The organism is Collinsella aerofaciens, assembly GCF_028209625.1.
GTDB classification, from domain to species: Bacteria; Actinomycetota; Coriobacteriia; order Coriobacteriales; family Coriobacteriaceae; genus Collinsella; species Collinsella aerofaciens_AM.
Genome location: NZ_JAQLDU010000012.1, coordinates 48,104 through 92,826 on the forward strand (window position 1 = coordinate 48,104; position 44,723 = coordinate 92,826).

At 57.7% G+C, this 44,723-nt stretch carries 35 protein-coding genes and 2 tRNA genes; 26 read left to right on the forward strand and 11 right to left on the reverse strand.

The features are described 5' to 3' along the window. Positions 1 to 301: 301 nt before the first annotated feature. From gyrA to PMW70_RS06985, 7 genes are all read right to left on the reverse strand, one after another. Positions 302 to 3,013, reverse strand: a complete 2,712-nt coding sequence (gyrA, locus tag PMW70_RS06955; protein WP_271744363.1) for a DNA gyrase subunit A — start codon at positions 3,011 to 3,013, stop codon at positions 302 to 304. A 185-nt stretch (positions 3,014 to 3,198) separates the two neighbouring features. Further along, complete coding sequence (gene gyrB, locus PMW70_RS06960; RefSeq protein WP_271744345.1) at positions 3,199 to 5,229, reverse strand: DNA topoisomerase (ATP-hydrolyzing) subunit B; 2,031 nt, start codon at positions 5,227 to 5,229, stop codon at positions 3,199 to 3,201. Positions 5,230 to 5,334: 105 nt separating this feature from the next. Next, positions 5,335 to 5,898 carry a DciA family protein gene (locus PMW70_RS06965; protein WP_271744347.1) on the reverse strand — a complete coding sequence of 188 codons (564 nt, stop codon included), beginning with the start codon at positions 5,896 to 5,898 and terminating at the stop codon, positions 5,335 to 5,337. Next, positions 5,885 to 6,991 (reverse strand): DNA replication/repair protein RecF, encoded by a 1,107-nt coding sequence (gene recF / locus PMW70_RS06970; protein ID WP_271744348.1) that lies wholly within the window; start codon positions 6,989 to 6,991, stop codon positions 5,885 to 5,887. Before recF ends, PMW70_RS06965 begins: the two co-directional genes overlap by 14 nt. 9 nt (positions 6,992 to 7,000) lie before the next feature. Then, the gene (dnaN, locus tag PMW70_RS06975) at positions 7,001 to 8,104 is read right to left on the reverse strand and encodes a DNA polymerase III subunit beta (RefSeq protein WP_271744349.1); all 1,104 of its coding nucleotides are present in this window, start codon (positions 8,102 to 8,104) and stop codon (positions 7,001 to 7,003) included. 238 nt (positions 8,105 to 8,342) lie between these two features. Next, on the reverse strand, positions 8,343 to 10,067 hold the full coding sequence (locus tag PMW70_RS06980) for a DnaA ATPase domain-containing protein (RefSeq protein ID WP_089572573.1): 1,725 nt from the start codon (positions 10,065 to 10,067) through the stop codon (positions 8,343 to 8,345). Positions 10,068 to 10,082: 15 nt separating this feature from the next. Continuing rightward, positions 10,083 to 11,435, reverse strand: a complete 1,353-nt coding sequence (locus PMW70_RS06985) for an ATP-binding protein (protein ID WP_271744350.1) — start codon at positions 11,433 to 11,435, stop codon at positions 10,083 to 10,085. A gap of 345 nt (positions 11,436 to 11,780) precedes the next feature. On the opposite strand from PMW70_RS06985, the gene rpmH reads away from it, so the two are divergent. From rpmH to PMW70_RS07030, 9 genes are all read left to right on the forward strand, one after another. After that, the gene (gene rpmH, locus PMW70_RS06990; protein WP_019127408.1) at positions 11,781 to 11,915 is read left to right on the forward strand and encodes a 50S ribosomal protein L34; all 135 of its coding nucleotides are present in this window, start codon (positions 11,781 to 11,783) and stop codon (positions 11,913 to 11,915) included. A gap of 20 nt (positions 11,916 to 11,935) precedes the next feature. Beyond that, on the forward strand, positions 11,936 to 12,274 hold the full coding sequence (gene rnpA / locus PMW70_RS06995; protein ID WP_082435526.1) for a ribonuclease P protein component: 339 nt from the start codon (positions 11,936 to 11,938) through the stop codon (positions 12,272 to 12,274). Beyond that, a complete protein-coding gene (gene yidD, locus PMW70_RS07000; protein ID WP_022093804.1) occupies positions 12,271 to 12,495 on the forward strand; it encodes a membrane protein insertion efficiency factor YidD in 225 nt (74 codons plus the stop codon). Before rnpA ends, yidD begins: the two co-directional genes overlap by 4 nt. Before the next feature lie 29 nt (positions 12,496 to 12,524). Next, positions 12,525 to 13,295, forward strand: a complete 771-nt coding sequence (locus tag PMW70_RS07005; RefSeq protein ID WP_055251326.1) for a YidC/Oxa1 family membrane protein insertase — start codon at positions 12,525 to 12,527, stop codon at positions 13,293 to 13,295. Between the two features lie 44 nt (positions 13,296 to 13,339). Then, a complete protein-coding gene (locus tag PMW70_RS07010; protein ID WP_022093802.1) occupies positions 13,340 to 13,909 on the forward strand; it encodes a Jag family protein in 570 nt (189 codons plus the stop codon). Positions 13,910 to 14,077: 168 nt separating this feature from the next. Next, positions 14,078 to 14,743 (forward strand): 16S rRNA (guanine(527)-N(7))-methyltransferase RsmG, encoded by a 666-nt coding sequence (gene rsmG / locus PMW70_RS07015; protein ID WP_271744352.1) that lies wholly within the window; start codon positions 14,078 to 14,080, stop codon positions 14,741 to 14,743. A 134-nt stretch (positions 14,744 to 14,877) separates the two neighbouring features. After that, positions 14,878 to 15,678 carry a ParA family protein gene (locus PMW70_RS07020; RefSeq protein ID WP_117584022.1) on the forward strand — a complete coding sequence of 267 codons (801 nt, stop codon included), beginning with the start codon at positions 14,878 to 14,880 and terminating at the stop codon, positions 15,676 to 15,678. Then, a complete protein-coding gene (locus tag PMW70_RS07025; protein ID WP_199408909.1) occupies positions 15,671 to 16,576 on the forward strand; it encodes a ParB/RepB/Spo0J family partition protein in 906 nt (301 codons plus the stop codon). The genes PMW70_RS07020 and PMW70_RS07025 overlap by 8 nt, the downstream gene beginning before the upstream one ends. After that, the gene (locus PMW70_RS07030; protein ID WP_099432405.1) at positions 16,566 to 16,820 is read left to right on the forward strand and encodes a hypothetical protein; all 255 of its coding nucleotides are present in this window, start codon (positions 16,566 to 16,568) and stop codon (positions 16,818 to 16,820) included. Before PMW70_RS07025 ends, PMW70_RS07030 begins: the two co-directional genes overlap by 11 nt. Positions 16,821 to 17,018: 198 nt before the next feature. On the opposite strand, the gene rlmN is transcribed toward PMW70_RS07030, so the two are convergent. Further along, positions 17,019 to 18,071 (reverse strand): dual-specificity RNA methyltransferase RlmN, encoded by a 1,053-nt coding sequence (gene rlmN, locus PMW70_RS07035; protein ID WP_117634727.1) that lies wholly within the window; start codon positions 18,069 to 18,071, stop codon positions 17,019 to 17,021. 85 nt (positions 18,072 to 18,156) lie between these two features. Here rlmN and PMW70_RS07040 point away from each other — a divergent pair, with 85 nt between their 5' ends. Then, entirely contained in the window at positions 18,157 to 19,122 is a 966-nt protein-coding gene (locus tag PMW70_RS07040; protein ID WP_117655795.1) for a D-alanine--D-alanine ligase family protein, read from the forward strand. After that, positions 19,116 to 22,010 (forward strand): helicase C-terminal domain-containing protein, encoded by a 2,895-nt coding sequence (locus PMW70_RS07045; protein ID WP_118256740.1) that lies wholly within the window; start codon positions 19,116 to 19,118, stop codon positions 22,008 to 22,010. Before PMW70_RS07040 ends, PMW70_RS07045 begins: the two co-directional genes overlap by 7 nt. Here PMW70_RS07045 and PMW70_RS07050 read toward each other — a convergent pair. Together PMW70_RS07050 and PMW70_RS07055 are read right to left on the reverse strand one after the other, a co-directional pair. Beyond that, the gene (locus PMW70_RS07050; protein WP_117629995.1) at positions 22,007 to 22,924 is read right to left on the reverse strand and encodes a helix-turn-helix transcriptional regulator; all 918 of its coding nucleotides are present in this window, start codon (positions 22,922 to 22,924) and stop codon (positions 22,007 to 22,009) included. The genes PMW70_RS07045 and PMW70_RS07050 overlap by 4 nt on opposite strands. Continuing rightward, the gene (locus PMW70_RS07055) at positions 22,911 to 23,933 is read right to left on the reverse strand and encodes a helix-turn-helix transcriptional regulator (protein ID WP_117629996.1); all 1,023 of its coding nucleotides are present in this window, start codon (positions 23,931 to 23,933) and stop codon (positions 22,911 to 22,913) included. The genes PMW70_RS07050 and PMW70_RS07055 overlap by 14 nt, the downstream gene beginning before the upstream one ends. Positions 23,934 to 24,131: 198 nt before the next feature. Here PMW70_RS07055 and PMW70_RS07060 point away from each other — a divergent pair, with 198 nt between their 5' ends. After that, complete coding sequence (locus PMW70_RS07060; RefSeq protein ID WP_117629997.1) at positions 24,132 to 27,329, forward strand: hypothetical protein; 3,198 nt, start codon at positions 24,132 to 24,134, stop codon at positions 27,327 to 27,329. 21 nt (positions 27,330 to 27,350) lie between these two features. Next, positions 27,351 to 27,569 carry a hypothetical protein gene (locus tag PMW70_RS07065; protein ID WP_117584015.1) on the forward strand — a complete coding sequence of 73 codons (219 nt, stop codon included), beginning with the start codon at positions 27,351 to 27,353 and terminating at the stop codon, positions 27,567 to 27,569. Between the two features lie 66 nt (positions 27,570 to 27,635). Here PMW70_RS07065 and PMW70_RS07070 read toward each other — a convergent pair whose 3' ends face one another. Beyond that, entirely contained in the window at positions 27,636 to 31,067 is a 3,432-nt protein-coding gene (locus PMW70_RS07070; protein ID WP_271744356.1) for a SpaA isopeptide-forming pilin-related protein, read from the reverse strand. 297 nt (positions 31,068 to 31,364) lie between these two features. Here PMW70_RS07070 and PMW70_RS07075 point away from each other — a divergent pair. From PMW70_RS07075 to PMW70_RS07135, 13 genes are all read left to right on the forward strand, one after another. After that, positions 31,365 to 31,439 (forward strand) — tRNA-Gly (locus PMW70_RS07075). A 424-nt stretch (positions 31,440 to 31,863) separates the two neighbouring features. After that, positions 31,864 to 33,210: an adenylosuccinate lyase gene (gene purB / locus PMW70_RS07080; RefSeq protein WP_055251306.1), complete on the forward strand. Its 1,347-nt coding sequence runs from the start codon at positions 31,864 to 31,866 to the stop codon at positions 33,208 to 33,210. A 142-nt stretch (positions 33,211 to 33,352) separates the two neighbouring features. Beyond that, positions 33,353 to 34,189 (forward strand): substrate-binding periplasmic protein, encoded by an 837-nt coding sequence (locus PMW70_RS07085; RefSeq protein ID WP_158551316.1) that lies wholly within the window; start codon positions 33,353 to 33,355, stop codon positions 34,187 to 34,189. Then, positions 34,186 to 35,985, forward strand: a complete 1,800-nt coding sequence (locus PMW70_RS07090) for a GGDEF domain-containing protein (protein ID WP_271744357.1) — start codon at positions 34,186 to 34,188, stop codon at positions 35,983 to 35,985. The genes PMW70_RS07085 and PMW70_RS07090 overlap by 4 nt, the downstream gene beginning before the upstream one ends. A 113-nt stretch (positions 35,986 to 36,098) precedes the next feature. Further along, entirely contained in the window at positions 36,099 to 36,362 is a 264-nt protein-coding gene (locus tag PMW70_RS07095) for a TIGR03905 family TSCPD domain-containing protein (protein ID WP_089572560.1), read from the forward strand. After that, positions 36,362 to 37,573 (forward strand): twin-arginine translocation signal domain-containing protein, encoded by a 1,212-nt coding sequence (locus PMW70_RS07100; RefSeq protein ID WP_117786702.1) that lies wholly within the window; start codon positions 36,362 to 36,364, stop codon positions 37,571 to 37,573. Before PMW70_RS07095 ends, PMW70_RS07100 begins: the two co-directional genes overlap by 1 nt. A 153-nt stretch (positions 37,574 to 37,726) precedes the next feature. Beyond that, entirely contained in the window at positions 37,727 to 38,449 is a 723-nt protein-coding gene (locus PMW70_RS07105; RefSeq protein ID WP_271744359.1) for a response regulator transcription factor, read from the forward strand. A gap of 11 nt (positions 38,450 to 38,460) precedes the next feature. Next, entirely contained in the window at positions 38,461 to 40,026 is a 1,566-nt protein-coding gene (locus PMW70_RS07110; protein ID WP_117786700.1) for a sensor histidine kinase, read from the forward strand. 118 nt (positions 40,027 to 40,144) lie between these two features. Further along, positions 40,145 to 41,023, forward strand: coding sequence for a phosphoribosylaminoimidazolesuccinocarboxamide synthase (locus PMW70_RS07115; RefSeq protein WP_271744366.1), 879 nt, complete (start codon positions 40,145 to 40,147; stop codon positions 41,021 to 41,023). Beyond that, positions 41,024 to 41,599 carry a hypothetical protein gene (locus tag PMW70_RS07120; RefSeq protein ID WP_117790800.1) on the forward strand — a complete coding sequence of 192 codons (576 nt, stop codon included), beginning with the start codon at positions 41,024 to 41,026 and terminating at the stop codon, positions 41,597 to 41,599. A gap of 89 nt (positions 41,600 to 41,688) precedes the next feature. Next, entirely contained in the window at positions 41,689 to 42,969 is a 1,281-nt protein-coding gene (locus PMW70_RS07125; RefSeq protein ID WP_271744360.1) for an aminopeptidase, read from the forward strand. Between the two features lie 28 nt (positions 42,970 to 42,997). After that, positions 42,998 to 43,073 (forward strand) — tRNA-Lys (locus PMW70_RS07130). 193 nt (positions 43,074 to 43,266) lie between these two features. Next, positions 43,267 to 44,064 (forward strand): TraX family protein, encoded by a 798-nt coding sequence (locus tag PMW70_RS07135; protein WP_271744361.1) that lies wholly within the window; start codon positions 43,267 to 43,269, stop codon positions 44,062 to 44,064. Positions 44,065 to 44,723 lie beyond the last annotated feature (659 nt).

Here is a 44,723-nt window from a genome sequence, read left to right on the forward strand (position 1 = left end):
CATCGCGCAAGGGATATATTAGACGAGTCGTTACGCGCGCGTCAACAACTTTTTTGAAAATCTTTGGAGGGTGTTCGTCCCGGCCGCACGGCGGCATGTGAAGTCGCCTGCTCGGACAGTCCTGACTCGCGCAGAGAGCACATTAAGTGCTCTCTGGCTCGTGCGGAACTCGCGATCGACTTCACATGCCGCCGTGCGGCCGGGGCGTACGCGAGTCCCAAAGTTTTCAAAAAAGCGGTCGACGCGCAGTGCGCCGACCGCCGATATATGGGGTCTGATATTTTCTACCAGCTAGGGCCTCTTACTCGTCTAGGAGATCCTCTGGCATGTCGTTGCCGTCGCCTAGGCCGACTGGGGCCTCTTCGGTGTCGGCTGCGGCCTCGGCGCTTTCACCTTCGGGCTTCTCCTTGGCGGCCGTCATGCGGGCTACGGCGCAGATGCGGTCGTTGTCGTCGACGGTCATCATCTTGACGCCCTGGGTAGCGCGGCCAGTCTGGCTGATCTCATCGGTCTTGACGCGAATGACCGTCGCGCCCTCCGTCACGATGAACAGCTCGTGCTGCGGGCCCACCGTCTTCATGGCCGCGAGGTTACCCTTACGCTCGGTCATTTGGATGGTGTAGACGCCCTGGCCGCCGCGATTCTGCTCCGGGTAGTCCGCGACCGGCGTGCGCTTGCCGTAGCCGCGCTCGGTGATGACGAATAGATCGCCGTTGCCGTTAGTGACTTCCATGCCCAGAACGCTCACGCCGTCCTTCATACCGATACCGCGAACGCCGCTGGTATCGCGGCCGGTGGCGCGCACCTGCTCCTCGGAGAACATGATCGCCTTGCCCGCGGTGGTGGCCAGGATAATCTTGTCGCCCTCGCGCACGCGGCGCACGTTCAGCAGCGCGTCGTCGTCACGCAGGTTGATAGCGATCAGGCCGTCGCGACGGCTGCGGTCATATGCGCTCATCACGGTCTTCTTGACCATGCCGCTCTTGGTGGCAAACATCAGGTACTCGTCGGCAGGGAACTCGCGGCAGCTGATGACGCTCGCGATCTTCTCGCCCTCCTCGAAGGGCAGCAGGTTGACGATCGCGGTACCGCGCGCCTGGCGCGTACCCACCGGCAGCTCGTGCACCTTCAGGCGATAGACCTTGCCCTTGCTCGAGAAGAACAGCACGTACTCGTGCGTGGACGCGATGAACATCTCGTCGATGACATCGTCCTCTTTGAGGTTGACGCCCGACACGCCCTTGCCGCCGCGTTTCTGGGCGCGGTAGGCGGCCACCGGGATGCGCTTGACATAGCCGGTGTGGGTGATGGTCACGACCATGTCCTCGTCGGCAATGAGGTCCTCGACGTCCAGGTCCTTCTCGACCTGGCTGATCTCGGTGCGGCGCTTATCGCCAAACTTCTTGGAGATCTCGCGCATCTCTTCCTTAATGACGCCCAGGATCTTCTCCTCGTGCGCCAGCAGGTCCTCGTAGTAGGCGATGGCGCGGCGCAGGCCGTCCAGCTCTTCCTGAATCTTGTCGCGCTCCAGGCCAGTCAGGCGGCGCAGCTTCATCTCGAGGATGGCCGTGGTCTGCTCGGGCGTAAAGCCAAAGCGCTCGATCAGGCGGCTGCTGGCCTCAGAATCGGTCTGCGAGGAGCGAATGATGCTAATGACCTCGTCGATATGGTCGAGAGCCATCAAGTAGCCCTCAAGGATATGCGCGCGGGCCTGGGCCTTCTTAAGGTCGAAGCGGGTGCGGCGAGTGACGACGTCGACCTGGTGGTCGATGTAGTGCTGCAGCATCTCGCGCAGGCTCAGGCATTTGGGAACGCCGTTGACGAGCGCCAGGTTGTTGGCGCCGAAGGTCGTCTGCAGCGAGGTGTACTTATACAGGTTGTTGAGCACGACCTGCGGAATGACGCCCTTCTTGAGCTCGATGACCAGACGGATGCCCTTCTGGTTGGACTCATCGCGCATGTCCGAGATGCCCTCGATGCGCTTGTCGTTGACGAGCTGGGCGATCTTCTCCTGCAGGGTGCCCTTGTTGACCATGTAGGGAATCTCGGTAAAGACCAGGCGGTTGCGGCCGGTCTTGGTGGATTCCACGTGGGCCTTGGCGCGCACGGTAATGGAGCCGCGGCCGGTCTCGTAGCTCTGCTTAATGCCGGCGCTGCCCATGATGATAGCGCCGGTGGGGAAGTCCGGACCGGGCATGATCTGCATGAGCTCGTCGACAGTGGCGTCGGGATTATCGATCAGGTAGCAGGTGGCCTCAATCGCCTCGGTGAGGTTGTGCGGGGCGATGTTGGTGGCCATGCCGACGGCGATACCCTGGCTGCCGTTGACCAGCAGATTGGGGAAGCGCGCGGGCAGCGCCTGAGGCTCGGCGAGCGATTCGTCGTAGTTGGGCTGCCAGTCGACGGTATCCTTCTGCAGGTCACGCAGCAGCTCCATGGCGGGCTTTGCCAGGCGGCTCTCGGTGTAACGCATGGCAGCGGCGCCGTCGCCGTCGATGTTGCCGAAGTTGCCGTGGCCGTCGATGAGCGGCGTGCGCATGGAGAACCACTGCGCCAGGCGAACCATTGCCTCGTAGACCGCGGAGTCACCGTGCGGATGGTACTTACCGATAACTTCGCCGACCGTCCAAGCGGACTTCTTGTGCGGACGGTTGGGGTAGATGCCGCTCTCGTTCATCGCGTACAGGATGCGGCGGTGCACCGGCTTTAAGCCGTCGCGCACGTCCGGCAGGGCGCGCGCCGTGATGACCGACATCGAATACTCGATAAATGACTGCTTCATCTCGCGGCCAAACTCCGAAATCTGGAGCTGGCCGCCGTTTATATCCTCGCCGGCCGAGGCGCCACGATCGACTTCGCCAAAGCTCTCCTCGAGCTCACCGTCGTCGTCCTCTTCCTCGTCATCATCGGCATCGGGGTTATAGGCGTCAGGATCGCCGTCCTCGCCCTGCTCAGCACGGGCAAGCAGGCGCTTCAGATCGTCGGGCATGCCGGCATCGCCGGCCTCGCCCATACCCTCGTTATTGTTGATATCGTCTGCCACGTTACCTCCTCATGGTTTGCGTGGTCCATTAGTTCCCTGCCACGGAGACGGCTTTTCCAGGTGCCGCAGATTCGCTCGAAAGAGGAGGGAAGCGTACTTGGGTACGCGACCGACGATTGAGGGCGAAGGTGCGGTGGCTGGGAAAGCCGAACAGGTTAGGCGTCTAAGAAGCGCGCGTCGTGCGCATGCTTCTCGATGTACTCGCGGCGATAGCCGACCTCGGAACCCATCAGCTCGCGCACGGCGCGGTCTGCCACCACGGCGTCCTCGATCGACACACGCTGCAGAATGCGGGTCTTGGGGTCCATCGTCGTCGAGGCAAGCTGCTTGGGGTCCATCTCGCCCAGGCCCTTGTAGCGCTGGACGGTATAGCCCTTGCGCTTTTTGGTGATCTTGCCGTCCTTGGCCTTGCCGTCCTCGTCGTTATCGTCGGGGTTCAGTCCCAGACCCTGGATGGTGTCGCGCAGGATCTCGTCTTCGGGCTGGCGGCCGTTGGGATACACGTAGTGGATCTTGTTGCGCACCTTAATGCCAAAGATGGGCGGACAGGCAACATAGACGTAGCCGGCATCGATCAGCGGACGCATGTACTTGTAGAAGAACGTCAGCAGCAGGATGCGGATATGCGCACCGTCGACGTCTGCATCGGTCATGATGATGATCTTGTGGTAGCGAGCCTTAGTGATATCGAAGTCGCCGCCGTCGCCGGCACTCGTCGTGACACCGCAGCCGATCGCGGTAATCAGCGACCGGATGGTGTCGCTCGAGAACGCGCGATGGTCACCAACGCGTTCGACGTTCAGAATCTTGCCGCGCAGGGGCAGAATCGCCTGGATGTCTCGGCGACGGCCGTCCTTGGCCGAACCGCCTGCCGAGTCGCCCTCTACGATGAAGAGCTCGGTCAGCTCGGCATCGCGCACCGAGCAGTCAGCGAGCTTACCGGGCAGGGACGCCGTCTCGAGCAGGCTCTTGCGGCGGGTCGCCTCGCGCGCCTTGCGGGCGGCGTTGCGCGCCTTGCAGGCCTGTTGCGCCTTCTTGACGATCTCGCGGGCGGGCTTGGGATGCTCCTCCAAGTAATCGGCGAGGCCGTCGGTCACGATCTTGAGCGTGAGCGCGCGCATATAGGAGCTACCGAGCTTTGCCTTGGTCTGGCCCTCAAACTGCGGATCGGGCAGCTTGACCGAGATAACGGCCGAAAGGCCCTCGCGCACATCGTCGCCGGTCAGGTTGGCGTCTTTTTCCTTGAGCAGGTTCTGTTTGCGCGCGTAGTCGTTGATCACGCGGGTGAGCGCGGTGCGGAAGCCCTCAAGGTGCATGCCGCCCTCGGGAGTGTAGATGTCGTTGGCGAACGACATGACGTTCTCGCCGTAGCCGCTATTCCACTGCAGGGAAACCTCAACCTCGCCCATCTTGGCCACAGGCGCGTCCGGATCCGATTTGCCCTCGATGTAGATGGGCTCCTTAAAGGCCTCAGGGACGTCCTTGCCCTCGTTGAGAAACTTGACGAAGTCGACGATGCCGCCCTCGTAGCAAAACTCCTCCACGTGGGGAGTCGCCTCGCGCTCGTCGGTCAGCACGATTTTGAGGTTCTTATTGAGGAACGCCGTCTCCTGCAGACGGTTGTGCAGCGTATCGAAATCGTAGATGCAGGTCTCGAAGATCTCGTCGTCGGGCCAGAAGGTGACGGTGGTGCCCGTCGAATCCGAGGTGCCCACGACCTCCATCTTCTTGACGGTCTTACCGCGCGAGAATTCCATCTCGTAGGTGTTGCCATCGCGACGAACCTGAACGACCACGCGCTTGGACAGTGCGTTGACGACGGAGATGCCCACGCCGTGCAGGCCGCCCGAGACCTTATAGGCCGAGTTATCGAACTTACCGCCGGCGTGCAGGATCGTCATGACGACCTCGAGCGTCGGGATCTTTTTAACAGGGTGCTCGTCGACGGGGATGCCGCGCCCGTCGTCGACGACCGTGATGGAGTTGTCGGCGTGGACCGTCACCTGGATCTCGGTGCAGAAACCGGCCATGGCCTCGTCGACGGAGTTGTCAACGATCTCCCACACCAGGTGATGCAGACCGCTGGCGCTCGTCGAGCCGATATACATGCCCGGGCGCTTACGAACGGCCTCGAGACCTTCGAGAATCTTAATCTCGCCGCCATCGTAATCGTTTTCGTTTGCCACACGTCCTCCTTCAGTCAAGAAAATGTGTACAGCCTTACTAGTTTATCGTAAAAAAATACCCTCGGGAACGAGGGTATTTGGCTCTACAAGGCCACCAGATGCGATTTAAGGCTCTTTTTTGCTTTGCACGCCCTTGGCCCACTCGGCACTGGCTCTCATGGCGTTCTCGAGGGCCTCGCGCAGTTTTTGGTCTTCGATGGGCGCCACTTGGCGCTCAATCTCGGTGCGCTCGGCCTCACTTAGGTCGGCGTGCGGGGCCGGCGGGCGCTCGGTCGTCGCCGGGCGCAGGCGCTCCTTGGCGGCGGGTGGCGTGTGACCGGGCGCGGTAGTTTTGAACACCAGGCCGTCCACATGCGCACCGGCGCGCTCCATGCGCGCGCGGATGATCTCGCGCAGCAGCGTCATTTCCTGCGTCCATGAGGGCGAGTCGAGATACACCAGCAGCTCATTGGACTCGGGCAGGTAACGCAGCCCCGTCACATGCCGCCCCTCGCGCGTGCCCGAGCACACCGCATTCCAGGCGCGATAGACCGCACGAGACTCCTCTGCAGCCTCCATCTGCGCACGACGCCTAGGCGTTGCAGCCGCCAGGATGCGCTGGCGCTCTGCGTTCAAAAAGCCACTGAAGGCGACCGTTTCGCTCTCGCGCTCGTAATCAGCACGTCTCACCCATGCTCACCACCTTGGCTCGATCAAGCAGGTCATCGGTAAAGTACCCCAGGTTGGTCGTAGTTATGACCGTCTGGATATCATCGCCGATCAGCCGCAGGAAAGCGCCGCGACGCTCGCCGTCGAGCTCGCTCATCACGTCGTCCAAAAGCAGCAGCGGGGCGGTGCCCAGGACATCGCGAGCCACGGCCACCTCGGCCACCTTCCAGGACAGTACCAGCGTGCGCTGCTGTCCTTGGCTGGCAAATGAACGGGCGGAGCGACCCGCCACGGTGAACTCGATCTCGTCGCGATGCGGTCCCACCAACGTCACGCCGCGGCGAATTTCCTCGTCGGCATGCTCGTCAAGGGCGGCCAGCATGCGCTCGTACGCCCAACCCTTCAGCTCTTCGCGATCCTCGACCTGGGGCAAATCCCCCAGCGTGGACGCATAGGTCACGTTGGCAGCCTCGCCGGACGCCACTTGCCCGTAGGCAGTGTGCACATGGCCCGCCAGCCGGTCGAGTAGGGCCAACCGGTGCACGAGCAGGGCCGAGCCCGCGCGAGCAATCGAATCGTTCCACGCGCCGAGCATCTCGCGACAGCACCAGGTCTCCTTGAGCAAGGCGTTACGCTGGGTCACGCAGCGCCCATAGGTGCTCGCAAGATCGGCGTAGCGTGCGCTCAGCTGCATGCCAAAGTCATCGAGGGCGGCGCGGCGCACACTGGCGCCTCGCTTAACCATGTCCAGATGGTCGGGGCAAAACAGCACGCTCGGCAGAATCCCGCGCACACCGGCGGCAGAGCATCTCTTGCCGTTGCGACTAAACGAGCGCTTACCGTCCTCCGCGCTCAATCCCATATCAAGCACGCGGCCGTCGCCCTCGAGCCTCAGCTCGATCTTGCACGAGCCCACGCCGTCATGGACGAGCTCGGCTGCGGTCGGATGCCTAAACGAGGAACCGCTCGTCAGCAGCTGCAGCGCCTCTATGAGATTGGTCTTTCCCGCCGCGTTGGGTCCCGCAAGTATCGTCACGCCCTCGTCCAGGGCAAGGCGATAGCTATCGAAGCTGCGGTAGTGCGCGACGGAAAGATCGCGAGCGAACATGGTCATGGCGCAGCGCTAGATGCGGACCGGCATGACCAGGTACAGGTAGTTGATCTTGTCGTAGGACTTGAAGATGCCCGCCTGCGAGTAGCTCTTGAGCTCCAGCGTGATCTCCTTCTCCTTGGACAGGGCATTGAGGCAGCCGAAGATGTAGTGGTAGTTGAAGGCGATGGTACCCGACTCGCCCTCGGCCTCGACATCGATCGTCTCCTGCGCAAGGTCTTGGTCATTGGAAATGGAGGACAGGCCCATCTGCCCGTTCTCGACATCGATCTCGAACTTGACGGCGGGGTTGGCGCTCGCGATAACGGCTACGCGCTTGAGGGCGGCGTTAAAGGCGGCGACATCGATCTTGACGCTCGTCACGCACGAATCGGGGATGAGCTGCTTGTAGTTGGGGTACACGCCCTCGATGCGACGCGACACGTAGGTGGTGTTGCCGGCCTCGAAGACGACCTGGGTGTCGGTAGCCCCGATCATGATGGTCGCTTGGCTGGCCATGATGCTCAGCGCGTCGTTAAAGGCGTCAGCCGGAACGTTGAGCTCAAAGGAGCCCTCGAGGGTCGAGGTCTCGACCTGCGTATCGCACACGGCCAAGCGGAAGGAATCGGTCGCCACCAGGCGTACGGTGTTGTTCTCGACCTTCATGTGCACGCCGCCCAGGATGGGGCGAGCCTTGTCGGTCGAGGTGACGCGCCACACGCGGCCGACCATTTCGGACAAGACATCGGTCGGCAGCTCCACGGCACTCTCGATGGCATAGGCCGGAAACTCGGGGAAGTCATTGGCATCGAGCGTGTTCAGCCTAAAAGAGCTCTTCTCGCAACCAATCAGCACCTGGCGCTCGGACAGCTCAAAGGTGACCGGGGCATCGGGGAGGGTCTTGGTGATATTGGAGAGCACCTTACAGGGGATAACCATCTCGCCCTCTTCTTCGACATGCGCCGCGATGCGATGACGGATCGAGATAGTGTAGTTAGAGGTCTGGAATTCCAAGATGCCGTCTTGGGCCTTAACGAGCACGCCCGACAGGATGGGAAGGGTGGATGCCGAAGCGACACCCTTCATAACGACGCCGATGGCTTGTGTAAGCGAGCTCTGGCTGACGGTGAACTTCATCTTTTAATACCTTTCTATAGATATAAATATCTTAATAATAGTAATAGCACTGACGAAACTGTTGATTACTCCCAAAGACGCAGGTCAGACCAAGAAAGAGAATCGACAGCAACCTGTGTGCAACAGGGGTGGTTTTCCACGTTCAAAACCTGCGCAAAACTTTTCATCACCGCGGGTTGGGTTTTAGACACCTTATGCCCGTGGTTTCGACAAGTTTTCAACAGGTGTCTCTATTTCCCTACGAGCGCAGTGTAATTTTATCGCGCAGCGACTTGAGGTCTTCGGTGACGGTGCGGTCTTCCTGGATCATCTTCTGGACCTTTTTGTAACTCGTGCTGACGGTCGAGTGGTTGCGGTTGCCAAATTCGGCGCCCACCGCCGTGGTCGTCATCTCGCACATCTCGATGGCCAGGTAGATAGCGATATGGCGTGCTTTGGCGATATTGGCGTTGCGACGCGGGCCGATGAGCTCCTCGTGCGTCACGCCGTACTGCTCTTCGATGACGGACTGAACCGTCTGGACGTTGATCTTTTTGGCCGATGTGTCAAAGTACTGGCTGGCGATGGCGTCGATATCGTCAAAGGTGAGCTCCCCGCCCTCGCGCTCGCGGTCGCCCGCCTCGCCGGCGCAGCGCTCGCAAAAGCTCTCGAGTTCGCGGATGTTGGTGCCCGAGACCTCGGCCATGTGTTTAAAGTGCTCGTCGGTTAGGTGCCCGCCGTCGCCCCCATAGGCCGCCAGCAGCGAGTCGTCGCCTGCCTCGGGAGCGGCGACGATGGTGTTCTCGTAATAGCGCTGCAAGATCTTGTATTTCATTTCGTAGCTGGGCTCTGCGACCAGGCAGAGCATGCCGGCGTTGAAGCGGCTGGTTAGACGCTCGTCCATGCTCAGGTCCTTGGGGGCGCGGTCTGCCGCGATGACGACCTTCTTGTTGTTGCGGATGAACTCGTCCATGAGCTGGAAAAAGTAGTCCACGCTCGCGCGCTTGCCGATGATGTTTTGGATGTCGTCGATGATGAGCACGTCCACGCCGTGGTACGCCTGCATGATGGGGGCGTTGCTCTTCTTTTGGCGGTCGAACTCGGTCATCAGGTCGTCCAGATATGCCTGGGAGTTGGCATACTTGACCTTGATCTCGGGCGACTTTTCGGCGAGCTCGTTTTTGATGGCAAGCAGCAGGTGCGTCTTGCCCAGGCCCGATTTGCCGTAGATGAACAGTGATGTGCACGTGCCCCGCTCGTCCGCGAGGGCGGCAAACTTGAGTGCCGAGCGATAGGCATGGCTGTTCTCGGGGCCGTAGACAAAGTTCTCAAAGGTAAATTTTGAGTTCGCGGCGAGCGGGGCTCCATCCGTATTCTGTTCGGCCGGCGCGGTCGGTGCTGGCATGGGTGAAGCGGGGGTCGCAGCTTGCGTGGATTTAGTTGGCGCTCCGCCCTTCATCTGGTTCATCATGCGGCGAAAATCATCGGCCGAGAGCGTGTTCTTGATTGCAATGCCCGAATCCGCGCCCGTCGTTGCGTCGTGAGCGATGGGCATGTGCGTGACGGGTGCGTTCGTTGACGTCGCCGCCGCGGTCGGCAACGGTGCCATGGTTTCACGGGAAACATCGCTGTGCTGGTGCTCGATTGTCGGCACGTCGCCTGCGGAGGCCGGCACCGCCGGGGAAGCTGCGGGAGCCGTGGCAGGCGCCGTCGCGGCAGCGGATTCCGTCGCGGCGCCTTGCGGTGCCACGATGTCGAGCGCGATCGGTGCAAAGGCGATTTCTTCCAGATAGGCCTCAATGGTCGGCTGATGCTTTTTGAGCTGCGCGATGGCAAAGCGCGAGGGGGCCTCGATCGTGAGCGTATCTTCGGTCAGGCTTATGGCGCGCGATTGCCCCAGCATGTTGATGAGGCGTGCATCTCGGCCGTCGCGCTGGCAAAAGGCGATGGCATCCCCCAGGATGATGCTTGCTTCCTCGTCCACTGTCTCTCCCGTTCTTTAGCTCTGAGCTCGCACGCGAGCGGCGCCGAGTTCGGTCAGATGGTATTTCTGGCCATGCTTGATGACCAAGCCGGCCTGCGCCAAGTCATTGAGCGTGCGTGACCAAGTGGGGGCCGAGTTTCCAAACGCCCTCGCCAGATCGGTGGCACCGCACGCTTGATTTTGCGCCAGATAGCCCAGCGCGGCGTTGCCGCGATCGCTTACGAACACGTCCGGTTGTGGCTGCGCATACTGATTTGCTGCATTAGGATACATCATTTGAGCTGCTGGTTGTTGAGAACTCTGCATCGGCGGCATTTGCTGTTGAAAACTTTGAGGCCACTGGTGGTAAGGCTGCGGAGGCATCTGCTGGGCCCAGGGGTTGTACTGCTGCTGCGTCACCTGCTGGTACGGCTGCTGATATCCCTGCTGGTACTGCTGCGGGAACTGCTGGCCATACCCCAGTGGCGGCATCTGCTGATATGGATATCCCTGTTGGTACGGCTGATAGCCCATTTGCTGGCCACCCGGTGCCCCCGTCGCCTGCTGCATTGCTGCTGTATCCTGATCCGCCAGCGGCATGGCCTCTGGCACGTTTGGCGGCATCGACATCGACGCCGCCTGGGGCTCTTGTGTAGGAAGCATTCCGGGCTGCTGCATCTGTCCCACGCGGGGCTGCATCTGTTGCGTTGCCATGGGCTGCTGCGTAAAAGCTCCCGGCAGGGGATATGCGGGCTGCTCCGTCTCGGGCCGCACGGCAGCACCGCGCCCGCCGGCGCGTTCGATTTCCTGCACGCGTTTAGGGTCCAGGCTTACCGTAACCACGGTGCCGTTGCCCATGTTGTCCTCGATGGACACGGCCCCGCCGGCGTTTTCCAAATACTCCTGCACCATGGGAAACCCTGCTCCGGTTCCACGGATATAGCGCTTCATCTTGCTGTTTGCGCTGGTAACGCCAAAGTCGAAAGCGCGCTCCTTGTCGTCGATGCCGGGTCCTTGATCAGCAAAGCGGATGGTGTCTCCGCCGTCCAGAATCGAGATGATGGGCTCGGCAAAGTGTGCGTGGATAAAGTTTTCGACAATCTCGCGGATGACCATGAGCGAGATGTGGCCACCTTGCTCTTTCATACACTGGTAGACGGTGTTGGTCGTCTCTTCCAAATACGTGCGGACATCTTGCGGATCAATGACGATCACACGCGGTGTCGACAGCATGTCGTCATAGACGGCGATGCGCGCGGCATACATGGCTTTTGGCGCCTGCGTGGTCGTCTGCTCGCCTTCCTTACGCTCTTCGCGCACGCCGGTGATGTGCTCGTTGTCGGGTGCCGGGTCTCCGGAATCGACCATGGTGTAAAAGTCGTCAGACATGCCGCTCGCAATCTTTCAATAGGTTTCGAACAAATAGTAGCTCACCGTGCAATGTTTCTCATCTTTCGACAACTTTTCAAAACCTGTTGAAAACTTTGGAAAACGGACGAAAAGTTCTCAACATTGCCAACATGACCTGTTGAAAACTCGATGAAATATCGTGAAAAGTTGCCATGCACCGCTAAATCGAGCTCGGCTTATGGGGGAACCGTGTGAACTGCGCAACCTTTTACCTTTGATTTCTTGACATTTGAACATTGATTTCCCTACAATCTTCAAGCTCACGTGTCTATATCTGCGTCCGCGCCCCCGCGGACACTCGAAATGCAGCAGGAGGAACTTAAGATGAAGCGTACGTATCAGCCTAATAAGCGTAAGCGTGCCAAGACCCATGGCTTCCGTGCCCGTATGGCCACCAAGGGTGGTCGTGCCGTGCTCGCCCGTCGTCGCGCCAAGGGCCGCAAGCGTCTCACTGTCTAGCAGCGATACACACATCTCGCATGAAGACTATTAAGTCTCGGCAAGATTTCGAGCATGTGTTCAGTCAGGGGCGTCGTTTCAATCACCCTCTGATTCGAATGACCATATGTGAATCGGTTGGCGAAGGCGACTCCGGAAGGGTCGCCTTCGTTGGTGCTAAACGGCTCGGTTGTGCTGTCGTGCGCAACCGTTCTAAGCGTGTGATGCGCGAGGCCGCCCGCAGCTGTGGATTTCCCGTTGCGGGTTATGACATCATCTTGTTCGCAACTCCCAAGACGAGGGTTTCCTCGCCGCAGGAGATGGACAATGCATTGCGTTCGCTTATGAAACGCGCCGGCGTTGCCGGGGAGGAGCGATGAGCAATCACGTTTTGCGACGTGTTGCCATCGCTCCTATTCGCATATATCAACAGGTTATTTCGCCCTTATTGCCTGACGCCTGCATTTATTACCCAACGTGCTCGCAATACGCCGTCCAGGCGATTGAGAAGTACGGTGTTTTGAGAGGCTGCTGGCTTGCCGTGAGGCGCATCGCTCGCTGCAATCCCCTGCACGTCGGCGGTTATGACCCTGTGCCCTAGCGGGCACTCGCTATCGGAGGAAAACTTACATGTGGGATTGGATCGTTAACATCCTTTTCGAGCTGCTCAAGCTCATCCAGACCTTTGCGGTCGACTGGGGCCTGTCCATTATCATCCTGGTGGTCATCATCCGTCTGCTGCTGACGCCGCTTATGCTCAAGTCGACTAAGTCGACGGCACGCATGCAGGTGCTGCAGCCCAAGATGCTCGAGATCCAGGAGCGCTATGCCGACGATCCCCAGCGTCAGGCCGAGGAAATGCAGAAGTTCTACAGCGAGAACAAGTTCAACCCGATGGCTGGTTGTCTGCCGCTGTTGATTCAGATGCCTGTCCTGTTCGCCCTATTTACGCTGCTGCGTAACCTGCCGGACTACTTTAACGACGGCACGTTCTCGTTCTTTAATATTCTGCCCGACCTGACCACCACGCCGAGTGCCTCCTTTGCCGATGGCTTTATGGTCGCGCTGCCTGCGCTGGTCTGCCTGATCCTGTTCGCTGTCCTGACCCTGATTCCGCAGCTCTATATGTCGCGCAACCAGACCGGCCAGCAGGCTCAGAGCATGCGTATGATGGCCGTTGTCATGACGGTCATGATGCTTTGGATGGGCTGGAGCCTTCCCGTTGGTGTTCTGCTGTACTACGACGTCTCGTCTGCTTGGCAGGTTATCCAGCAGATTTTTGTGACGCAGAAGGTCATCGACAAGGCGAAGGCCGATGAGGAGGAGCGCCTTAAGAACGCGCCGCTGCAGGTTGAGGTCACTCGTCGCGAGAAGAAGCCGCGCCCGCACAAGAAGAAGTAGTGGGATATCAATCTTATTTAGGTACCTAACTTTTGGAGTACGTTATGTCTGAAGAGATCATCGAGGATATGCTTGAGGAGGTTGCCCCGCAGGTCGCGGGCGATTATCCCGAGATTGCACAGCGCTACAAGGCTGGTGAAGAGCTGACCGACGAGGAGCTCGACACCATTGCCGATGTCGCGATTTCCATCCTGCGTTCCATCCTTTCGCACTTCGATGCCGCCAACTCTCCTATCGATGAGTATGAGGGCGACGAGGGTGAGCTGATTCTGGATGTAACGGCTCCCGACCTTGCTGTTCTCATTGGCCGTCATGGTCGCACCCTTGATGCCCTTCAGGTTATGTTCTCATTGCTGGTGAGCCGCAAGCTCGGCTTTAGGTATCCGGTTGTAGTGGACGTCGAGGGATACAAGAGCCGCCGTCAGGACAAGGTTGCCTCCATGGCTCAGTCTGCTGCCGAGCGTGCCATCCGCACTCATAAGAGTGTTTCGCTTCCGCCCATGAATGCCTACGAGCGCCGACTGGTTCACATTGCACTTCGTGGCAATGACGCCGTCGATACTCATTCTGAGGGTTCTGACCCCGATCGCCATGTGGTGATTGTTGCTCGATAATCTACTCGAGCTTATGCTAAGGGGACGTGGTTTCCACGTCCCCTTTTTTTGTCAAAAGTTCTCGATACACTGATTTTTGTCAGAAAGGAGCTTTCGTTGTTAGTACTTACTGATCAGCAGGCTGACGAGATGTTGAGTCGTCTAACTTCCTATTGCAAAGAGTATTCCTTGAGCGTAACTGATACTGAGCTGAGGAAATGTATTCAACATTTGGATTTGGTTCTGGAAACAAATAAGACAACCAATCTCACCCGTATTCTTAACATAGAAGATGCTCCGGTACTTCATATCCTCGACTCACTTGTTTTGCTCCCCTATATCAATAAGGCTCCTGAGGGAGCTTTGCTCGATATGGGAACAGGTGCGGGCTTCCCTGGTATTCCGTTAACCATAACCACGCATCGTAAAGCTACTTATATTGACTCTGTTGGTAAGAAGGTTGATGCTGTCAATTCTTTTGTTGATGTTCTTGGATTGAAACATGCTCGTGCGGTTCATGATCGCCTTGAAGAATATGCTCGAAGCCATAAGAAGCAGTTTTCTGTCGTAACCGCCCGCGCACTTGCCCCTCTACCGATTCTTGTTGAGTATGCTGCTCCGTTCCTCAAAGACGGAGGGCTATTTGTTATCACCAAGGGTAATCCTTCCGATGAGGAGCTTGCTTCCGGCATGTCAGCAGCTAAGATTTGCGGCTTCACTTTGCTTCTGAATGACGCAATCGATTTGCCTGAGGGCTTGGGCCACAGGGAGTTCATTGTTCTTAAAAAGAGTCATCCGGCATCCGTTTCATTGCCTCGTGCAAATGGCATGGCAAAGAAGAATCCGCTTGCCTAGATGTTTCACGTGAAACATAATGGATACTAACAACATGCAGTGTTTCACGTGAAACATGGCGGTTGATATCGAATCGGAATGTTTCACGTGAAACATCCTCCGTTTGACAGCTTTAATACACACCAGGAGGGACCGTGGGATTTCGCGACGTTAAGCGTTCTAAGAGCGCAAAAGACACGCGTATCATTGCAATCATCAATCAAAAAGGCGGCGTCGGTAAGTCAACGACGGCTGTGAACCTTGCAGCAGCACTGGGTGAGCAGGGTCGTAAGACACTGATTGTCGATTTTGATCCGCAGGGAAACAGCACCAGTGGATTTGGAATTGAAAAAGAAGACCTTGATCGCTGCATCTATGATGCATTGTTGAATGATGTGCCGGCAGAATCGCTTGTTCTTGATACAAATTGCAAAAAGGTATTCGTAATTCCAGCTACGATTCAGCTTGCAGGTGCCGAAATTGAGCTCGTAAGCGCAATTGCTCGTGAAACCCGCCTCAAAGATTTGCTTGAGCCGATTCAGGACGAGTTCGATTTTATTTTCATTGACTGTCCTCCTTCACTCGGCCTGCTTACTATCAATGCCTTGACCGCAGCAGACAGCGTTTTGATTCCGATCCAGTGCGAGTACTACGCACTCGAGGGCGTTACGAAGCTGCTAGAGTCAATGAAGATGGTCAAATCACGTCTGAACAAGGGCTTAGACACCTATGGTGTGCTTATGACCATGTATGACTCGCGTACTTCTCTATCGAATCAGGTTGTTGAGGAGGTTCAATCGTACTTTGGTGATAAGGCATTTAAGACGCTAATCCCCCGTACGGTTAAAATCTCCGAAGCTCCGTCTTTTGGAGAACCGGTAATTACCTATGCACCTCAAAATAAGGGTGCAAAAGCGTATATGAACCTTGCAAAAGAGGTGATCAAGCGTGCCTAGTGTAAAGAAACGTGGCGGATTGGGACGTGGACTCAATGCTTTGGTCTCAGAGGCCGAGTATGAGACCGGTGGTTCTGCTGTATCTGCTTCAAATGCCGCATCTGTAACAAAACTACCTATTGAGGATATCGTTCCCAACCCTAATCAACCGCGAATTCATTTTAATGAAACTGAACTTCGCGAGTTGAGCGAGTCAATCCAAGAGCATGGCGTTTTGCAGCCGCTCTTGGTTCGCAAGCATGGAAACGGCTATGAGATCATCGCTGGTGAGCGTCGGTATCAGGCATCAAAGCTTGCTGGTCTTGAGGAACTGCCTGTCATCATTAAAGATGTTAATGATGAAGAGATGCTGGCTCTTGCTCTTATCGAAAACCTTCAGCGTTCTGATCTGAATCCCGTCGAAGAGGCTAAGGGCTATCGCCAGCTTATCGATGCCAGCGGTATGACCCAGGAGGCATTGTCGAAAGCAGTAAGCAAGTCACGCTCTGCAATTACAAACTCGCTGCGCCTTCTCGATCTCCCCGAAGTAGTTCAGCAGATGATTTTTGAGGGTAAACTTACTGCTGGACATGCACGTGCGATTCTTGCAGTTCCCTATGAGGACGCGCGAATTCGACTTGCAGAGAAGGTTGTTGCGGAGGGCCTTTCCGTAAGAGCGACAGAAAATCTTGCTCCATTGTTTTCTGCCGGAGAGACAACTAAGACGCCACGGCCTGCAACGCCTCAGTCTTTTAAAAAGGCTGCGCGTGTACTTCGTCAGGTATTTAATACCAACGTTCGTGTGAAGAGCTCGCGTGGAAAGAATAAGATTGAGATTGAGTTTAAAGACGAGGAAGAGCTCTCTCGTATTCTTGGTGAAATGATTCAGTTTGATCAAGGAGGCCAAGATGAGGAATAAGATTTTTACTGCGATTGCATTGGCGACGACTGTCGCGGCTGGTGCCTTTGCTGGCTATAAGATCGCGACAGACGATGAACTTCGAGGTCGTTTGCTTCGTGGCGCGCAAGATATCGTTGATACGTCAAAGAAGAAAATGGATGTTATGACAGAAGATGTTGCCATGCGCACTGCTCAGGTAACGAAAAATCCTAAGATTAATCAAGGTTGGGTTAGCAACCAATGGGAAAATGTAGGCTATTAGGTACCTAACAATTACCCTGCATATTTTAAGGGGCCCTTGTCTGATTCATGAGACAAGGGCCCCTTATTTTGTCCGTAAATAATGGGAAAGGTAGCAGCTGGTCCAAAATTGATGTCAATAATGAAACGGCCCCGGTTGCATATCCTGCAACCGGGGCCGTTCGATGTTTCACATGAGACGTTTTGGAGTAAGACTCCCCTATGCGTTCTTCTGAACTTTGAAGCGCTGTTTCAGCTGTCCGCAAGCGGCGTCAATATCGTTACCACGGGAGTTACGAATCGTGGTCTCGATGCCACGGGACTCAAGACGACGCTGAAGATCCTCAACCTTATGAATCGGCGACGGCTTGAGCGGGCTGCCCTCGATGTCGTTTAGTTGAATCAGGTTAACGTGGCACAGCGTTCCCTCGCAGAAGTCGCAGAGTGCCTGCATCTCGGGATTCGTATCGTTGACGCCTTCGATCATGGCATACTCATAGGTCGGGCGGCGGCCAGTCTTCTCGGTGTAGAGCTGAAGCGCTTCGTGAAGGCGAAGCAGCGTGTACTTCTTAACACCGGGCATGAGCTTATTGCGCGTCGACTGGATGGCGGAATGCAGGGAAACGGCAAGCGTGAACTGCTCGGGGATGTCGGCAAATTTGCGAATACCGGGAATAACGCCGCTGGTAGAGACGGTGAGGTGACGAGCGCCGATACCGATACCATCGGGGTCGTTGAGGATACGCAATGCCTTGAGAACCTCGTCGTAGTTGGCAAACGGCTCGCCCTGGCCCATGAAGACAACGCTTGTGGCACGCTCGCCAAAGTCGTTGGATACATGAAGCACCTGGTCGACGATCTCTTGAGCGGTCAGAGAGCGCTTGAGGCCGTTGAGACCGGTAGCGCAAAAGGCGCAGCCCATGCCGCAGCCTGCCTGGGTGGAAACGCAGACGGAAAGTTTGTTACGACGGGGCATGCCGACAGTCTCGACGGAAATGCCATCGTGGTACTCGAGCAGATACTTGCGCGAGCCATCTTTGGAAACCTGCTTGGTGAGTTCAGTCGGCGTATCAAAGGCAAAAGCCTCTTTAAGCTGCTCACGGAAAGCCTTGGGAAGGTTGGTCATATCGTCAAACGAACAAACGTTCTTCTCAAAGACCCATTCGATGAGCTGCTTCGCGCGGAAGGCGGGCTGGCCAAGTTCGGCCACGAGCTCGCGAATATCGTTTTGGCTCAAGTCGCGAATGTCCTGAGATTTAGTCTTGGGATTCATGGAAGCCTTTCGATTTTGGGGAAACGTAGAGGGTATCGCTACAATATGGTATCAGCTGCAGAAATTATAGAGGAGGAGTCTGCCCATGCCGGGTAAAAGCCTAGAGAACATGCACGTAGCGGTCTTGGCGGGCGGTCATTCCGCCGAGCGCGAGATCTCGCTCGATTCGGGAAAGAACGTTGTGGTGGCACTGAAGGAAGCCGGCTACACCTCGGTGGAGCTGCTTGACACGGCCGCTGATGACTTTATGGTAACCATGGCGACCGGCGGATTCGATGTGGCATTTATCGCCATGCACGGCGCCGGCGGTGAGGATGGCGCCATGCAGGGTGCCATGGAGACCCTGGGTATCCCCTACACGGCCTCGGGCGTACTTGCCAGCGCCTGCGGTGCCGACAAGGAGGTCTCTAAGCTCCTATACGCCAAGGCGGGCATTCCCATTGCCCCCGGCCTTGCGCTCGAGGTGGGCGACGAAGTCGATATCGATCATATCGTCGAGGTTTGTGGCGAGCGCTGCTTTGTGAAGCCGGCCGTCAACGGTTCCAGCTATGGCATTTCCCTGGTCCATGAGCCCTCCGAGCTGCCCGCGGCAATCGCCAAGGCGTTTGAGTACGGCGACAAAGTGCTGGTCGAGAAGTGCATCGAGGGTACCGAGGTCACCGTCGGCGTATACGGCGAAGATGACGTGCGCGCCCTGCCGATTGTCGAGATTCGTAAGCCCGAGGACTGCGAGTTCTACGATCTGGACGTGAAGTATGTCGACCCTACGGATATCCATCGCATTCCGGCGCAGATTTCACCCGAGAATTACGCTCGCGCTCAGGAACTTGCCTGTGCCGCTCACAAGGCCCTCGGTTGCCTGGGTATCTCGCGCAGCGACTTTATTGTGAGCGAGGACGGCCCCGTTATCCTCGAGACCAATACCATTCCCGGCATGACCGATACGTCGCTGTATCCGGATGAGATCCGCCACACCGACGACATGACGTTCCCGCAGGTCTGTGACAGCCTGATCCGTATGGGCCTTCGTCGAGCGGGCATTGCATGCTAATCGAGGACGCGGTTTCGTCAGGAACGCCGCAGTTTGTCATCGACTCCTATGCCACGCTTGCCGACCGCGCCAAAACGCAGTCCTTCGGCCTTATCGAGGAAGATGTGATTATCCTCGATACCGAGACCACGGGTCTTTCGGTGCAGGACAACGAGCTGATCGAGATCTCGGCGGCCCGTCTTTCGGGCCGCGAGGTCATCGACCGCTTCGATACCTTCGTGCATCCCAGGCAGCTGATTCCCGCCGAGATTACCGAGCTCACGAGCATTACAAATGCCGATGTTGCAGATGCCCCGTCGGCGGTTGAGGCCGTCGCCGCTCTCGCCGATTTTGTTGGTGGCTGCCCGGTGATCGCACACAACGCCACGTTCGACCGCTCGTTTATCGAGTCGGTCAAAGGCGGCGTCAACGTGAGCGATATTTGGATCGATTCGCTGGCGCTGTCGCGCATCGCGCTTCCGCGCCTGGCCTCGCACAAGCTGTCTTTTATGGCCGATCTGTTTGGCTGCGACTCGGTATCACACCGTGCCAATGCCGACGTCGACGCCCTGTGTGGCGTATGGCGCGTGTTGCTCGTGGCGCTCACCGACTTGCCCCAGGGCCTCATGGCGCGCCTAGCCGACATGCATCCGGACGTGCCTTGGTCCTATCGTCCTATCTTCTCATTCTTGGCAGGGCAGAACCCTGGTTCCATCTTCTCTCTCAGCGCCGCTCGTGCTGACGTTCTCAAGGCCGATCGCGCCGACGATCGGGTGGACGCCGATGAACTGCCGGTTCTCAAGATGCCGAGTCGTGAGGAGATCGAGGCAGACTATGCGCCAGGTGGCCTGGTCAATCGCATGTATCCCACCTACGAGCCGCGTGATGAGCAGATCGCGATGGCGCTCGAGGTCCGCGATGCGCTGGTCACGGGCACTCATCGAGTAATTGAGGCAGGCACCGGCGTCGGCAAATCGATGGCCTATCTGGTGCCTTTTGCCGAGGCAGCACGCCGTAACAACATCACGGTTGGTATTGCGACCAAATCGAACAATCTTGCCGACCAGCTCATGTACCATGAGCTGCCAAAACTTGCGGAGCAACTGGACGGTGGTCTGTCATTTTGCGCTCTCAAGGGGTATGACCACTATCCGTGCCTGCGCAAGCTTGAGCGCATGAGCCGCGGCCAGGTCGAGATTACCACCAAGCGCGATCCGGCGGACACGCTCACGGCGGTCGCGGTCATTATGGCGTACGTCTGCCAATCAGCCGATGGCGACCTCGACTCGCTCGGCATTCGGTGGCGCAGCGTCAACCGTCCCGACTTTACGACGGCCTCGCGCGAGTGTGCTCGTCGCCTCTGCCCGTTTTTCCCTGATAAATGTTTGGTCCACGGCGCTCGCCGTCGTGCGGCGCATGCCGATGTGGTGGTCACCAACCATTCCCTGCTGTTCCGCAACGTCGCGGCCGAGGGCAGGATTTTGCCGCCGATTCGTCATTGGGTAATCGACGAGGCCCATTCCATCGAGCGCGAGGCGCGCCGTCAGTGGGCGCGCGTGGTGTCGGCGGACGAATCACGCGTCCTGTTCGAGCGCCTGGGTGGCTCGAGCACCGGCGCGCTAAGCCAGGTTTCCCGTGATTTGGCAACCTCCGAGGGCTCTACGCTCTATCTGGGCCTTACTGCCAAGGCGACGTCGACGGTTGCCCGCGCGAGCATGGCAATCGCCGACGTGTTCGATGGCGTTCGCGAGCTCGGCCGCCGTGCGCGTGGGGGTTATGACAATGCCAATCTATGGATTGGCCCCGAGCTGCGCGAATCAGACGACTGGCATGATTTCTTACAGTCGGCCTACACTGGCATCGACGCATTGGAACAAGCTGACAAGAGCGTCGACGCGCTGGTGCAAGCCGTCGCCGCCGACAAGCCCGAGGTTGTTGTCGACCTGGGTGATATCTCGCGCCGCCTGCACGAGCTGGCCGAGAACCTCAAACTCATCATTGATGGCACCGATGAGCACTACGTGTATTCGCTGCAGGTCAATCGCAGACTTCGTGCCGGCGGAGAGTCGATGACCGCAGAGCGCATCGACATTGGCGAGGCTTTGGCAACCGAGTGGCTACCCGAGGTTCACACGGCTATCTTTGCCTCGGCGACCATGACGGTGTCCAAAAGCTTTGAGCACTTTAACCATGCGGTCGGCCTTGATCGCATCGGTGCTTCAACGTCGTCATCGCTGCACTTGGATTCGAGCTACGACTTCGATTCGAACATGGCTGTAGTCGTTGCGGGCGATATCCCCGATCCGCGCGATCGTGAGAGCTATCTTACGGCGCTCGAGCGCGTACTGGTCGACGCCCATCTTGCCATGGGCGGATCGGTGCTCACGTTGTTCACCAATCGGCGCGACATGGAGGACCTATACGCCCGCGTTGAGCCCAAGATGGCCCGTGCGGGTCTGGAGCTCAACTGCCAGCAGCGCAACTCATCTCCTCGTCGCCTGCGCGACCGGTTTATCAACGAACCGACCTCGTCGCTTTTTGCGCTCAAGGCCTTCTGGGAGGGGTTTGATGCCAGCGGCGAGACGCTGCGCTGCGTCATCATTCCCAAGTTGCCGTTCTCAAGCCCCACGGACCCGCTCTCGTGCGAGCGCAACCTGCGCGAAGACCGCGCATGGGCGCGCTATTCGCTGCCCGAGGCGGTGCTCGAGGTTAAGCAGGCCGCGGGGCGTTTGATTCGCTCGTCGACCGATAGCGGTGTGCTGATCTTGGCGGATCCTCGCCTGGTGACGAAGGGCTATGGCAAGAAGTTCTTAACGTCGCTGCCCACGAGCTCCTACCAGCGCATCGAATCGGCGCAGATTGGGCACTATCTACAGCTGTGGCGTGCACGCCACGAGCGGCGGCGCTAAAGCGGACAGACGAGGGTTTTTGCCATATCGCACAGACACTTTGACAGGGCGGGGTCATCCAAGATGCGGATGGCTCCGCCCGCTGCGATTATCTGGCTCAGCAGCCAACGCTCGGAGCCGTAATGTACGGTTACCGTTGCCATGTCTGTCCCGCTGCGCTTGATTAGGGTGATGCCGGCCCAGTCCAGATGCTCCGCCATATCGAATGGCATCAAGAGCTTTGCGCTGCGCTGCGTCCGGGCAAGGGAATCGTGGAGGGATGCGACGTCCGGTGCGTGAGGCACGACGGAGTCTTCCGTTAAGGCGAGTCCCTCGATTTTATCCATGCGATAGGTGCGCTGCTCATCGACTGCGATGTCCCAGGCAATCAGGTATGTTTGGTCGCCGTTTGCCGTAATGCGCAAGGGGTCGACCAGACGCTCGCGTGGCCGTGCATCGTCCATCGAGCGATACGAGATACGGCAGCGAACGCCGTCCTGAATGGCGCAGCTCAGCTGCTGCCAGTGCGACCCGTGGTTGACGGTGTCAAAGACGCGCTGGTTATAGCCGAGCTCTTCGGGTAGAAGAGCAAATCGAATCCGAGCCGCCGTCTGCGGCTCGATCCCCAACGATTCAAGCTCGTGGTTGAGCACGGCGCCCTCGGCGGCACTCAGGCGCAGCGGTAGCACACGACCGGCGTCACCGGTGAGGACCACACGCTCGCCGTGGCATTCGCAGATGATGCGCGCGCCCGATTCTCGGTCCGCGAGCGTCGAGACGATCTCGAGAATCTCGTCGAGCGACGCCCCCGTGATGTCAAAGCGACTGCAAATCTCGTTTCGAGTCATGCCGTTCTCGCCGGCGGCGTAGAGGGCCTCCATGATGTCGATGGCGCGCGAGAGCCTCTGCTCGCTGGTGAGTTTACGCACGGGCATGCTCGTGCACCGTCCTTTCGATGAGGTGGTTCCACGCCTGTTTGAGCGATTTGGGGGCCATGGGCCTCATGCCGTCCATGGCGTGGGCCATGCAAAATGAGGCGGCGGCTTCAAGGTCGCGCACGTCAACGGTCCAGATCCATCCCGCATCGGTGTGTGCGAGCTTACCTCGCCCGCGCGTGAGACCGTTGATCATATCGATCTGCGTCTGAGGGGCGAATGAGAACGTAGCTGCAACGGGCGGTCGGTCGGCAAAATCGAATTCAAAGAACAGGTAGTCGTTGAGGTTGAAGTCCGCAGGGATGGTGTAGGCCTTCGAAGGACGCCAAGCGCGAACGATACGGTCGCAGCGGAATGTCCTGATGTCGTCGGTGGCATTGTCGAGGCCGCAGAAGTACGCCACGCCCTCGCGCTCGAACATGCCGTAGACGCAGACGGTACGCTCTTTTTGCTCACCGCGTCCGTTCTGATATAAAAACCGCAGCGCGCATCGCTCGGCAAAGGCGCTCCAAACCGCATCGACGGTGGGAGAGCGGCTGATCGTCGCCTCGTCCGCCGTCGTCCTGCCGGTGAGGTAGGCAATCTTGGAGCGAATATCGGCAAGTGGTGCGGCAAAGGTGGAAGAGCCGCTTGCAAGCGTTTGGTCGATGGCGTTGAGTAGGATGTCGGCGTCGTCTGCGGTGATGAGGCCACCTGCTGCAAACGTGTGCTCGCGGTCGATTGTCCACGAGCTTTCCTCGGTCTCCTGCGCGCCGGCAGGGCGAACCTCCTTGATTAGGATGCCGCGTTCGAGCAGTTTGTCACGATCGCGCCGAAACTTGCGCTTATCAGAGTCGATGTTGCCCGAGCCATATCCCAGGTCAGAATCCAAGACGATCTGCTCGGTCGTCAGCGGTTCGGGGGAGCTGTTGAGCACAAAGAAAAGATTGAGGATGCGCTGAGCCGTTTTATCGAAACTGGGCTCCGAATTTTCCTTTTTAATTGTCGCGGTCGTGTCGCTTGCCGTCATAGAGTCCTCGCATGAGAAGGTGGTTTGCTGCCATGATTTTAGTCCGATATGGAGATTAGGCTATATCCTTGTCCGCTCGGGGCGTTAAGATGGCCCGAATTCGGTCGTTTGCGCTCGCTCGGGGTATACTTTCGACTATATACGGTTCTAATGTGCATGCATTGGGCCTATTTGTCGGATTATGGATGTGGAGCGCACATGGCGAACACCCAGAACTATATTAACCACCTGCTGCAGAACACCGGCATTACGCCGGCATGCAGCGAAGAAGAGCGCTTGGCTGCCGAGGATATCGCTCAGATCTTCCGCAACCACGGCTTTGATCCCGAGGTTCAGGAGTTCAATGCCCCGGCGCCCAGTAGGTTGGCATTTGCCGTTACCGGTATTCTTGCGTTTGCCGGCGCCCTACTGATGGGCATCGGCGGCGGCATCGGCTTGGTCGGCACCTTGCTGGCCATTGCCGGCGCCGTTCTTTACGTGCTCGAACGCACGGGCCACCCCGTGGTTTCGCGCCTGGGCAAGACGGGCGTGAGCCAAAATGTCATCGCCTACCACAAGGCCTCGGGCCCGCTCGCGTCTCCGCGCAACCGCCCGGTGGTCGTTGTCGCACACTACGACTCTCCCCGTGCTGAGCTGCTCGCCCGCGAGCCCTATGCTTCTTATCGTGCGCTCATCGCCAAGCTGTTGCCCGTTGCCACGGTTGCCCCTGCTGCCGTTGCCATCTTGCGTATCCTGCCGCTCCCCGGCGCGCTCAAGGTTCTGCTGTGGATTGTCGCGATCCTCGCTTCCCTCGTTGCGCTCGCCAACGCGGCAAACATCATTTCTAACCGTTTTGTGCTTCCCTATACGTCCGGCGCAGTGTGCAACAAGTCTTCTGTCGCCGCTATGCTCGGCGTTATGGACAACGTTGCTCCCTTCCAGGGCGAAAACGAGTTTCCCGACGATGTTCCGTTCGATACCTATTTTGGGGAGCAGAAGCGTCGTGCCGAGGAAATGGCGCGCGCAGCGGCGGAGTATGCCGCGGCCCAACAGCAAAACGACTACGGCAACACCATCGAGTATGAAGAGCCTACCTACGCCGAGGACGAGTTCGGCCAGCCGATTGCTTCCGACGCTCAGACCGAGCCCGAACAGGGCGAGGCTTTCGACGAGCAGATCGAGGGCTTTGAGGGTGCGTCTGCCGACGAGACGCTGATTGGCGCCATCGTGCCCGAGGATCAGAATCAGGCTGTCCAGGCCGAAGAGTTCAATGACGAGGTTCCCGCTGCCGAGCCGGCGGAGGAGCCTGTCGCGGCCGAGCCCGAGCCCAAGCTCTATCGCAATGCCGCCGGCAACATCCGCTTTGGTTCGGATGCCATCCGTGCGCTCGGAATGCTTCCCGAGTCCTGCACGCTCGATTACGAGGAAGGCGAGGAGCCGACGTTTGAGCCCGAGCCTGCCCCCGTCGTGACTGCACCTGCGCCCGTTGTCGCCGTGGATGATGAGTCTGCCGCGGTTACCGCTGCCGTTGCCGAGCCCGAGGCGGTGTCCGCGATCGATCCCGCGGCAGGACTGGACATTTTGGCTCCCGCCGCGCCGGCGCAAGACGTTACGGACGAGTCTGACGACGATTACGTTGAACAGCCGAGGCGCGTGTCTTACGAGAGCGATACTGATTTCTCGGCCGAGATTCCCGCGGCAACGCCCCATGCCGATATTGTATCCGCGTTCTCTTCGATTGGCGCCAGTGCTTCCAACTTCTTTAAGGGTGCGCTTGCAAAGGGCAAGAAATTTGTCGACGATTTCGAGGAGAAGCGCGCTGCCGCACGCGAGGCTGCCGAGCAGGAGGCTATCGCTCAGCAGCAGGCAGCCGAGGCGGCACGTGAGCGCGCGGCGCAAGAGCTCGAGCAGAACGAGGCTATGCAGTCCGTGCCCGTCGACGCTGCCGAAGCTACGACGTCCTTTGAGTCCCAGCAACCGGCGTCCGCGGATGTTGCTGAGGCGACGACGTCTTTCGAGGCTCAGCAACATGTCGATAGCACCATGTCGTTTGATGCCGCGCAGTTCGATTCCACGATAACGTTTGAAAAGCAAGGCACCGCGATTGCCGGGCCCCTTCCTGTTTCCGATGAGCAGGGCGACGCGGCAGACGATGACGAGCCTATTGATGCTGCCGAAATCCAAGATGTCGCCGAGGACGAGCCCGTCGAGGCCAACTCTGACGAAGAGCAATACGCGGCAGCCGATCAAGGTGATTCGACCGAGGTCGAGCAGGAGGAAGTGCCTGCGGTTTCCGAGACTCCCGAGACGGATGAGTCGAGGCCTTACTCCACGCAGATTTTCACCATGCCGACCTCGAGTGGTTCCGGTGCCACGGTTGCCAATGTCGCTCCCACCCAGGACGAAACGGTCGATTCCCTTATGGCCCAGATTTCCTCCCAAGCATCGCCGCGTCCGCAGATGAATGTTCCCGATCCGGCGTCGGCACCGTCGCCTGCACCCTCCTCGTCTCCGCTGGCTTCGGTCCCCGATCCGTCGCTGCCGTCGATGAAGCAGACAAACGTTGCGTCTCGCACGTCGCTGTTCGACCTTCCCGATCCCTCCGCACAGGTCAACGACCCCTTTGCTACCGCTCAGGGTCCCGAACCCACATCGGCACCCGTTGCGCCTCCTATGCCCGTTGCGTCGGGCGCGCAGCCGATCGAGACCATTTCGGCTCCCGCCCCTGCGGCACCCAAGTCTCGCAAGCGCGGCCTGGGCGGCCTGTTCGGTCGTAAAAAGAAAAACGAACAGGACAGCATGAGTGACTGGCTGGGCGTCGAAGACGATTACGATGCCAAGAAGTCCGGTCGCGGCATCGGTTCGTGGGATAATTTCGAGGACGACAACGATGGCTGGAAGGGCGGCGCTACGTCTTCCGACGGCGCTTCTTCCGAAGATATGCTCTCGGCTGTCGCCTCTATGGGTGACGATGAGCTGCTCGGTCACGATATCTGGTTTGTGGCAACGGGCGCCTCGGATTGTGATGGCGCCGGCATGAAGGCCTTCTTGGCTTCGCATCGCGATAAGCTCCGCGGCGTATTCTTCATCAATCTTGAATCCGTCGGCGCCGGTAGGCTTTCGGTGGTGACGGTTGAGGGCGAACAGCAGCTGCTCAAGGGCGATCGCCGCATCATGAACCTGGTCAGCAAGGTGTGCAAGTCGTTCCATGTCGATTGTGGCGCGCTCGAGATGCCCTATGCCAAGACCGATGCCTACGCCGCGCTCGAGGCGAGCCGCCGAGCCCTCACCATCGCCGGCGTGGACGGCACGCGCCTGGCTTGTGCTCGTACCGAGGACGACCTGCCCCACAATGTCAACCCGACGAACATTGCCACGGTATCCGAGGTCGTGACCGAGGTTATCCGCCGTTCGTAGACGGAGCTCTAAGGAGTCAACGTGTTTTCGTATATTAAGCGCCATTGGCCTGTCTACGTGATTTTGACCTTGATTGCCATTGCGTTGGGGTTTGGAGCCGCCTATATCGTGGGCGCGAAGGGCTCGACCCCCGCCTCCGCAATCAGCGAAGAGGTGGAGCAAGAACAGAGCACGGGTGCCGATGGGATTCATGAGTCCGAGCAAGCAATCGTTGATGGTGGATCTTCGTCTGCAGAGTAGATACGGCGATTTAAATGATTGAAAGCGGGCGAGCCGGGGGACTGGCTCGCCCGCTTTTTCATCGCGCTAGCGCTTCTTTGGGATTGACCTAAGGCGAGCGAACCATAGGGCTGCGGCACCCGAGGTCAGGAGCGCGGTGATGCAAGCGGCGATGGGGGCTGATCCTGTTGCCGGTAGGTCCTGCGGTAGGGTACAGCGTTGAATGACACTGTCCTCGTCATGTGACTCAAGTTTATCGCCGCCGCCGTTGCGGCAAAGATCGACGCGTGCGCTGTTGGTGAGTGCAGTTTGGGGTGTATAAGCCGACGTTGCCTGCATGTGCACGACTGCGCCCCGAGCGTCTGTGCCAAGGATTGCTCTGGCATCGTCAAGGTCGTCGTGCTCATCTTTGAGATCATCGCGGGTCCAAGAATCCGTATCGCTTCGAGTCGTAAAGTCGGCGGCTGCTGCACCGTATTCAATGCGAATGCCCGTCACGACGGTATTGGATGCAAGGTCGAGTTCTTTCGCCTCGAGCGTGGTGGATTCCGTGGTCGAGACATCCGCCTTCCAGAGGTGCCAGCCGTCGTAATCGACGAGGCGGCAATCCTCACCCAGACTCTCTTTTACTTCGTCGAACTCAAGCCAAGGATTTTCGTGCCCATCGTCAAGCGTCGCGTTTGCCGGCTCATCGATGTCTGTCGAGTCCAACGGCGTCGTGCGATACCACACGTTGCACAGACCGTTGAGGTCGCCGATGGCGACGGGGGTTTCGATTGAGACGAATCTCGCCGTGCCGTCTTTGGCGCACTCAAGATCATCGGTAATCGTAAACTCATCAACCCAAGTAGCGGAATCGTTTCGAGCATCGATGGTATAGGAGAAAAGCCCATCCGTATTGGTTTGCATCGCGGCGCGGTTTTTTCCATCGCCGTTAGCCAACAGACCCTTCCCGATAGGTTGGACAAGTTCCTGACGCTTGTCGACCTGTCCTTTGATCTCGATGGGCGCATCCTTCATCGCGACGGATTGGACTTCTCCCGTATCCTTTATTTCAAACGTTATCTCCTCGGCAAGGTCATAGGTCCGCGGAGACATCGTTTCGCGCAACGAGTAGGTGCCGGGTGCAAGATGTTCGATGCGGTGCGGCTTGTCGGATGAGGTCCAGGAGTCTATTTCGGTTTTATCGGGACCATATAAGGTGAGTTGTGCGCCTTTCATTTCCTGCTCTCCGCTTGCATCGACCTTGGAGATATCAACCTTGGTGTAATCGTCGGATACGTTAAGCCGTGCTTCTACAACGGGTGTTTTCTGGTCGGCATAAGTAAGGTCGACAATATGGGATGTCCGATCGAGTAAGAAGCCTGCCGGCGCTTGAGTCTCGACAACCTCGTAGCGTGCGGTGCCAGATCCCAGCGGGAGGTCGTCTGCGCGTGCTTCTCCAGTTTCATCCGTCGTGACGGTAGCGACAGTCTCACCGTCAAGCGCGGCAATGCTACCGTCGGGGCGCACGATATCACCTGAGGCACGGATCTCAAAGATGGCGTCCGCGAGGCTGCTGCCGTCTACGGCATCGGTTTTAACGATCCTGATGTTTCCGGTCGCGGCGTGGTCATAATACGAGACGATTGCAACGGGCGTTAGGTTTGTATCGGCGGGTATGTTTACCTCGATCTCTCCGCCGACAAGATAGGGCTCTTTGGCCGAGGTTTCGCGTACATAATAGGTGCCCGGCACGAGCGATTCGGGCAGTGTGACGGTGCCGGTCGCGTCAGTCGTAAAGGTGTCCATTACGTTGTGTGCTGGATACCAGCATGTTTGTGAGACAGGTTTGTGATTGCTGTCGAGGAGTTGGAAGGTGAATCCGGCTAGGAGAACAGAAGCGCCTGTTTGGGCATCGCGTTTTACAATCTGGAGATGCGTCGACAGAGCGTGGTTGTCCACGATATATTGAAGCTCGGCGCCGTCGGAAATCTGATTGGCCTCGACGGTCCATTCCCCCGCACGTTTAAAACCCTCGGGGACGGTTTCCGGAACCTCACGAACCGTGTAGCCGGCGCGGTCGTATGGGACGGCTCCGTGGACACCGGCTGGTCGCTTGCCTGTGCCGAACCATGCTTCGGGCTGGTCTTTGGTGGAGGCAAAGCCATAGATGTTTGTAGTCAGTGTGCCAACAACCTGCTGAGAGCTGTTACTGACAACCTCAAAGACAACATCTCCTGCCGGCTGCTCCAGGCCGGATTGATCGCTATTGCCGTAGTCCTTGAATTTTGAAATCTCAAGGTCAAACGCAATGGGGATATCGGAAACGCGAGATTCGATCTCGACCACGCCTGAATCGCCGAGTTGGTCGGCTCCAACGGTGTAAGACCAACTGTCACCGGAGGGCAAATAGCCCTCGGGCGCCTTCGATTCATAGATGGTAAAGGTTCCCAGGGGGACATCGGTGAGGGTAGCTCGACCGCTTTCATCGGTCCTGAGAGTTTGTGTCCATCCAGGGGTTGATTGCGATACGCACACGAATTCTGCTCCTGCGAGCGAAGCCCCAACTTGGGGGCCTGCATTCGTTGCGGCGTCGAGTTTTACGACATGCAGGGTGATGGCGCCGGGTTGTTCATCGATGGCGACCTGCCCGCCATCATTCCCCGTGGTAAAGGCAACGCGATCGGGGCGGGGGACATAGCCGGCCGGCGCCTTCGTTTCAACTAGGTAGTATGCCGTGTTGGGTAGGAGTGTTGCCTGCGCTCGACCGTTGCTGTCCATCTGGACGGTGCCGACACGCGCGCCGCTGGCGCTCTCAAAAACATCGAATGTTGCCCCGTCAAACTGATAAGTATTGTTTCCGCTGGTAATGGCAGCGTTTGCAGACTGCTTTTGGAAGGAAACAGAGACCGCCGGCAGTACATAGAGCATGTCTTGACGTTTGCTGCCGCCCGATACGGTTCCTATATAGCGCCGCGCGCGGTGCGGAGCGGCTTCGATGCTTCCTGATTTTGCGCTGTCGTGGAGCCACCGCGCAGCCGCCACGACTTCATTGTCGGCGGTAAAGTGCCCGCTCTTGGTTTTGCCCTGAGCGGTCGTGTAGGAGTAGGTGCCGTCGACATGGGTAGTGCCGTTGAGCATCCATACGGCAAGCTGGGTGGCAGCGCGGGCGCGATCGGGTGAAAGATGGTAACCGCCAAACGACGTGGCGGTAGGATATCCGTGACAAACGATTGCCGCGAACTCGTCGTCGAGCCACACCCAGCCTTGATCAAAGTTGAGCCATGGGCCGCCCGGCTTGGTGGGGCCGGGGCGCTCCTGGTTCATGCAGTAGGCAATCGAGGCGTCTTGAGCTTCATACTTGCCGATGAAGAAGGGCCCACAATCATCGCTAATAGTGCGGAAGCCGAGCTGGTCGTAGCCATCGACGGCAAATGCGGCTCCCGGTGCCAGACAGCCGAAAAGCAGGAAGAGGAGCAGGAGCAGCGGACCTGTTGCGATTGCGCTGTGGACAGAGTGCGTGGGTGCGTTGGACATGGCTGCTCCTTATCCCTCGTGCGCCGCATGGGGAGGTTGCGACGCGTAGGATGAGGCTACCCCCGAGGTTCATGCGGGTAAGTACCGGAGCCTGACCAAAAGCTTGCCCAATTCCTGACAAATTGAGCTCAAATACAACAATCAGGCAAAAGCGCAGGTAGAAGATAAGGAGAACAGGAGGCCAAAGGTCCTCGTCTCCACAATTGATGCGATTTTCAAACGAATCTCCACGGCTAAAACAAGCATCGCCACCCTTGTATCGAACAAGACAACCGCGTTATACTAGCCAACACACAAGCGGGCATCGCCAAGTGGTAAGGCATCAGCTTCCCAAGCTGACACTCGCGGGTTCGAGTCCCGTTGCCCGCTCCAGAAAAAGTAAAAGCACGACACCGTTCCGGTGCCGTGCTTTTTTCAATAAAGCGCCGGGACTCGAACCCGCCAGGGTGCGAGCGTAAAACAAACGCGAAGCGTTTGTAGCGAGCAGGCGAAGGCGCCGGCAGGCGCCTGAAGCCGGTACGGATTTGCGAAGCAAATACGCGGACGTCCCGTTGCCCGCTCCATCGAGCGCGGGAGACTTTGGGGCGGCCAATTCAACAAAGTCTTCCCCATCGTCTCCGTGAATCCGAGGAGATCGACCGCAGCCGGTGCGGATTTGCGAAGCAAATACGCGGACGTCCCGTTGCCCGCTCCAATTCCAAAATGTTAGGTTAATGCCTGCTGCCCATACTTGCACCTGCGCACGGTACAATGGTTGGGTTACGACCAACGTGCCAATAACCAAAAAGGAGCCGCTATGATCGATCGCTATACCCGCCCGGAGATGGGACACATCTTCTCCCTCGAGAACAAGTACGCCATTTGGCAGGAGATCGAGGTCCTGGCCTGTGAGGCCCAGGCGGAGCTCGGCAAGATCGGCATTTCTAAAGACGAAGCCCAGTGGATTCGCGACCATGCCAACTTTGAGAAGGCAAAGGTCGACGAGATCGAGGAGGTCACGCGCCACGACGTCATCGCCTTCCTGACCAACATGAAGGAGTACATCGACGCCGATGTTCCCGAGGGCGACCCCAAGCCCAGCCGCTGGGTTCACTATGGCATGACCAGCTCCGATCTGGGCGACACGGCTCTGTGCTACCAGCTCACCCAGGCCTGCGACCTGATCATCGAGGACGTCAAGAAGCTCGGCGAGATTTGCAAGCGTCGCGCCTTTGAGGAGCGCAACACGCTCTGTGCCGGCCGCACTCATGGCATCCACGCCGAGCCGATGACCTTCGGCATGAAGTTCGGCTCTTGGGCCTGGGAACTCAAGCGCGATCTGGATCGTCTTGAGGACGCCCGCAAGAATGTTGCCTTCGGTGCCATCTCGGGCGCTGTTGGCACGTACAGCTCCATCGAACCGTTTGTCGAGGAGTATGTCTGCGAGCACCTGGGTCTGGTTCACGACCCGCTGTCCACGCAGGTTATCAGCCGCGACCATCACGCCTATCTCGCCGGCGTTCTCGCCACCACCGCGGCCACCTGCGAGCGCATCGCTACCGAGGTTCGCAATCTGCAGAAGACCGATACGCTCGAGGCCGAGGAGCCGTTCCGCAAGGGTCAAAAGGGCAGCTCCGCCATGCCGCACAAGCGCAACCCGATCACCATGGAGAAGGTCTGCGGTCTGTCGCGCGTCGTGAAGTCCAACGCCCAGGTTGCCTTCGATAACGTCGCCCTGTGGCACGAGCGTGACATTTCGCACTCCTCTGCCGAGCGTGTCGCCCAGGCCGACAGCTTCATCGCCCTCGACCACATGTTCCAGTGCCTCATCCGCGTTATCGACGGCCTGCAGCTGTACCCTGCCCGCATGATGGCCAACCTCAATAAGACCCGCGGCCTCATCTTCTCCTCCAAGGTGCTGCTGGCCCTCGTCGACACGGGCATCACCCGCGAGGACGCGTACGCCATTGTGCAGGAGAACGCCATGGCAACCTGGCACGAGGTGCAGGATTGTGTCTCCGGCCCCACCTTTAAGGAGCGTCTCGAGGCCGACCCGCGCTGCACCGTCAGCCAGGAGAAGCTCGACGAGATTTTTGATCCGTGGGACTTCCTCACCCGCATCGATACGGTCTTCGATCGCCTGGAGCAGCTGAGCTTCGAGTAGGGTTAACCTAATTCGACCGCTTGCGGATGCATTTCAACCTTTGGCGCCTTGCCCGTCTTGGGCGAGGCGCTTTTTTTTACTGTCGCATATGCGCCCGGGTAATAAAATGAACTCCGACTGCTGTTTCGATGAAAGGGGGCACGTGCCCAGACGCATCAAGCGGGCCACCATCGTCTCGTTTACGCTCATACTCCTTGTTGCCGTCTGTGCGGGCGCCCTGACGTATACCGTTCGAAGCAGTTCTTCCTCCTCGAATGAAGCCGATAGAGATCTCCCGGTGCTCAAAATCGGCGTTACGGATAACGACCCCTATGTGTATGTCGATACCACGGGCGATTACGCCGGTATCGATATCGACATCGCCCGCGAGGCCTGCAAGCGTGCGGGGCTCAAGCCACAGTTTGTCGATATTGACTGGAACGATCGCGACCGGCTGCTCAAAAACGGTGATATCGATTGCCTGTGGTGTGACTATTCTCCCTGTTATCGCGAGGATAAGTATTACTGGACCGAGCCGTATCTAACCGTGACGGTCTCGGTTGCCGCCAAGAAAACGAGTGGCATCAAGTCCTTGGCACATCTCGATGGAAGTAAGACCATTGCGGTGATTGCGGGTTCGGTGAGTGAACGCCGATTGCTTGCGGGGGATCTGGGGGTCTCGTCGGACGTTCAAATCAAATCATATGGCTCTGCCGAACTCTGCAAAGCCGCTCTAGTCAAAGGGTACGTTGACTGCTGGATGGCGGATGTCCAGTCGCTTGACCGACTCGTTGCTCAGTATCCCGGCGTTTACCGTGTGTTTGCCGACAATGTTATGACGGTTGACCTGGGCGTCGCGTTTGATGACAGCTATGAAGGATCGGTCGTAAAGGATCTCAATACCGCGCTGTTCGACATGGATCGAGATGGCACGATTGACCGTATTGTGGGCAATTACAAGACAGGAGCGACGACGGGCGGGCAAGGAGGAAATTCATGACAACTGATGAGCACCGCTTGAGTCGAAAGACTCTGAACGTCATAGCTGCCAGCGTTATTATCAGCGCCGTCTTGTTAGGCCTGTTGTATACGGTTGGAACCCATCGCTGCCTCGAAAAAACGCTTGGGTTTGGCCAAGAAACCATGGTGTTTTTGGAGAACGCTTGCGAAAAATATGACCGCTACGAACAGGGGAGAAAAACCGAGGCGACGCACGATTTGCTCGCCGCGGTCGAATCGTTTGTGACGTTCCTGTCCTCTGATCGCGTTGAGGTTAACGACGATCTTATCGAGCAATTTGTCCATGCCGAGAACCTTTCGGGGCTGATGGTCATGGACTCCGATGGCCATATGGCTGCCCACTACGACATCGATGGTCGCGATCCGCTCATGTTGTGGCGAGATGAGTTGGCCTGTTCGCCGGTCGCATCGATGTATCAAGGTTCCAAAGTGACCTACTCAACTGTCGATGAGCGCCGTGGTGTCGTTTTTGCCGTCTGTGCTGTTCCGTATGGCGACGGCGTTGCCCTGGCATACCGCTCACTTGTTTCCGATACGGCGGACGACTATTCATATGCCATAGCCGACGTGCTTTCGAACAGTACCTTCCACCAGGGTCCCACGGTGCTTGTTATGGAGGATGCGGAGATTGTCTCATCCAACAGTGCCGATGCTGACGTGCCGCTCGCCCGACTCCTCACCAGCGTAGGAGTTGAGTGGAAAGACGACGGCCTGACGCGCATCGAATATCGAGGAGACGAATGGTATGCCGTGCGTGCGGCATATAAGGACTACCGCCTGTTTGCGCTATATCCCAAATCTGAGGTCATGTCTGACAGGATTTCATTTGTCGCCGTCGGCGTCTTGGTGTGTCTTGCGTTTTGGGTCGTGGTGCTGTTGGCTCGAAATATCGTTGACCACCGCAATTTGGTCGAAAAGGATAAACAGCTCGGCATTATCAATGCCATAAGCGCCATCTACGATTCGACCTTCCTTTTGCATCTCGACACCCTCGAGATCGAGGGGATCAATATGTCGCCGGCGATAGCGAAGATATTTGCCGAGCACAGCGAGGCATATGACTTTATGGACACGGTCTGCCGGGATATCGTGAGCCCCGAAAGCCGCGAAGCGGTTGTGGGACTCGTAGATATAAGTTCGCTTCGTGAACGTATGGAGGGCGTACCGTACTTGGCTGCCGAGGTGCGAGATTGTCGAGGCGCTTGGTACTCGCTACAGGTTGTCCCCCAGCATCGCGATGAGCAAGGCCGGCTGGAGTCGGTCGTCGTGGCGACGCACAACATATCGATGGTCAAGCATGCCGAGGAGCTGTCATATCAAGACAAACTGACGGGGCTTCGCAACCGCAACTATCTTGAATCGCGCGGAGATAGCCTGGTAAACGAGGACTTGCCCGTGAGCGTGATTATGTTGGACTGCAATTATCTCAAGCGGACCAACGACATCTATGGTCACGAGATGGGGGATGAACTGCTGCGACGGACGGCGTCCGTGCTGCGGCGGGTGGCTGGTGCGGATTATCTGCCGATGCGCCTTGGCGGCGACGAGTTTTTGCTGGTTTGCCCCCATACTGACAACGAGTCTGCGCTCGGGCTGGAACAGGATCTTCGTCTCGGTCTTGCCGCGGTAAGCGATGAGGCCCTGACGGTCAGCGCATCGATTGGCGTGGCGACCGTCGAGACGGCTGGAAATACGCTGGCCGATGTATATCGTGTCGCCGACCACAATATGTATCGGGAGAAGCGCACGGTCCACGCACAGGGTGCGGACTGCTAATCTTGCCCCCGCGAGTCCATGCATCGTAGGATGTTGAATCGGTGCTTGCGATAATAAGTCGGCCCAGGCGGGGATAATAGACGTCTGAAATTTCTTTCTGAGAGGGGATCTCAATGATTAGTTTTGACTACAAGCCGCAGGGTGTATGCTCTCGCAATATTCACCTCAATCTCTCTGACGATGGCAGCAAGGTGCTGGGCGTTGAGTTTACCGGCGGCTGTGACGGCAATCTCAAGGCAATCTCCAAGTTAGTCGAGGGTGCTCCTGCCGATCGCGTAATCGAGGTTCTCGCCGGTAATACCTGCGGTATGAAAAAGACCTCTTGCGCCGATCAGCTTACGCGCGCTATCGAGGCCGCTCGCGCCGAGATCGCCTAATGGGTATCGCCGACCACATCAAGAATGGAATATCGCGCCGTGGCTTTGTGCTCGGCGGTGCTGCCGCGGGCGCTGCCACGGTGCTTGCCGGTTGCTCGAAAAAAACGGGCACCAGCGACGATGCCGCCGGCGAGCCGCAGGTTATCAAGGACGATTCGAAGATTGTCTCGATCACTGATGAGTACGAAGCTGTTGATATCGATCTTGAGCCGGCGGCGTCGTGGACGCTGCCGCTGGGCACGCTGCTGTACTACTGCGATGGCGACTACGCCGCCGCGATGATGGCGCCTGCTTCTGCTCTGCATGCCAATACGCTTGGTGTGCTCAACCTGGGCGATGGCTCGCTTACCACATTAATCGAGGATCCTATCGAGGGCACGGGATATGCTTTTTACGATGTCCGTGCCGGCGATGGCGTGTTTGCGTGGGTTGAGATGAACTTTGCCAATTCATCGTGGAAGCTCTACGCTCAAAATCTGTCGGGCGCTTCGCTCTCTGGCGACGTGGCTGAGCTCGATCGAGGTGGCAAGGACTATGATCCGCCCCTGTTTACGGCGTTCGGGTCATCGGTCATCTGGTATAAAATGCCTTCGGCAGGCGGCAATAAAACGAGTAGTGATTCGTTTTGCTATCGTCGCTCGCTTGATGAATCCAAGGCCGAGGTAATTTGGAAATCGATGGGCCGCTTTGCATCGGCCCCGCGCGCGAGCGACGGCATTTTGACCATCTCGCCGCGTGTCCGCAACGACGAAGGCGTCTACTATGGCATAACGGCAATCGATCTGACCGATGGCAACAACACCAAACGTGCCCAGCTAGTCCTTCCCTCGTCAGTCTCGCCTTTCGAGGCCGTATATATGGGCGATACCTTCGTGTTTTCTATCGAGGCGACCTATAGTGACGTGGGCAGCCTGGGCAACATGGGCACGTATATCGGTAATGAGGGAGGGCCATACCTCTTTCTGTCCCGCGAGCCGCTCGCATGTGCTGCCGGCAAGAAGAATAAATATCTCGTTAAGGTACAGGCATCGCATTTTCTCATCGACACCTCTGCCAAGACCTATGGCTCGCTGTTGTCGCCCGACCGCGCTTTGGAATATGGCGATTATCCAGCTACGGCGGGAAAATCGGACTCATTCCTTACGTACGCCACGGTGCGCAACAGCCAGGGTATACCCGAGACGGTCACCGCACGCCTATTCTCTCTTTAAGCTTAGAGGGGTTAAAAAGGCGCCAACAGGGGAATAAACGCGTTGTAATTGTGAGTACCGCCCGCCGAGCTGCCGCGTCATAGTGGCATCCGGCGGGCTCAGGTGCGTTAAAATGGGCTTGTTCTTAGCTGATTGAGACAGGGGGGCCGTGTTATGGCTTCAGATGCAAAAAAGATTCTGCTGGTCGAGGATGAGAAGGCAATCCGTGACGCCGTCGCTGCCTATCTCGAGCGCGAAGGCTACTGGGTTGTGGGTGTCGGCGACGGCCAGTCCGCGATCGAGGAGTTCGAGAAGCATCAGTTTGACCTGGTCGTGCTCGACCTTATGCTCCCCAAGATCCCCGGCGAGCGCGTTTGCCGCACCATTCGCGATACCTCGGATGTCCCCATCATCATGCTGACTGCCAAGGGCGAGATCGAGGACCGTATTATCGGTCTTGAGCTCGGCGCCGACGACTATCTGATTAAGCCGTTCTCGCCGCGCGAGCTTGTCGCGCGCGTACGCGCCTTGTTCCGCCGTGCCCATCAGGCCGACGAGCCAGCCGTCGAGGTACTCGACTTCGGCGATCTGGTCATCGATATCTCGGGCCACAAGATTTTGGTCGAGGGCAAGGAAGTCGACCTGACGGCTTCCGAGTTTAAGCTGCTCACCACGCTTGCCCGTCACCCCGGTCGCGTCTACAACCGCATGGAGCTGGTCGAGAAGGTGCTCGGCTACGACTTTGAGGGCTATGAGCGCACCATCGATAGCCACGTGAAGAACCTTCGCGCCAAGCTGGGCGATGATCCCAAGAAGCCCAAGTGGCTCTACACCGTCCACGGTGTCGGCTATCGCTTCGAGGCTCCGGCCAAGACCGATAAGCCGGACGAGAAATAGGGAAATCACATATGACACCTGCGCGCTTTGAAATCGGACAAAAGCACAAGCAGGAGAGCGAGGCGGGTTCCAAGGCTAGTTGGAACACGCCTCGTTCCGATTCACGGCCAACGATGAGCTATCCCTCGCGCATGGCACTTGCTTTTGCTCTGACATCGCTCATGACGGTATTGGTGCTGGTGGGCGTGGTCTCTGTTGTGTGGGGCACGGTCTTTTCGGATTACACGCGCTCCAATATCGTCGAGATCGCCAATTCTGCTGCCGAAAAGCTTGCGACGTCGTATGAGGAAAACGGCAACTGGACTGCGGGCGAGCTGCGCACGGTCGCGACATCGAGTTTGGTATCCGACGACCTGAGTATGCAGGTCGTCAACAAGAAGGGCGTTGTCGTCTATGACGACTCATGGCCTTCGGCAAGCGCGACCGCCGATGTGCGCGAGAGCGAATCGGCGTCGAGCAGCTCGAGCGGTAAAAAAGCATCGCATAGCCCGGTCTCGTCTGCTCCAACCGACTCCGATAGCGTTGCCAACGTCGAAATCATAACGTCTTCGGGCGAGCATGTCGGACAGGTAAAGCTATGGGCCATCGGCTCCGATGCCTTGCTCACCAAGGCGGATTCTGCATTTAGGGAGAAGACCTTTAACGCCATGGCCCTCGCCGCGGTTGTTGCAATCTGCATTTCGGTCGTTATCGGATCGCTCGTGTCGCGCATGCTCACCAAGCCGATTCATCGTATTACGAGCACGGCCAAGCAAATTCGCGATGGCGATCTGTCCGCTCGTACTGGTTTGCGCGGTGATGACGAGATTGATCAGCTGGGTGAGACCTTCGATGAGATGGCCACTTCGCTCGAGAAGGATATGAAACACGAGAAGCGCCTGACCTCAGACGTGGCTCACGAACTTCGTACTCCGCTTATGGCCATGCTCGCGACAGTCGAAGCCATGCAGGATGGGGTGTATCCCACCGACGACGAGCATCTGGAAACCGTTGCTTCCGAGACGCGTCGCCTGGCTCGTCTGGTGCAGCAGATGCTCGACCTGTCGCGCATGGAAAACAGCACGGCTCCGCTCAACCTTGAGCCGGTGGACATGGTTCCTTTCGTGCGTTCCATCGTCAATGCCCAGGAGCGCCTGTTTGTCGACCGCGATCTGCGCTTGCGCTTTGCTGACGAGACGCAAGGTCACGACGATGTCGTCGAAGCCGATCCCGACATGATCACACAATGCGTCATCAATCTCATGAGCAACGCCATGCGCTATACCCCCGAGGGCGGTTGGGTCGTGGTGTCGGTGCTCAGTGACCGCAAACACGTCAGCGTCGCCGTTTCTGATACCGGCATCGGTATTGCCAAGGATGACTTGTCGCGCATCTTCGGCCGTTTTTGGCGCGCCGATGCTAGCCGTGCCCGTGAGGCGGGCGGTCTGGGCGTGGGCCTCGCCGTGACTAAACAGATCGTCGAGCGACATCATGGCTACATTTCCGTGGAGTCGGAGCTTGGAAAGGGTACGACTTTTACGATTCATCTGCCTCGCGAGCACACGGCGGACGCGGCATCTACTACAATGGAGCACTAGCTTTTCGCTATTCGGTGAAGGAGGGGTTTCGTCCCTGCCGCTCCGAGTTTGCGAAAACGTGCGGGAAAGAACCCGCATTACTGTCGTATTTTGGTAAGGAGTGACTCACGTGACAACGATGGAGCGTCGTCCGGATTCCCGTGGCAAGGTTCGTGATATCTACGATGCCGGTGAAAACCTGCTGATGGTCGCCACCGACCGCATTTCTGCGTTCGACTTCATTCTTCCCGACGAGATTCCGTTTAAGGGAGAGGTGCTCAACCGCATCTCGGCATTCTGGTTCGATAAGTTTGCCGGCATCGTTCCCAACCACCTCGTTTCCATCGACCCGGCGGATTTCCCCGAGGAGTTTGCTGAGTATCGTGACTACCTCGCCGGCCGCGCCATGCTGGTTAAGAAGGCCCAGACGATTCCTATCGAGTGCATCGTCCGCGGCTATCTGACCGGTTCGGGCAAGAAGACCTACGACGAGAACGGCACCGTCTGCGGCATCCAGCTGCCTGAGGGCCTGACCGAGGCTTCCAAGCTTCCCGAGCCGCTGTTCACGCCGTCCACGAAGGCCGAGATCGGTGACCACGACGAGAACATCTCGTTCGAGCGTTGCTGCGAGATCGTGGGCGAGGACATCGCCACGCAGATTCGCGACCTTTCCCTCAAGATCTACAAGGCTGCCGCCGAGTATGCAGCGACCCGTGGCATCATCATTGCCGACACCAAGTTCGAGTTCGGTGTCATCGATGGCAAGGTTACGCTGATCGACGAGTGCCTCACGCCCGACTCCAGCCGTTTCTGGCCTGCCGCCAGCTACGAGGAGGGCAAGATTCAGCCCAGCTACGACAAGCAATTCGTCCGCAATTGGCTCAAAGCCAACTGGGATATGACGGGGGAGACCCCGCGCCTGCCCGCCGAGGTCATCGATGGCACGTCCGAGCGCTATCGCGAGGCCTTCCAGATCATCACGGGCTCCCAGTTCACAAGCATGAAGGAGAACGCATAAGTGAGTACCCGTAGCGCCACGAACAAGCGCACGCAATCCCACGAGGTTACCGGGGTTGCGCGCAAGTCCGCTGCATCCGCCAAGCCCGCCCGTCAGGCAGCGAGCTCTGTCCGCGTCGTGCCGGCTTCGTCTAAGGCACGCCGCAAAGAGCTCGAGAAGGGCGAGAATCTCGAGGGCCTCTCTAAAGAGGAGAAGCGCGCCCGCAAGGCTAAGCAGCGCGCCAAGGAGGATCGCATCTACACGGTGTCGAATATCCTTCTCAAGCAGGATGAGGACTACACCAAGCGCCGCCGTATTTGGTGGGCTGTGCTCGCTATCGGCATGGTGCTCGTCGTGGCCATTTGGGCTTCGCTCTACTTCGCTCCCGGCGGCACGGTGTCCAGTCCTGTTCAGATGGTCGGCATCGTTTTGTCCTATGTCATCATCCTGGGTGACTTTATCTACGACTTCGTTCGTATTCGTCCCCTGCGCAACATGTACCGCACTCAGGCCGAGGGCATGTCCGAGAACAAGCTCAACGCCCTTATCGAGCGCTCGGCTGCCGAGGAGGACAAGAAGGACTCCAAGAAGAAGTAGCGTTTGCATGCATACTTATCGCTAAGATATAAGGCGCGTCGTTTTTGCGGCGCGCCTTTTTACTGTTCTATAGATAGATGGAGTGGCACATGATTCGAGCTGCCCTGACGGTCGAAGAAGCTCTGGAGGGCATGAAGGCCCTGGAGCCCAAGATTAAAAACTACGCGCGCCTGATTGTTCGCAAGGGCGTAAACGTCAAGCCCGGCCAGGAGGTTGTCGTTCAGTCTCCGGTTGAGTGCGCGCCGTTTGCGCGCGTGGTGGTCGCGGAGGCTTATGCCGCCGGTGCCGGTCACGTGACGGTTATTTGGGCTGACGATGCCGTGACAAGGCTTACGTACGAGCATGTCGATAAAAGCTATTTTGAGCAGACGCCCGAGTGGAAGCGCCTGCAGCTGGATTCGTTGGCCCAGGACGGCGCCTGCTTTATCTTTATCGAGGGAGCTGACCCAGCGGCTCTGAAGGGCATTGACCCCGCCAAGCCCGCCGCGGCTTCCAAGGCAAGGAATACGCAGTGCAAGGTCTTCCGCCGTGGGCTGGACTACAACATCAACCCGTGGTGCATCGCCGGCGCGCCGGTCGTTGCCTGGGCTCGCGAGGTGTTCTCGGGCGATGCGGATGAGGTTGCGATCTATAAGCTATGGAATGCGATTCTACACACCGCTCGTGCCGATGGCCAGGACCCGGAGAGCGACTGGGAGCTTCATGACGCCGCATTCGAAAAGAACCTGCGTTTTCTGAACGACAATCGTTTCGACTACCTGCATTACACCTCGGCAAATGGAACCGATCTGACGATTGGCATGACGAAAGGTCACGAGTGGGCCGGCGGCAAGGGCAAGACACCCGATGGACACCCCTTCTTCCCCAACATTCCCACCGAGGAAGTCTTCACCTCGCCTGATCGTATGCGTGCCGACGGTATCGTGTATTCGGCTATGCCGCTCATTCACCACGGTAACAAGGTTGACGATTTTTGGATTAAGTTCGAGGCGGGCCGCGTAGTGGACTACGATGCCCGCGTGGGTAAGGCGACGCTTGCGAGCATCATCGATACTGACGAGGGCGCTGCTCACCTGGGAGAGGTCGCGCTCATCTCCAAGAACACGCCGATCCGCGAAAGTGGCGTACTGTTCTACGATACGCTCTATGACGAGAACGCTAGCTGCCATCTCGCGCTAGGTGTCGGTTTCCCCGAATGCATCGAGGGTGGGTATGACATGTCCAAGGAAGAGCTCCTGGAGCATGGCGTTAACGTCTCGAGCACGCACGTCGATTTTATGATTGGCACGGACGACATCGATATTACGGGCATTACGCCTGATGGACGTGAAGTTGTGATTTTCCAGAACGGCCAATGGAGTTGGGAATAGTCCCAGACCGTGGTACAATGCCACCCGCGGGCCGTTAGCTCAGCTGGCAGAGCAGGGGACTTTTAATCCCAAGGTCCAGGGTTCGAACCCCTGACGGCCCACCATAGAATGGAAAAGCGACTGGCGGATGCCGGCCGCTTTTTTGTTGCCGTGCCACGGGTTCGAACCCGTCGGGGCGCGGAGCTGAGTAAACGCGTGAGCGTTTGCCAGCGCAGCGCGCAAGGCGCGAAGCGCCGCAGCGGCCGCCTGCGGAGCAGGCTGAACCCCTGACGGCCCACCCAAAGAAAGGAAAACAAAATGAAAACAGATAGATACGGAATTAGCGGCAGCACATTAAAGATAATAGCAGCCATTTCGATGGTTCTCGATCATGTAAGCAGGATCGTCCTGACCAATGGAATCATGACTCACGCATCGTACAGTCAGATATCAGACGAACAGTGGGCGATTCTAAGCGAGGCTTCGGATATGCTTCATGTTCTTGGCAGAATTGCATTTCCCTTATTTTGCTTTTTGATAGTTGAGGGATTTTTGCATACTCATGACTTAAAGAAGTACCTGCGAAATATGCTTGTCTTCGCAATCATTGCGGAGCCCATATACGATTTCGTCCAAACCGGGCAACTATTTGACCTTCGGCAACAAAATGTTATGTGTGAGCTCCTGCTTTCCTTGGTCTTTTTGATTGTTCTGGAAAAGATACAAAGTCTTTCAAAACGGAAAAGATACATCGCAGTAATTGCTCTGATTGTTTTGACAGCACTGGCAGCTGAATACACCAAGCTAGATGGCGGTGTGTATGGCATTCTGCTTGTGGCTGCATTCTATTTATTCCACGACAGCAAGGCCAAGATGTTCTTTGCTGCAGTATGCGCAGTGCTCCTTTCGTCATGTCATATAGTTGGCGGCGGATTCGAGTTTGCTACAGCTAATGTATTTAATCCTGATGTTGCTGCCGCGGTCGTTTCGTTGCTGCTTATCAATCTTTATAATGGTAAGCGAGGGCTGAAGCTCAAATATTTCTTCTACATTTTCTATCCGGCACATCTTGCTCTGCTTTATGGTGTTTCACTTATTGTTTTGAACTGTCTTTAAAAACTCTCAAACAAGTCTCTGAAAACGGAAACAAATTGACTCTAAGACTGCTTGTAAATTTCCGGAAGACCTGAGAGATGCGAGGATAGGCAACGAGGGTTGCAGAGAGATGCTTCTCAGTTCTCTGGCGGATCGCACGTATCTGTATGAGGATCACTTCCACATACTCATTAATAACAGTGATAAACACGGCAGATCCTCAAAACATGAGGCTGTGGAGGTCGAACGATGCTTCGAAAGCATGAATGGCAGCGAGAAAATGAGTTCGGAAGCGCCCTCTGGATGATCCAGCATAGAATAGAAAGCGATCGGCTCCGGCTGGTCGCTTTTTTGTTGCCGCGCCACGGGTTCGAACCCGAACTTCTCTATATATAAGAACGCTTGGCGAACAAAACCTGCCTTTTACCGACGGGAAACAAATAGCTGATGCTTTTGGAGTAAAGTGGCGCTCCAGAGATGACCGATGCCTTAACACCTATAAACCAGCTGGTCATCGCCAATATCAGAAGCCAATGCTTCAGTTTTAACCTCAGTGATGCGACTGAGGGACCTATTCATTTGTGAACAAAATATGGAGTGCGCGATTCCCGCCCACGGCGCCCCTCCGGTCTGGCAATATATCTCCTTGCCGCGCGGCCCGGTCGGACCGGATGAGCCGC

Excerpts from the sequence above, each read along its gene's own strand:
- PMW70_RS07045 (WP_118256740.1), top strand. The coding sequence starts at position 19,116 with ATGCTAATCGAGGACGCGGTTTCGTCAGGAACGCCGCAGTTTGTCATC.
- PMW70_RS07100 (WP_117786702.1), top strand. The coding sequence starts at position 36,362 with ATGGGTATCGCCGACCACATCAAGAATGGAATATCGCGCCGTGGCTTT.
- PMW70_RS07055 (WP_117629996.1), bottom strand. The coding sequence starts at position 23,933 with ATGACGGCAAGCGACACGACCGCGACAATTAAAAAGGAAAATTCGGAG.
- PMW70_RS07040 (WP_117655795.1), top strand. The coding sequence starts at position 18,157 with ATGCCGGGTAAAAGCCTAGAGAACATGCACGTAGCGGTCTTGGCGGGC.
- PMW70_RS07030 (WP_099432405.1), top strand. The coding sequence starts at position 16,566 with ATGAGGAATAAGATTTTTACTGCGATTGCATTGGCGACGACTGTCGCG.
- rnpA (WP_082435526.1), top strand. The coding sequence starts at position 11,936 with ATGAAGACTATTAAGTCTCGGCAAGATTTCGAGCATGTGTTCAGTCAG.
- PMW70_RS07115 (WP_271744366.1), top strand. The coding sequence starts at position 40,145 with ATGGAGCGTCGTCCGGATTCCCGTGGCAAGGTTCGTGATATCTACGAT.
- rlmN (WP_117634727.1), bottom strand. The coding sequence starts at position 18,071 with ATGAATCCCAAGACTAAATCTCAGGACATTCGCGACTTGAGCCAAAAC.
- yidD (WP_022093804.1), top strand. The coding sequence starts at position 12,271 with ATGAGCAATCACGTTTTGCGACGTGTTGCCATCGCTCCTATTCGCATA.
- PMW70_RS07110 (WP_117786700.1), top strand. The coding sequence starts at position 38,461 with ATGACACCTGCGCGCTTTGAAATCGGACAAAAGCACAAGCAGGAGAGC.
- PMW70_RS07090 (WP_271744357.1), top strand. The coding sequence starts at position 34,186 with ATGACAACTGATGAGCACCGCTTGAGTCGAAAGACTCTGAACGTCATA.
- PMW70_RS06985 (WP_271744350.1), bottom strand. The coding sequence starts at position 11,435 with ATGTCTGACGACTTTTACACCATGGTCGATTCCGGAGACCCGGCACCC.
- PMW70_RS07095 (WP_089572560.1), top strand. The coding sequence starts at position 36,099 with ATGATTAGTTTTGACTACAAGCCGCAGGGTGTATGCTCTCGCAATATT.
- PMW70_RS07070 (WP_271744356.1), bottom strand. The coding sequence starts at position 31,067 with ATGTCCAACGCACCCACGCACTCTGTCCACAGCGCAATCGCAACAGGT.
- PMW70_RS07125 (WP_271744360.1), top strand. The coding sequence starts at position 41,689 with ATGATTCGAGCTGCCCTGACGGTCGAAGAAGCTCTGGAGGGCATGAAG.
- PMW70_RS07105 (WP_271744359.1), top strand. The coding sequence starts at position 37,727 with ATGGCTTCAGATGCAAAAAAGATTCTGCTGGTCGAGGATGAGAAGGCA.
- gyrA (WP_271744363.1), bottom strand. The coding sequence starts at position 3,013 with ATGGGCGAGGCCGGCGATGCCGGCATGCCCGACGATCTGAAGCGCCTG.
- purB (WP_055251306.1), top strand. The coding sequence starts at position 31,864 with ATGATCGATCGCTATACCCGCCCGGAGATGGGACACATCTTCTCCCTC.
- PMW70_RS07010 (WP_022093802.1), top strand. The coding sequence starts at position 13,340 with ATGTCTGAAGAGATCATCGAGGATATGCTTGAGGAGGTTGCCCCGCAG.
- PMW70_RS07005 (WP_055251326.1), top strand. The coding sequence starts at position 12,525 with ATGTGGGATTGGATCGTTAACATCCTTTTCGAGCTGCTCAAGCTCATC.
- PMW70_RS07060 (WP_117629997.1), top strand. The coding sequence starts at position 24,132 with ATGGCGAACACCCAGAACTATATTAACCACCTGCTGCAGAACACCGGC.
- dnaN (WP_271744349.1), bottom strand. The coding sequence starts at position 8,104 with ATGAAGTTCACCGTCAGCCAGAGCTCGCTTACACAAGCCATCGGCGTC.
- rpmH (WP_019127408.1), top strand. The coding sequence starts at position 11,781 with ATGAAGCGTACGTATCAGCCTAATAAGCGTAAGCGTGCCAAGACCCAT.
- PMW70_RS07135 (WP_271744361.1), top strand. The coding sequence starts at position 43,267 with ATGAAAACAGATAGATACGGAATTAGCGGCAGCACATTAAAGATAATA.
- PMW70_RS07050 (WP_117629995.1), bottom strand. The coding sequence starts at position 22,924 with ATGCCCGTGCGTAAACTCACCAGCGAGCAGAGGCTCTCGCGCGCCATC.
- recF (WP_271744348.1), bottom strand. The coding sequence starts at position 6,991 with ATGACCATGTTCGCTCGCGATCTTTCCGTCGCGCACTACCGCAGCTTC.